Genomic DNA, 57,671 nt, shown 5'->3' with positions numbered 1-57,671 from the left:
ACCATGATAGGTACAATTGTTGGTGCAAGGTTGGGCAATGTGTTTTTCTACGATTGGGCCTACTACTCTGCAAATCCTGTCGAAATCCTCAAAATCTGGAATGGGGGTTTGGCGAGTCATGGGGCTGCCATAGCGATTCCGCTTTCTCTTTGGATTTACTCCAAACGGATTACTAAAAAATCGGTATTGTGGATATTGGATAAAGTGGTCATTGCAGTAGCTTTGGCAGGTTGTTTTATTCGATTGGGAAACCTGATGAACTCCGAAATATATGGTATTCAAACCGATGTGCCGTGGGCTTTCATTTTCGCAAGAGTGGATGCAATCCCCCGACATCCTGTTCAAATCTATGAATCGCTGTGTTATTTGTTCAGTTTCGGCATCTTGATGTTTGTGTATTGGAAAACCGATTTTTACAAAAAACAAGGCTTTATTTTTGGACTGTTTTTGGTCTTGATTTTTGGTTTCCGCTTTGTGATGGAGTACTTCAAAAATGCACAAGGAGGTTTTGAAAATGCTTTGGGACTATTCAGCACAGGGCAATGGCTGAGTATTCCGTTTGTGCTGTTGGGCGTGGGATTGATGGTTTGGAGTAATGGGAGAAAGGTAGGAGAATTGGAGAGTTAGGTAGATATTACTTCGTGAACATTATCAGTTCTCCTCCGCAATATAAGCCACTGTCAAACAATCCAAAATAAATATTTTTATCGATTTTTTGATAGCCTTCTGGAATTTCACTTTCATTTTTAGGAATCAGATATTCATACCACATCAAAAATCCATCATATACCAATCGAACATCTCCATCATTTTCAATGATAATGGACTCACAATCTGTTTTTTCGAGTAGCATTTTGAGGTATTTTAGTTTCTCTTTGGTGAGTGAGAAGTACGTTTCCAATTTTGTAATCTCATGAAAATCAAAGCTTCCCTGAAAACGCCATGTCCAATTCTCAAACTTCAATATAGTATCTTCAATAAATACCAAAGCATTCCAATTTTCATCAAGTTCAAATTGAGGAGTGTACAAATCCTCTTCTTCAGACATAAATAAAGTAACAGGATTTGAATGATTAGCAGGCTTAATGGAAGTCAATATAAATCCCAATGTATCACCTTTTGAAAAACCAATACTGCTGCTATCTGGAAGGTATTTTGCATAAGCTATCAACTCTTCAAAATCTTCTTTGTGGTTTGCATAATTATCCTGAATACTTTGTCTCACATGTTCTTCCGATTTCCTCACCCTCCAATCATAAAAAGGGCCACAATAGATTATAGTCCCCAAGCCTGCTAAGGCGATAACGAGCAGAATATATATCGATATTTTTAAAAAAATTGCTTTATTCATTACTCCTGTTTTTTCGGCTCTCACTTCAATAACTTATCCAACAAAACATTCACTCTCTCAGCCTCTCCTTTCAGCTCATTTTGAAGATATTGCAGGGTCAGTCTGCTTATTTCACCATGCCATTTCACTTCCGTTGGATTCGCCCAATTGATTTTCCGAAAAGGAATACTCGAAAGCGGTTTCTCCGAAAACTCCACAATGCTCCCTTTCACAATCCCCTTGTTTCTCAGCCAATGAAATACTTTTGGGTGGTTCAAAAAAGCCAATACATAATAGATGCTTTCTTTTGTGGTCTCCTTCAAAAACAAAGCCGTCACATCTTGCGTCGGAAAAATTCCACTTCCCACATAGGCAAATCGAAAATAATCCTTGTTAGATATTCTCTCTTTGCAGGGAACGAAAATTCGGGGTTTATCCGAAGCAAAGAGCTTGTAATTCCGCAAAAAAACCCAATTCCAATAGGGAATCAAACGGTTGTATTGATAGCGTTTTTGCAGTTGTGTTTTGAAAGGCTGCAATTTCTCATAAAAATTGGGAAAATGAGTCTTCAATTCCTCCTCACTTTTCACGCCATTCACAAATAGGTAAGGAGTCGTTTGTTGGTAATGAAAAGGGCGTAAATGTTTTGCCTTCACCACTTGAATACTATGCTGCACCTCCATTTCATCCAACAACTGCCCCTCCAACTGAAAAGCCTTGTCTAAACCGCTCACCATTCCATTCCCAATCTCACAAACATCGCCTATGGTGTCGTAATTTTCCTTCAAACCTTCATCTTTACCTGTCAAATCTACACAAGCCTTCTCAAATTCCTCAACCTCTCCCCTCTCCTTCTCCGAAATTAACAACCATCGTTGATGGACTTCAAAAGGCGGAATAGAAAATTTTTGGATATCTGGATGACCCGATTTTGACTGGTTCATTTCCTTCAACACCTCCAAATTCAAGGCTTTTTTTTGATAGTATTTAGCGACTTCAATATTAGGCTTTGCAGCTTTCTGTGATTTGACATACTTAAAAATCACCACCGAAATGGTTGCGTTGTCAAAAATCGGTGTTTCATTGAAGTGAAAAATCTTTTCAAAATACCCCTTCTCCACCATATAATTCCGCAAACTGAGCGAATGAGTTGTATTCATCCAATATTCGGGACAAATAAAAATCAGCTGACCGTTTTCCTTGAGGCACTCAATGGATTTGAGAATGAAAATGTAGAGGTAATCACACAAACTGTTGAAATACTGATTCCAAAGCGGATTTTCTGTCAGTTCTTCCTTCAATCTGGCTTCTAAATTTTTCCAACGGATATAAGGTGGATTCCCAATCACCAAATCGTACTTTTCTTCACTAGTAGCAGCTACAAAACTTTCATATCTCACACAAGAATAGGCGGTTGCCAATTGAGGGTCAATTTCATAGGCGGTCAAATTCCGAAAGCCTTTTTGCTGCAATAAATCCAAAAAAACTCCTTCTCCACAGGCAGGTTCCAATATTGCAGCATCGGGGTTGATATTTGCCAACGAAATCATAAAATCGGCTACGATGGTGGGGGTGAAATATTGACCGAGTTTGTTTTTGGGGTTTTCTTGCATTTTATGTATTTTTCTAAACTGTATTCGAATCTATCTCACCTTCCTTTGAAGGGATTAAGAGAGGTTCCAATAATTCTACAATCTTCAACTTCACCTTCTCAATATCATATAGTACCTCCTCATTCTTGAATCGAATCACCTCAAATCCTTCTACATTCAAAAACTTTGTTCTCGCCTCATCATATTCCTTCTGAAAATCGTGAATCCGTCCATCCACTTCTATCACCAATTTCGCCCCAATACACACAAAATCCACAATAAAAACCCCAATAATATGCTGTCGCCTAAACTTAAATCCTCCTAACTGCTTATTCCTAACAAGCTCCCAAAGCACCTTTTCAGCTGGTGTTTGGTTCTTTCGTAATGTCAATTGGTACTGTCGAGAAATCTGGTAAAATGTAGGATTTGCTGTTTTCCAGCCAAAGTTATTGTTTTCCATTGCCTTGTGTTTACTTTTAACCTCCCCTAGCCCCTCCAAAGAAAGGAAATACACATACTATAGAAAGTCCCCCTCCTTTGGAGGGGATAGGGGATGTCGGTTATCAATCAGAACAAATATATAAACAAATTCATTTTTTCACAAATCCTTTTCCCTTTTAAGATTAAGCACCCCAAACATCCCCCTCCCTCGGAGGGGAATACACATACTATAGAAAGTCCCCCTCCCTCGGAGGGGTTAGGGGAGGTCGTCAAACCCCACCCAATCCACATCCACCAATCCCCATCCAATCTTCTCTTTCCCAACATCCTCAAAACCCACATAAAAATCTCGTTTCCCTTCAATCCCTTCAATCAAAATCGAAACCACTCGCCAATCCTCCGAACTTGAAGCAGACTTAGGCGCAAGCTCCACACTCCCAATCACCTCACCATCAGGCGCATCAACCCTAAGCATCACCCGACAATCATCCGCCACATTTACCCTAAGATTCACCTTCTTCACTCCCTTCAAATCCACCCCATCAAAACGCATGTAAGCCCCATCCTGCACCCCACACAGCATCACCAACTCCCGATTCTCCCCAAAAGAACACAACTCCGATTGATGAAAAAAGTCCGCATCCCCAAAATCCAACTTAGGTGGCTTCAAAATCAAGGTTTCACACACGTCCATCGCTTCAAAATCACCCGCCCCTTTGTCCGTATAATTTGCAGTTAAAACAAAAGCTCCTTTTTTTGGGTTTTTTCCCTTCAAATCCATATCAACCACTCCTTTCAAAGGCATACTTTTCTCCTCCAAAGACAAAATATAGCGAGCCATTGCAGCCGCTTCCTGTTCACTCAATTGCGGATGCGCTGCCATCAAACGTTCACCCCAAACACCATTGCCACCCTTGATGATTTTGGAAGCCAAATAATTAACCGACTGTTCATTGAAGGGATATTTTTGGGCGATTTGGCGGTAAGCAGGAATGATACTCGGTTTCTCCAAATCGTGACAAGTATAGCAGTCGCTTTTTTTCATCAAAAAACTACCCTCCAGATGCTGAATCGAACCTTTCGGCAAAGCCATTTTACCCAACTCAATCGCCTCCACATAACTTTCATCCTTCAAATAAGACCAAGACACAAAAACATTTGCAGCGTCAATGCCTCCATTTTTTTCATCCTCACGGTCTGCAATTTTGACCGCATACCCCGCACTTGTATTCGGAAAGAAAAAAGAACGGTTGCCCGAATAATTTAGCGCAATTGCAGGTGGTTCATTGCCGACTTGTATCTTCGTTTCAGCCATTGCAGAAACTCCACGCGAGTCTGTCACCTTCAATTTTGCCGTATAAATGCCCACTTCATTGAAGGTAAATTCCACCTTTTCACCAATCGCTTGCGCCTCCTTTTCCTCCGTAAAAAACCACTCAAAAGTTAGCAAAGAATCCTCCAAATCGTAGTCAAAACTTTCGACAGCCGAAAACTGAACCGTGTGAGGGGCAGCACCATTTGGTTTGTCCACCAATAGATTCGGAACAGGCGCACGATTGCCATTCGCAAACTCAATTCGGGACAAAGTAGCATCGGGATTGTTCAAAAAATACTGCCGACCATACTCCAAAATATACATCGCACCATCAGGACCAAACACCATGTCAATCGGTTTCGACAAAGGCATTTCGGGCCAAAAAGGTTCTATTTGCTTCAAATCACCCTGTGCATCAAAACTCACCGCCAAAATCCAAGACCTCGCCCATTCATAGATAAACATTTTACCATTGTAGTAATCAGGGAATTGCACCTTAGAGTCGTAGTCCTTCACATACTGACTTTGGTAGTAAATCGGCCCACACATCGCACTCCTTCCCCCTTCTCCCAAAATCGGAAACTCCTCCGATTTGCTGTATGGATACCAAATCATCGGCAGTTGAGCAGGCGGCAATACCTTCGCACCCGTATTGAAGGGCGAAAGATTGACAGGACGCATCGGGTTTTGCACCGCCCCAACCGTATCCATCGCAAAATCTCGGTCGGGATAGGCTTTATTGTCGCCCACAAAATAAGGCCAACCATAATTGCCCGCTTGTCGAGCCTGATTCCATTCATCGTAACTTTGCGGCCCATATTTGGGTGAATCTGCGCCTGCATCAGGTCCCACATCGCCCCAATACAAAAAGTTTGTTTTCCCATCAATCGCAATTCGGAAGGGGTTTCGTGCGCCCATCACATAGATTTCGGGCCGCCCCTCACTACCATCTTTCGCAAACAAATTGCCGTCAGGAATCGAATAATCCCCATTTTCATCCACCTTGATTCGCAAGATTTTCCCCCTCAAATCGTGGGTGTTTGACGAACCTTTTTGGGCATCAAAAGGCGCTCTGCCAGGACGTTCATCCAAAGGAGAATAGCCATCCGATTCTTTAGAACTCGTATTGTCGCCCGTCGAAAGATACAACAACTCATCGGGCCCAAACTCCACCGAACCACCTGAATGACAACAAGTTTCTCGCTGCACCAACACTTTCATCACCACTTTTTCTGAACTCGGCAAAATCGTGTCGCCCAACAACAAAAAACGGGAAAGATATTGATACGACACATCACAAGGAGGCGAATAGTAGAGGTAGAGGTAAAAATTTTCCTTGCCAAATTTTGGGTCTAAAGCCAAACCCAGCAGACCATCTTCGTAATTTCCTTCCGTACACACATCAAAATTCCCAATCACCTTCGTTTCCTTCAATTTGGGGTCGTACATTTTCATCAAACCCCTCCGCTCAATAAACACCACCTTCCCATCAGGCAATACGTCCAACTCCATCGGTTCATACACACTATCATCCAAAACCACCTTGTTGAAGCGGTTAAAGTCAGGTGTTTTGAGGCTTTGAGCTTTTGAAGGGAAACGCTTGTTTTCACCTATGGCAAAAAGGATTTTTTCCTTCAATTCTTCCGTTTCACTTTCCACCAAAACAACCCTATCGTTATTTTCCTTCAATTTATCTCCTTCAAAAAAAGCTGCCAACCAAGCCCATTCATAAGGATTTGGTTTTGGACTATTCAACACCATCAAACCGCCTCCCATTTGCACGTACCGCCTGATGGCATTTTGGTGTTGTATCTTCAAATTATTGACCAAAAAACCATCCAGCACCAAAGCACTATACGAAAGCAAGGTTTCTTCATTCAAATTCTCTAAATCACTGGCCAACAATACTTCCTTGTTTTCGCTTGCTGCAATATCTTGGATTTGCTGCAACAATTCCTTTGAAGGTTGTACTTTGGTAGTGTCCGATACGGTGACAATGAGTAGTTTGGGTATTTTTGAAGTGTAAGGGGTTTCACTGCAAGAAATCAGAAAAATTAGAGGAATGAACAAGAGTAAGAAAGGATATCGCATATTGTTTGTTTGAGTTTGAAGCAAATTGAAGAACAATATACTGATATTGCCCGATTGCAGTAAGAAAAGGCGCATACAGAAATATTCATTCCTTTCTTTTTTATCAAATACCCACTTTTAATTTGCAGCCTCGAAGAAAAACTATAAATTCCTAACAATTCAACAATTCAACCATCAAACAATCCTACAATGAGTTGGTACACCGTCCAAAACATCCACCAAATAGATTCTCCTGCTCTACTCGTTTACCCCAATCGAGTCCGTCAAAATATCGAATCTGCCATTCAAACCGCAGAAGGAATTGACCGCCTCCGCCCACACGTCAAAACCCATAAAATGGGGGAAATCATCCGAATGCACGTAGAAGAATACGGCATCACAAAATTCAAATGTGCGACCATTGCAGAGGCGGAAATGATAGCCTTGAATGGCGGCAAAGATGTGATTTTGGCACATCAGCCGACAGACACCAAAATTCCCCGTTTATTGAAGTTGATGCAGAATTTTCCCGAAGTCAAATGGCGAACTTTGGTCGATAATGAAGCGACTGCAAGGCAATTGTCTAAAGTTTGGAAAGAGGCTGATTTGCAGATAAATGTATTGCTGGACATCAACAATGGTTATCACCGAAGTGGCATCAAAGCGAATCAAGTCGCCTTCAATTTGTACGAATTGGTGGTCGAATTGCCTCATTTAGAGATAGGTGGCTTGCACGTATATGATGGACACATTCACCATGGCAATTTTGAGGAGCGCAAGGATTGGGCGGAACAAGATTTTGTGGGTGTAGATGAATTTGTGAAACAATTGAAGGAAGCGAGTTTTGAAGTACCTTTGATTGTAGCAGGTGGAAGTCCGACTTTTCCTGTTCATGCCGAAAATCAAGCGGTGGAATTGAGTCCTGGCACTTACGTTTTTTGGGATGCAGGTTATGGTGAGGCGTTTCCCGATATGGATTTTGAGCCTGCAGCTTTGGTGATGACCCGCATTATCAGCGTATTGGATGAAAATCGGGTTTGTGTGGATTTAGGTCATAAGTCTATTGCCTCAGAAAACCCTTTGCAGAATCGGGTGCGTTTTCTCAACTTCAATGTCGAAAAGTTTTTGGTACACAGCGAAGAACATTTAGTCTTGCAGTCACCTGATGCGAAGATTGCAAAGGTGGGTGATGTGTTGTATGGCATTCCTTTTCATATATGTCCGACCGTGGCTTTGCACGAAGAAGCGGCGATTGTGAGAGAGGGTAAGGTGACTGAGTTTTGGAAGGTGGTGGCGAGGAAACGGAAGATTAGTGTTTAGTGAACTCTAAAGATTATCTAAAGGTGTTGTCAAGAACAAGTAGGTAAGCGAATTTGTTAGCGATAATACAATAGTAATTTTCTTTATTTTTTCATCTTATGATAACAACAACTTCAAATATTTCTCAAAACATTTCAGTACTGACCATTCCCGATGCGATGATTTATGAATGGTTGGATGGGCAAGGTTTAGGCTATAAAGGATATGAAGAAGTTTTGGAGGGCAAGAAAAAATTAGAAGATATTATGGGTAGTAGTGCGATTCAAGTGGTTATTATCTCCGCCATTCTGCGATTTTTGTATAAAAACTTGCCCGAAGACCAATATGAAATTGTCACCAATGAAGCAGGAATTCATATAGATAACAAGAATAACTTGGCTATGGACATCGCTATCTATCAAGTAGAAATATTGAAGGCTGCGGAGATTGGCGACAAATATTTGGATGTTGTCCCAACCGTAGTGATTGAAGTAGATACAAAGGCTGATACGGAGGATTTTGAAAGTGCCATCAACTACTATCACTCGAAAACCGAAAAATTGTTAAATTTTGGTGTAGAAAAGGTAATTTGGATAACGAGTAGTACCGAAAAAGTAATGGTTGCTTTGCCTGATGCCGACTGGACAACCTCCAATTGGAACAAGGAAATTGAAGTATTGGATGGTATTCGTTTTTCGGTAGGAAAATTGTTGAATGACAGGAAAATTATTGTGAACAAGGAAGATTAATCCACCACAATCTTAGCACGACTTTCAACAACCTGATTCCCCTTCACCTCCACAATATACACTCCTTTTGGGAAAGTGGCCATTTCCCAAGTCACTTCCGTTTTTTGGGGCAGAATGTTCACTTTTTTGCTCGTTATCTCACGTCCCACCAAATCGTACCAAGTAACCTCCACCGTTTCCGCCTCCAAAGCAATGATAGACAAGGTCAAGACATCACTTACAGGATTGGGAAACCAGTTCACCACAAAAGGTAGTTTTTCGGGATTGTCAATATCTATGCTAAACTCGCTAAACAATTGACTCGTCCGCACTATCTGTTTGGGCGTATGCAAACCACTCCAAAACAACTGAATAGAAGCATTCCCCCCCGAGTCAAAATACTCCAATCGGATAGGATATTTTTTGCCCGCCTCCAAGGTAATCCGACCTGTTGTTTCAAGAGCAGGATGTGACATCCATCCATCAATAATTAAAAAATCATCAACAAACAGCCGAGTCCCATCGTCCGAAATCACATGAAAAGTATATTCCTCGCTAAAAAGCGGCTCTACCCAACCCAGCCAACGAACCTGAAAATTCTCATCGTTGATGAGCTCATTTGGAGAACCTATTCCCCAATCAAAATCAATAAACGGGTCTAAATTCGTCCAATGAGCAGTAGAATCCAAATCTCCCAAATTGCCGTTGTAGTAATTGCCCATCAAACCATCTCCATCACTAAACGGAACGTACTCATATTCAACTTGGAGTGTACTGTCTTTTTGCGGTGTAAAAAAACTGTTGAGGCGGTCAGCATCCTCATTTTCCCATTGCCGAAAAGCATACAATTTCCCGTCCAATTCCTGCGAAAAAGGAGCAGACAAATTGCGTTCTATCCCCTTCACACTCTCAAAAGTATGCGGCAAAGGAACAAACTGACCATCCAAATTAATTGAAAGCCCTGTGGGTTCACTCGTCAAAGTAATGTTCACCGTTTCGGGAAAAACATCGGTAAAAGTGGTCTTCGTAAGTCCTTCACTGTCCGTAGCTGTGAGATAAATACGGTACCAAACATTGGCAGACGTTTCGCCCACATTTGCCGTTTGGTATTCACCGCCCATGATACCTATTGTGGGCTGCAATGCGGGGTGTTTATGCTCATCGTGGTGAAAATCAATCTTCCAGCGAAAATTGGCTGCCTCCAATTCTCCATCCTCCAAATCTATCGCTTTCCCTTCAAAGACAATCACCTGACCTGCTTGGTAAGTCGTTGTGCTTAGAGGCGAAACAATCGTGGGAGTCGGTCGGGTATTGGAGGTCACGGTCAAAAGGGCTTCTTCGCTAATGACTTCACCTAAATTATTGCTGACTTTGCAGCGAAAAACACTGCCATTGTCCTCCAATGTCAAATCCGATACCATATAGGTGTCTGCAATCGCTCCTTCAATGTCCACTTCGTTTCGTTGCCATTGATAACTAAGCGGTTGCCCACCTGCTGCCTTCACCGAAAAAATCGCTTCTTCGCCAATAGGCAACAAAACCGAACGGGGTTGCACCGAAATAAAAGGCGCATTGTTGCCCGTATAAGAAATTTTCCACAAGGCTCCGTTCCAACTCGAAGTGTTGTCTTCTTGCGAGCCACCGCCCAATCCTGCTCGCTCCAAATAGTAAAAATCCCCTTCGGGTGTCACCTTGAAGTTCAAAGGGCGGTGAACACCCGTTGCAAAAGTCTGCTCAACCACACCCGTTTGTGGGTTCAAAACTTTGATATAGCCTTTGCAGTAATCGCCAAAGAAAAATTTATCGTGGTATTGTTCGGGAAAAGTTTTGTTGGAAGGACTGTAAAAAGCTGCGCCAATGACCGAACAACCCAAGCCATGACTGTAAGCATACAAAGGGTCTCGGTAGTTTTCAGGAACTTCTTGATTCGTGCGAAATCCCTCCAAAATAGACCAGCCATAATTTCCGCCCTTTTCGACCGCATTTACTTCTTCAAACAAAAAACCGCCTACATCACAAGCAAAAATTCGATTGGTGCTGTGTTCAATCGCCATGCTAAAAGGATTGCGAAAACCCAAAGCCCAAATCGCTCGATATTTTCCCTCCAACTCTGCATAAAAAGGATTGTCGGTCGGAATACTACCATCTGAATTGATTCGCAATATTTTACCCAACAAAGTATTCGTATTCTGAGAATTAGAAGGTTGAGAACCCTCCCCTGTTGCAATGAATAAAGTGCCATCTGCTCCAAATTCCATTGCTCCGCCATTGTGCACTGAGCCCAACAATTCATCCAACTCCAACAATACTACTTCGCTCCCTGCAAGTGCCAAATTTCCATTGGCGGTAATGCGGCTTACCCGATTGTGGTTTTCTCCAAGAACGGTATAATAGATGTACAGATAGTTGTTTTCCTCAAAATTGGGGTCAAACACTATCCCACTCAATCCACGCTCATTGCTGTTGTCCAAGTCCAAAACCAAAAAAGGTTCGGGCAACAATTCGCCATCTTCAACAATCAAAATACGTCCGTTTTTTTCGGCAATGAACACACGCCCATCAGGTGCCAATGCCATGCTCGTTGGGTCTAAACCTGTGGCTATCTGCACTTCTACAAATCCTGTGGGTAGGTCGGCTGCTTGGAGTAAATGGGAAGAATGGAGGCTGAAAAAGAACAACAAGGTGAAAATCAAGTAAAAGAATCTCATTTTTTGAATCGTTTTTGAAGTGCAAAAATAACAAAGATGTTTTTGTAAATGGGTAGGATGGTTGTCGTTTTTGATGTCTTTGGTAAGGTAAATTGCCTTCAAAAATTGGATTTGTTAAACTCTTATTGTTGGATTAAGTTATTCATCCAAAATTTACACCCTCAACACACCTCGAAACCCTCTCGCAGCATAGTAAGATTGTGCGCCATTGTGATACACAAATACATGGTTGTAGCGAAAATCGGCAAAGATTGCACCACCAAGTTTTCTAATCTCAGAAGGGGTTTTGACCCAGTTTGATGTTTTTGTATCGAAATTTCCAAGTTGCTGCAATGCTCTATATTCTTCTTCTGTTAAAAGTTCAACACCCATAGCAGCAGCCATATCAACAGCGTTATTCTTCGGTTTGTGTTCTTTCCTTGACTGCAATCCTTCACGGTCGTAACACACGCTTCTCCGACCTTTAGGACTTTCTGATGAACAGTCATAAAAAATGTATTCGTCCGTATTTGCATCGTAATCCACCACATCTGGCTCACCACCAGTCACTTCCATTTCGTTGAGTGACCACAGTTTTTCAGGATGAGCTTCCAACTTTGCTTGTACTTTAGCCCATTCAAGACCTTTATGGCGGTTCTTGTTTTTCTCAAAGCGGGTTTTCAATGCTTCAAGCAATTCTTCACCTTGTTCTGGTGACAGCTCTTTTATATGTGTCTTTGTCATGATTCTATTATTTTTATTCGCTTACGATACAATATCCTCATATTTTCCATAGCAACAAAACTCCTCTTTAATTTTTGAGGCTTCCTTTGCCCTAAATCGATAGGATTGCAGTCCTTTTTATTATCTTAGCTACGTCAAACACGTATAAAATAGCCAATCAATGAACTACAAACTACTAAACTTATCACTCACTCTCCTATTCCTATCCTTCAATGCTTGCAATTCGCCCAGCAATCCAAACCTGCAAGCAGTAGAAACCCTTGCCCAAAAAGTAGCAAATGCTCCACAATTGAAGGGCAAAACAACCTATTTGACATCGCCTTATGTGACAGCGGGCGATAGGGTCTATATGGTCGGACATCAAAATGGAAGTTTCCCAGATATGGGCTGGCACGTCAAGGGTGAAATGGGTGGAATTTGGGACCATCCGATTAAGTTGATGGACGGTTTTGCGGTGCAAATTGCAGACACCAAAACCCAAAAATTGGCTTGTTTAGACAATGCCAAGGAGTTTGTCAATTATCCTTTTGCAAATCGCAATGTCTTTGACATTAAGGATTTAGACCTAGTGGTAGAAAGGTTTCAATTCGTGCCTTCCCTAAAAGAAGGAATCGTAGTAGAGTTTGTGCTGCAAAATCAAAGTGCCGAAAACCGTCAATTGATTTTTGACTTCAATGGCATGGTGGACTTGCGGCCCGTGTGGTTGGGGGAGCGCACCGATATGATAGACGGGAGTGATTTTGCGATGTGGAATGAAAAAGAAAATGCCATTGTTGCCAAAGACAGTTTGAATAATTGGTTCACCATTTTTGGGTCAGATATACCTCCTTCAAAGCACCAAATCGGTACTGCTTCCTGCAATTTTGAGCGACTCGGCAAAGGCATCAATGCTCAATTGCAGTATGAGTTGAACATTGAAGGAAAAGAAACGGCTTTGATGCGCTTTTTTATTGCAGGTTCTTCAAAATCAGAACAGGCTGCAATGGAAACTTTGCAGGACATTCGCCAAAACTATGAGGAGGATTTGAAGAAAAAAGAAGAAGATTATCAACGTTTTGCGAATACTTCAAAGCTTACCATTCCAGATAAAGACATCGAACAGGCTTTTGAGTGGGTGAAATACAATACCGATTGGCTGGTGCGAAGTGTGCCTGAAATTGGAACGGGGCTTGGGGCAGGTATTGACGATTATCCGTGGTGGTTTGGCTGCGACAATACCTATTCGCTGCAAGGTGTTTTGGCGATTGGTCGCCCTACTTTGGTCAAACTCAACTTGAATTTGCTGCACTATTTGTCAAAAGTAAACAATGGCGACAACGGGCGCATAATGCACGAAGCTTCTACGAATGGGGCGGTTTACAACTTGGGAAACATCAACGAAACGCCTCATTTCACTTCAATGGTTTGGAAGGCTTATGAATGGACAGGTTCAGAGGATATTTTGAAGGACTACTATGCTTTCTGCAAAAAGGGCATGAATTGGCTCTTGGAGGAAAATGACAAGGATAAAAACCTTTTACCTGATGGCGCAGGTATGATGGAGATTCACGGTTTGCATAGCGAAATGATTGATGTGGCGGTTTACACGCAGCAGGGTTTTGTGGATTTGGCAAAGATGGCGACTGCAATGGGAGAAACGGATTTTGCAGCCGAATGTCGAGAGAAAGCGGACAAATTGAAGGAGAAAATCAACACCGATTTTTGGGTGGAGGACTTCAATTCTTACGCCGATTTTATCAGTACACCAAAAGAGGCCATGCACTTGATTGACAATGCCATTGTGCGTGCGGATACGCTCAACAAACCGTGGGCAGTGGAGGAATTGAAGGCTACCAAAGAGCAGATTGCAGCTTATCCTCCGAATGAAAAGCGGGGTTTTGTGGTGCATCACAATTGGGTGGTCAATACACCGATGGAAATGGGTATTGCAGACCAAGATAAGGCAATTCGGGCTTTGGAAACGGGTAGCCGTTTTGTGAATCCTTTTGGAATGTTTGTGACGGGCATTGACCGAGATGCGAGTGCCGAAACAGAGGACGGTTCTTTTGCAGCCGACAAAAAGATTTTTTCTTATACAGGGGCAGTAATGACTTTACCGACTGGTGTACAGGCGATTGCAGAGGCAAATTATGGCAGGGCGGATGAGTCTTTGGCGTATTTGAAGCGAATGGTCAAGAGTTTTGGCTATGCTTTGCCTGGCTCGATGTATGAGGTTTCGCCCGATTTTGGGATGATGGTGCAGGAGTGGAATGTGTATGCTTTGGCTGCACCGATTGTGCGGAATTACTTTGGGATTCAACCCGAAGCGTACAACAAAAAAATAGTGCTTGCACCCGAAATGCCGAGTTCTTGGAAGGAGGCAACATTGGAGGATGTCCCTGTTGGAGATAACCGAATTGGTATTGAGAAAACGACTGCAAATGGCAAAACGACCTTCAAGTTGACACAATCTTTGGCGGATTGGGAGTTGGAGTTTCGATGTCCAACTATTGCAAAGGAAGTGGAGGTGAATGGTGAAATGTTAGAGGTAGAACGGGATGGGGATAAGGCGGTTTTGAAATTGAAGGGAAGGGAGAATGTGGTGGTTTTTTGAACACAGAGGCACAGAGGCACAGAGTTTTTTTTTGAGTGAGGAGATAAGGAGGTTTCTTATCTTGCAGCTTGAAAACAAAAAAAATAATATGCTCCAAAAACTTCCTCTCGACCATTGGCTGCGCTTGGCTACGGTTGGTTTTATTGCGACAACAGGTTTGGGTATTCTGACCATTTTGCCGCTGGTGTTGGGTGAACTGCACGAACACTATGACTTTTCAAAAGAACTGATAGGCTGGTTTGCAGCGATTAACATTACGGGTATTGCTTTTGGTGGTTTGATTACCGCTTTGGTGATTCACAGAGTGGGCATGGTTCGGCTGATACAAATAGGTTTGTTGGGGCTGATGGGCTGCGAAATAGCTTCAATGTTTCTGCTTGATTCGCCCTATTTGTTGGTGCTTCGATTGGTGGCGGGTATGTTTGCAGGAGTGGCATACGCTTCGAGCCTGACCTCGTTTACTGTGTTGAAAACACCTGTGAAGGGATACAGTATTTATGTCTTGGTCTATTGTCTATTGAGTGCCATTATTTTCCCGTTTATGCCCAGTGTTTTGCACAATTTTGGCTTGCAGGCAGGATTTGTTTTTTTGGTTGGAATGACTATTCTCGCTCTTTTGGTGAGTCCTTCTTTGGCTGTTTTTCAACGAAAGAGCCACGATTTTCACCTCCCCCCTTTGCAACTGTCTGCATTGGTTCGCAATCCCACTATTTTGCTGGTTTTGTTGGCTTATTATGCACTTCAATTGAGCGGCGGCGTTCTTTGGGCGTACATCGAATTGATTGGAGAAGCCAAAATGCTGTCTGAACACTTCATTGCCAATACACTATCAATCGGTAATGTAATCGTGATTCCTTTTGCCTTGGTGATTTATTGGTTCAATGACAAAGGGGGTTTGGCATTGCCAATTTTCGGTGGTTTGGGCATTTTTGCAGTCAGTTTGTTGGCGATTTATTTTACTTCTAGTCCATGGGGCTACGCCATTGGCACTGTTTTTTATATGGGAATATGGGCTTTTATCATGGCTTTTTACCAAAGTATTCAAGCCCAGCACGATCCTCAAGGAAAGGTCATAGCTTTGGGGGCATTCATCAATATGTTGGGACAGGCTACGGGTCCTGCTTTGGCGGCCATGTTTTTGGGGAATCAACCCTATGTCAATATCGTTGGGTTGGCTTTGGTGGGGTTGACGGTGAGTTTTGCAGGAATTTTTTCGAGTGTTTTGGCATTGGAGCGAAAGGTTGTGCCTGAATTAAAATGAAAAATTAAAACGAAAATATTAATTTTAGTCCTTGATTACCCTTCAATGACGTTATAAACCTAACCAATCCTTATTGATTCATGTTGAAGTTTTTTGGTATTATTTTGTTCTTTTTATTTGCCCTGTATGGGCTTTTATTGATTCCAAGCAGTACACCTGATTCACCCAAAATAGCAGACAAACAGCCGTTTGCGTGGAATCAAGATAGCGTATGGGAATCTTTGGAGAAGGAATTTATTGCAGCTAAAGAGATGGATTGCCTCGAAAATTTGGCAAAAATAGATACAGCTATTGCAGCTATTCACCAGTTTTTGGACAACATTGCACAAGATACCCTCCCTCCCGAGGCCACACAGTTCGCCCTTTTGGAGCGACAGTTTTTTCAGTTAGGGCCTCAGATTGGAGCCTGTGAAGAACGTTTAACGACTTACATGAACCTTTTTAGCAAAATTCGCAAGGTAGTAAAAGACCAGTCCGTTCACTGGGATATGAAAACTTCGAAGGCAAGAAATACGATTTACCGCCTGTTGTATGGAGGTCGTGCGGGCATCGAAGAGTTAATGCTGCAAGCGCATCCTGAAAATGTTTCTCCCATGTTGCTCGCTTATGACGAACCTTCTCAAACTCCTTCAATTGACATCATGGGCGTGAAAGCGCACAGTGGGGATATGTTGGTTTCGAGAGGTGGCGCACCGACTTCTGCCTTGATTTCGAGGGGAAATGACTATCCTGGCAATTTTTCGCACGTTTCGTTGCTGCATGTAGATGAAAATTCGGGTGAGACTTCGATTGTGGAATCTTGGATTGAGAAAGGGGTTTTTGTAAATGATTTTGAGAGTTATGTGAATGACAAAAAACTTAGGATGATGATTTTACGCCCTCGTGCGGACTTGCCTGCACTTCAAAAAAATCCGATGTTGCCACATGAAGTTGCAGATAGTGCCAAGCAAGTAGTTGAAACGCAACACATTCCCTACGATTTTGCGATGAACTATACCGAACCTTCTAAGCAGTTTTGTGCAGAAGTGGTATCTTCTGCTTATGGTCACTTTGGGATTGACCTGTGGATGGGGCTTTCGACGATTTCTTCGCCTGGACTGGCTCGATGGCTGTCTTTGATGGGGGTGCAATTCTTTGAAACACACGAACCTTCTGACCTCGAATATGATCCGCAATTGACCGTTGTGGCGGAATGGCGGGGCTTGGAAACACTCTATCAAGACCATCTGGACAATGCCATGATTGACATTATGTTGGAAGGTGCGGAGGCGGGAGAAGGTCTGCCTTACGACTGGCATTTGCTGCCGTTTGGTCGTTTGGCGAAAGGGTATAGTGCAGTTTTGAATTGGATGGGAAAGGAAGGACCCGTTCCCGAAGGTATGAGCGCAACGACTGCTATGCGTGTTCGGAAATTCATCGCTACGCATCATGCGCTGAGGGATTCATTGAAGGAAAAAGCGAAAATCTATGAAGCGGAACATGGCTATCACCCTCCTTATTGGGATTTGGTGAACTTAGCGAGAGAGGTGAAAAACAGTGGATTGTGAAAATGGTATGCTTGTAAAATTGCACAAGAAACACAGTTTTTTTCTTAGGACTTCAATTCTACAACTGTCGCTTTATTCACCACAAAAATGACCACATAGGCTTTCAAGTCGGTCATTTCTTTGATTTTTTCGTCCTTCAAATAGGCCTTCAATTGAGCGATTGCCTCTTTCTTTTTATCCTTCAATTGCTTGACTTCAGACTGTTTCAAGTACTTCAATTCAAAAATGAACTGATAAGGCGTTTCTTCTACAAAGGGCTTTCTTCGGGTAAGCAATAGGTCTATCCTGCCCTTTTGAGTCGCACCTTTTTCGACCTCCAATTCACTGAAAATGTGGTAAATGCCAATAGAATGAAACCACGAAACAAAGATAGATTTGACGTGTCCTTCATTGAAGTAAGCTCGGTCGTGATGTGCCGAAAGCTGGGTCAATGTGGATTCGGTCAGTTCAATGATGGGCTTGATATTGTTGTATTTTGCCAACTCCACCACTTTGTCTCGCACACGTAGGTTGTATAAATCGAAGTTTGCTTCCTCCAATGTCACCCTCGTAAAATACTGGAAATACAATTCTTTGATGACATAATTGGGAATGGTGAATATAGTTTGTTCTAAATCACTGCCTTTGATGGTCAAAAATCCCAAGTAATACAACAAACTGATGAATTTATCTCTGTCCCACGGCTCATTGAAGTTGTATTTTTGGGTCAAGACTGCTTTCAATTCATCGTTCTTCAATACCTCTCGCAGCACTTCAATGTTTTCCTTTTCTTTGTGGGCAATGCGAAACATCGAACGGATTTTGCTGTAATCAGAAGCAATATTGGTGTCTAAGAGTTGAGAAGGATATTCCATCCGCTCGATGTAAGCATCTGCAAAATACAGAACCATTTCGGAGTTGTAAATTCCCTTTTTTGCATATTGATTGAAGTGATAACCATCGTACCAACTCTTCAAATCATCTGAAATACCGTTCAACTCCGTTTTTGAAATCCCAATCCCCAACAAAATACCTTCTACTTCTTCCTTCGTGAAGCCCAACATCTGCTCAAAACCCGCTCGCATACTGATATCCGAAGCATTGTTGAAGCCGCTGGTCAAGCTGTCTAAGGTGATGGGCGTAACGCCTGTGATGAACATCCTGTCTATCCAACCTGCGTCTGCTCCAATTTTCAGGCTCTCGTAAAACTTTCGCACCCAACCATTTTTGCCCACAATTTCTTTGAATTCATCAAATCGGAACGCCAAAATTTCATTCGTAAAATGGTCGTATTCGTCTATGAGGAGGTAGATTTTAGCACTTACCTGTCTATCGTGCATGATTTGGTACAGCGCAAAAAGAGCATCTTGAGGCGTAGTTGTAGAAGCTATTTTTTCGACATCCGAAGGGTCAAAGGAATCTTTGTAAAACCGAACCAAGCCTTCTACAGTGGTCCTTACCCTCGTAAAAAAACCTTGGTAGGCTTTCTCATTCGTCTCTGTATCAATTGCCGAAAAATTCAATCGCAAAATCATGTAGGAATTGGCAAGAGGCGTTGGGTTTTGTCCAACGTATTGTTTCTCAAAAAGTTGTTCAAATTTTGCTTTGTATTCTATGCCGTAATAATATTGAAGGCTTGAAAGAAAAAGACTCTTTCCGAATCGGCGGGGGCGCAAAAAAAATAGGTATTTCTTCCCCAATCCCTCCATTTTTTCGATGTAGTTGGTGCGGTCTATATAGTGGTAGCCTTGGGTAATCATCTGCTCGTAGTCGCTGACTCCAAAAGGGATTTTTATCATCTTTGATGGTTTTTACTTTATATCTTCAATTCTACAACTGTCGCTTTATTCACCACAAAAATGACCACATAGGCTTTCAAGTCGGTCATTTCTTTGATTTTTTCGTCCTTCAAATAGGCCTTCAATTGAGCGATTGCCTCTTTCTTTTTATCCTTCAATTGCTTGGCTTCAGACTGTTTCAAGTACTTCAATTCAAAAATGAACTGATAAGGCGTTTCTTCTACAAAGGGCTTTCTTCGGGTAAGCAATAGGTCTATCCTACCCTTTTGAGTCGCACCTTTTTCGACCTCCAATTCACTGAAAATGTGGTAAATGCCAATAGAATGAAACCACGAAACAAAGATAGATTTGACGTGTCCTTCATTGAAGTAAGCTCGGTCGTGATGTGCCGAAAGCTGGGTCAATGTGGATTCGGTCAGTTCAATGATGGGCTTGATATTGTTGTATTTTGCCAACTCCACCACTTTGTCTCGCACACGTAGGTTGTATAAATCGAAGTTTGCTTCCTCCAATGTCACCCTCGTAAAATACTGGAAATACAATTCTTTGATGACATAATTGGGAATGGTGAATATAGTTTGTTCTAAATCACTGCCTTTGATGGTCAAAAATCCCAAGTAATACAACAAACTGATGAATTTATCTCTGTCCCACGGCTCATTGAAGTTGTATTTTTGGGTCAAGACTGCTTTCAATTCATCGTTCTTCAATACCTCTCGCAGCACTTCAATGTTTTCCTTTTCTTTGTGGGCAATGCGAAACATCGAACGGATTTTGCTGTAATCAGAAGCAATATTGGTGTCTAAGAGTTGAGAAGGATATTCCATCCGCTCGATGTAAGCATCTGCAAAATACAGAACCATTTCGGAGTTGTAAATTCCCTTTTTTGCATATTGATTGAAGTGATAACCATCGTACCAACTCTTCAAATCATCTGAAATACCGTTCAACTCCGTTTTTGAAATCCCAATCCCCAACAAAATACCTTCTACTTCTTCCTTCGTGAAGCCCAACATCTGCTCAAAACCCGCTCGCATACTGATATCCGAAGCATTGTTGAAGCCGCTGGTCAAGCTGTCTAAGGTGATGGGCGTAACGCCTGTGATGAACATCCTGTCTATCCAACCTGCATCTGCTCCAATTTTCAGGCTCTCGTAAAACTTTCGCACCCAACCATTTTTGCCCACAATCTCTTTGAACTCATCAAATCGGAAGGCCAAAATTTCATTCGTAAAATGGTCGTATTCGTCTATGAGGAGGTAGATTTTTTGAGTAACCTCATTCACCTTCATCCACTCAAACAATAAGCGCAGAATTTCTGGTGAGTCTGTGGCATTAGTGATAATCTCTGCCAACTTTTCATCAAAAATATTTCGATAATATTTTACAAATCCTCGTACTGAAGACTTAAATGCTCTAAAAAAACTGGACTTTGCCTGTTCATTTGTTTCTGTGTCAATACCTGAAAAATTCAATCGCAAAATCATGTAGGAATTGGCAAGAGGCGTTGGATTTTGTCCAATGTACTGTTTCTCAAAAAGTTGTTCAAATTTTGCTTTGTATTCTATGCCGTAATAATATTGAAGGCTTGAAAGAAAAAGACTCTTTCCGAATCGGCGGGGGCGCAAAAAAAACAGGTATTTCTTCCCCAATCCCTCCATTTTTTCGATGTAGTTGGTGCGGTCTATATAATGGTAGCCTTGGGTAATCATCTGCTCGTAGTCGCTGACTCCAAAAGGGATTTTTATCATCTTCAGTCGTTTTCAGTTGAAACAGTAAGATAAGGCTTTTGGTTTCATTTACAAAGCCCCAATCATCTCCTTGATAATCATCGTCATTTTGGGTTCTGCCTTCAATGCCACTGCAATCACATCGTCCACCGAAACCACTTTCACTCGCTCAGGCGGATAGTTTTCGTTGGTCAAAACCGAAATCGCAAACACTGGAATCTCTGCATGAACGGCTGCAATGGCTTCTGGCACCGTTGACATTCCTACAGCATCTGCTCCAATGATGTGCAAATATTTACATTCCGCTTGGGTTTCCAAATTGGGCCCTGACACACTTGCATACACGCCTGTATGACAGTTGATTTGGTATTTTTCGGCAATCGCCAAACCCTTCGCAATCATTTCTGGGTCATAGACTCGACTCATATCGGGGAAACGCACACCCAACTCGTCAATATTTTTTCCTCGCAAAGGATTGGCAGGCTGCAAATTAATATGGTCGCTGAGAATCATCAAATCACCTGCATCCATGTTCTCGTTCAAGCTACCCGCAGCATTGGAGATAAACAGTCTTTCGATGCCCAACAATTTCATCACCCGAACAGGGAAAACAACTTGCTGCATCGTATAGCCTTCATAAAAATGAAACCGTCCTTGCATTGCTACAATGGCTTCTCCTTCAATACGCCCAAAGATCAATTTCCCCTTGTGACTTTCGACTGTTGAAACGGGAAAATGGGGTATATCGGCATAACTGAGTTCGTAGTCAATGTCTATTTCATTGACCAAATTCCCTAAGCCTGTGCCGAGTATGATGCCAAATCGGGGTTGGAAGTTTTGGGTTTGGGATTGGATGTATTTTGCGGATTCTTGGATGTTTTGGAAGAGAGTCATTGCATTTATTTTTATAATGATAAACAACCATTTAGCAAGATAATGTGTTTCAAATATAGGAGGTTTACATTAAATTGCAGGCAAGTAAATGAGCTTATTTTTCATTTATTTTAATACCACAATTATGCAAGCAAAAACATTTCTCTGTGCCTTTATACTTTTCTTTCTCCAATCCTCGCTTTCAGCACAAGAAAAATATATTGAATATGTTGGAGGATTGAATATAAGCCAATTTTTTGAGTTGAGAAAAGATATTTATTACCGAACGAGCTATCCTATTGGTTTAGGTTTCAATTTTGGTGTGCGGTATCAAACTTATCTCCCCGAAGGAGAATCGATTGTTTTGTCGTTGCAGCTTTTGCAACAAAGTGGAGGAGAAATGGAATCATTTGGGCATCGGTTTTGGTCTTCTTACAAAGATATACGATTCACCACTTACTATATGGTATTTGGCATTTACGTACCGATAAAAAACAATCGGGACAATAACTTAGAATTTGATTTCGGTTTTGAAGCACTCTGTAGAATTGCAGAATCAGCGCACGGTGTAAGTAGCAGTTACAATTCATATACTGGCGAAAGGCATGAAAGCACTACTTTTGAGCTACAAACGACCCAAATTCCCATCAATCTATTCACCTCTGTTTCATATCCTATTCCTACTAACAAAAACCTCGTATTGGTGCCAAAATGGTGGACAAGAATTGGTCTATCAAACAGACTTAGACAATCCTCAAACGTTCACAATCTCATGATTGGATTGGAGTTGGGGCTTCGGTATCAATTGAAAAAATCAAAGTAACCCAATCTTCATATACTGCATTGCTCCATCCGATCACATTAAATTATACTTATATAATATTTATTCTATAAAATTATAAATTTGTACTTATTACATGAATCTTAGAAATATCATTACTTCCCAATACAAAACTTAGAAAATATCGTCCCCAAAATATCCCTATCCACATCCACTTGTCCTGTAATCTCCCCCAAATGATGCAACGCCTCTCGAATATCAAACGCCAACAATTCACCCGTAATACCACTGTGAATACCCTCCAATACCCGATCCAATGCCACATAAGATTGTTGCAGTGCTTCAAAGTGCCGAACATTGGAAACGATGGTCGTTTCGGAGTTCAGTTTTTTGGCGAGCACGATGTCGTATAGAGCTTCTTTGAGGTATTCGATGTTCATGTTGTTGATAGCCGAAGTCGTGATAATGTGTTCCGCATCCAAAATGTCATTGACATAGTTTTCAGGCTTGGTGTAAGGGTCTAAGTCCATTTTGTTGGCCACTGCAATGATTTCCAAACCCTGCTTTTTCAGTTTTTGAAGGTCTTCGTGGACTTCTTCTGGAGAGGTGTAAATGATGTCAAAAACGTAGAGTAAAATGGTCGATTTTTGAATGGTTTCCATCGTTTTGCGGACACCGATGGCTTCAATTTGATCTTGTGCATCACGGATGCCTGCGGTGTCAATGAGACGAAACTGTACGCCTTTGATATTGACGACTTCCTCGATCGTATCCCGAGTCGTTCCCGCAATCTCAGAAACAATCGCTCGTTCTTCATTCAAAATGGCATTGAGCAAAGTAGATTTTCCCGCATTTGGGCGACCCGCAATGACCGTCGTAACTCCGTTTTTGATGGCATTGCCGAGAGTAAAAGATTCCCGCAAGCGGCGAATCAGGGCTTGAATGGTGCTGACCAAATCCACCAACTGCTGACGGTCGGCAAACTCCACATCTTCCTCGCTGAAATCCAGCTCCAATTCTATCAAAGCTGCAAAATTGACCAACCGTTCCCGCAATTGTTCGATTTGGTTGGAGAAACCGCCCCGCATTTGCTGCAAAGCGATTTGGTGAGCAGATTCGGACTGCGAACTGATTAGGTCGGCAACGGCTTCTGCTTGCGATAAGTCAAAACGTCCATTCATAAAGGCACGAAGGGTGAACTCACCTGGTTTTGCCAAACGTGCGCCGTAGCTGATAAACAACTCTATGACTTTCTGAATGATGTAGGGTGAACCGTGACAACTGACTTCGACCACATTTTCTTTGGTATAGGAATGGGGTTCTTTGAAGAGGGCAACGGTTACTTCGTCAATGATTTTGTCAAAGTCATCTCGAATCGTGCCGAAATGTATGGTGTGTGTGGCTTGCTCCAAGAGGTTTTTTCCTCTGAACACTTCATTGCAGATGTGGATAGCGTTTGTTCCCGAAAGACGCACAACGCCAATTGCGCCTACTCCTTGCGGAGTGGAAAGGGCTACAATGGTGTCTTGGAGGTCGGTGGCGAGGTATTGAGGCATTTAGGAATTAAAATAAGAATGAAAATAGCTTCCTCCGAGAACTCGGAGAAAATGAAAATGAAAAAATATTATTTGTTCATACAGCACCTTTTGTATTTTTTGCCGCTTCCACAAGGACAAGGCGCGTTTCGACTGACTTTTTTGGGAGCACCGATTTCTTTAGGAATTGATTGAGATTTTCTTTTTGGAGGTAATTTTTTTGATACAGATTGTTCATTTCCTTCTATTCCTTCTATTAACTCCACTAACATATCCATCATTCCCTTTGTCCCTTTACTTTTCAAAAGTCTTTCAATTCTTTCCAATTCTTCCTGAGGAATGTCGGGTTTCACCTTTCGGTGTAGATATTCACCAGTATAAAATTCTTCAATATTCAGTGGCATAGGCTCTAAAGCACTTTCATGCCAAGGTTCTCGAATATCTGTTTGGTGCATTTTTAAATCCCCTCTGTAGGTTTCGTCAATCCAGTTTTTCTCGAATAATTGTTCAACCAAAGGAAGTAACTCTACTGCTCGCAAGTCTGTTACTTTAGCTATAAGATGGGTAAGAAAAATGGTATCTATTAACTTTTCATTTTTTGGCTGACCAATAAAATAAACCATTACCTCCCTAAACCAAGCTATTACTTCCTCTCTTCTCTCTGTCTGATGATATGCTACTTGTTCCACCGCAGCACTTACAACACTTTTGTTCCAACAGGAAATATTTTCTTCCAAAACAAATTCCTTCAATGCAGGTAACTGGTTCTGACCTAAAAAGTACACTGTTGGTAATAGATATCTAGAGATATCAAATTCAAACCAGAATTTGCAAAAACCTTCCCCCATTCTTAGAATATCCAATACTTTTTGAAGGCTTTCTTCTGCCTCCAAAGCTCCTAAAAAGTAGAGCGCATGAGCTAGAAAAGAATGTTTTTGAGAATCGAATTCCGACTTGGAAAGGTGTTCGTATCGGCGAATACTGTCTTCTACCATTGCTTCCAAATCGGGAATCAATTCTTTTCCATATTTGTCAAATAAATTACAGGCTTCTTTAGGAGAAAAGTCTTCAATGGCTTTTTGGTAGAATACCTTCAATTCGGAATGTTGTAAGAGGGGAGCTTTTTTGGTGGGTTCGTAGTTGACTTTGGGAAAACTTTCTACTTCAATGATGAATTCCTTCTGTTTTTCCAGTTTTTCTTGGAAAGTTACTATACGAGCAATATTAATTTCTCCATAGAGAGCTTGAACCCTTTCATTGTCTTCTCCCAGTTCAACCAAATCGTCTAATCGAAAAGTAGCAGCGTCCAGTTCACCAATAAGCAATTCATAATGTGCTGCTGCTAGCTGATAATTCACAAATTCGGTGATGTGATACAAGTCGTAATTAGGACGCACTGTCCTAATATCTCTTGGCTCTCCTAATAAATGACTGTATCTTCTAATTTCCTCTTCATCGTGGATATTCAGTATTTTATTGGTTATTCCAAAAATGTAATCGGGATGTTCCTCAAGGGTCATCTCCAATAAAGCCTCTGCTTCTTTATTTCGATCAGTTTTTTGATAAGCAATGTATAGGTAATTTTTAAAAGAAGGAACATTCGGATATTCGTCAATGAGTTCTTCCAATCGAGGAATTGCTTTCTTCGATTGCCAACCAGTTACCATTGAATGTAACTTCTTTTGTTCTCTCTTCAAAGCAGGTGGTAAGTTGTCTTGGTTAAGTGGCTCACCCGTGATGCGAATTCCTGTTTTTTTATAGTAATCAGCATAGACGTAATTGGGTGCTCCATCTACTCGAATCATTGAAGGTTTTCGTTTCATCCTAAAATTAAAATATTGGTTAGAATTTGAATTTTTATTATCCCTCCAAAGTAGGAGGCAAGCGTTTGATTTTTTTGAGTAGCGTTTCTTCGATTTCAGAGTTGCCCGCTTCTCCCTCTTTGGTAAACATATCCATAAAAGCCTTTACTTCTGAACTTTCCAAAAGCGAATGACTTTTGACCATCTCTGCCAATTCCATTTCTGGTTCTGCCTTTCTATTGCGGTATTCTTCGGTGTAATATTCCTGTAAATTTTCTGGCATTGGTTCTAAAGTACTGGCTGGGATAGGCTTTTGGATGTCTGCTTTGTACTTTTTTATGTTGCCGTAAATGTTGGGATCAATCCACTTTCTCTCGTAAAGTGCTTCAATAAGTGGCAATAACACCACCGCTCGAAGTTTTGTTGCAGCCGTTGCCGCACTTGTGATAAAAACGGTGTCAATTAAGTTTTCGTTTTTGGTACTTTTGAGAAAGTGAGCAAACACCTCTTTATACCAGTTGATTACCTCCTGCCTTCTTTCGGGGTGATGGTGTGCTACTTGTGAAACAACATCGCTTACCAAAACCTTGTTCCAAACATAAATATTTTCCTCCAATGCAAAAACTTTTAGCGCAGAAAGTTGATTTTTACCCAATGAATAAAGCGGAGTAAACAAGAGATAGTCCACATCTGAACCCAACCAAAATTGGGTGAACTCCTCTCCCATTCGCAGAAAATCCAATACTTTCGACAGACTGTCCTCTGCTTGCAATGCTCCTAAAAAATACAGCGCATGTAATACGAAAGAACGGTTCTCGCTGGACACATCAGCATTTTTGAAGGACTCATATCGGTGCATACTGTCCAGTAAAATGGCTTCAAGGTCGGGTATCAAAAATGTACCATATTTTATGTACAGTGCTTGTAATTCGTCAAAATCAACGTTTTCTATGGAGGTAGCGTAAAACAACTGCAATTCAGTATGTTGCAGTTTTGGAGCTTCGTTCTTTGGAGAATAAGTGACTTTTGGAAAACTTTGGACTTGTTTGGTAGTGATTTGTTCTTCTTCCAAGTTTTTTTGGAAATTTTCGATGTACGCCAACGAAATTTCATGTGCAAGGCTTTGAATCAATTTGTTGGTCTTTCCCAATTCGGTTAAACTCTGCAATCTGAGGGATGCAGCATCTAATTCGCCTATCAATAGCTCATAATGTGCTGCTGCTATTTGGTACTGCACAAACTCATCAATATGGAACTGAGTGCGCTTAGGGAGAATCGTTCTAATGTCTCGATATTCTCCAAGTAGATGTCCGTGTTTTACAATTTCTTCTTGGTCGTGAATCTTCAAAATTTGATTGGCAATCTCAAAAACAGGGCTAACTGATTTATCTGTTTCATCTGTTAGCCTAATTCCTGTCTTTTGAAAATAGGCTTCGTTTCGATTGTTGGCTGTATCGTCTGTTGGTTTATTTGAAAATTCGTTCATCGGGACATAAGGCGTTTAAGAAGGTTCAACAATTGGTAAATTCAAACAAAATTAAACACTTTCTATCACTTTGTAGAAAACCTCTTTGGAGTATTCCACATACGAGCCTTTTTCTTTATTTTTGTAGTCATTCCTTCAAACGGAATCAATTCCGTTTTGCTTGTTCACTTCTTTAAATCGCAATAGATGAAAGTACTCATGGTTTGTCTCGGAAATATTTGCCGTTCACCTTTGGCGCAGGGCATTTTGGAACAAAAAATCAAGGAAAAAGGGCTCAATTGGGAAATTGATTCTGCTGGCACAGGTGCATGGCATGTCGGAGAAAAACCAGATTCTCGCTCCATTGAAGTAGCTGCAAAACATGGTTTGGACATCACCCACCAACGAGCCAGAAAATTTAGTATCAAAGACTTCGATAACTTTGACTTGATTTATGTGATGGACACTTCCAACTACCGTGATGTGATTGGTCAAGCCGAAAACCGTGAGGAAGAGGACAAAGTAGAGATGATTCTCAATGAAGTTTATCCTGGAATGAATCGGATAGTTCCAGACCCTTACTATCAGCAGGGCGGCTTTGAAGAAGTGTACCAGTTGTTGGACAAGGCTTGTGATAAGGTAGTAGAAAAATATACCTAATGCTTTTGGACTTTGGACGAAAGAAGTAGGAAACAAGGTGTGAGATATAAAAAATTGATAATCAAAATTTCAACTCATTAGTACAATTAAATTCTTACTTCTTGCATCTTTGCTCCTCCGTCCAAAGTCTAAAATGCTTATTCTTCAACATAACTTATCTGCTCACAATCTACCTCTACCCAGTCTGCAAACCCTTTTTCCTCTATCCTTTTCCGCACTGTAATTATTTGATATTCAGCAGAAACATCCACTTCAATAGCTCTCGCTGGTTGCACCAATTTTAGGACCTCAATTGTTCTATATTTTGGAGGCACTATAACTCGCTTCAAAGTAGCAGGTTTCAGAACCAATGTTGTCATAAATGATTTTACCACTGCTGGGATAACAACTTCGATTGGTTTGGCATGTTGCTTCACCACTTCCTCAAAAAGTGTATCCAAACGAGGTGGAATTATTTCCCAACACCAAACCACGCAATCCTCAATGGTACGTTGGTCAAAACAGCCTTTATCATCTACTTTCTTTGCCCACTTATAATAGGCAGGTTCTAACATCACATATTCCTCTTGGGTTTCAAAAACAGGAGGGATGTAACTAAACTCCGAAGAAGCAGGTTCCATAATCAATTCTATGTCAGCAGTTGTATATTCTGCTGGTAAAATATCGAAGATCACATAACCTTCTTCTTCAAGTATTTCTTGGTAAACAGTGTCATATACAGCAGGTTCGACTACAATTTTTTTATAGGCTTCTTTAACCAATACATTTTGGCTTATTGTCTCATATCTTTCTGACTCAATACATTTTTTGTAGCATTTTCCAATCACAGCATCTGATGGAAAATCTGACATTTGAGCATATAAAAATTCAGAAAATATAAAAAAGAACAGAATGGGAAAGATGGGAAAAAATCGGTAATTCATGGCATAAAAATTATAACAAAAGATTAAAAATTAAATTGCAATATTTTGAAAATCTGTCATGAGTGTATATTTAATTAATTCAATAATTTATTTCAAAAATAAGCAGAAAATCTTATTTTTGCGCTATATTTTTGATTAATGGTACATTTTTTGATTGACTAAATACTAATTCAAATACAACGAAATACTACCTACCATACCATACCTACCAGAAATATTTTAAGAAATACTATTCTATACCCAAGCAAACCCAATTACCCAACTATCATTTTTTTTTAATTATTTAATTCACCTTGATTTATGTTATCAAAAACTTACGTTGTGATAGGATTAGCCTTCCTATGCACTACAGCCATGTTAAAGCCCGCACTGGCTCAGCAATCCACCATCTCTGGTTCTATTCGTGTCTCAGAAACACCTACTGACAAGCTATTGAAGGTACAACGATTTCTCAGAATTTACTCCAATTTAGGTCGGTTTTCGGGAGTTGCCATACTCGCTCAAGATGGAAAACCTATTCATAGGTTCACAACCAAATATTCTACCTTAGACTTCAAAATTAGGTGTGCCTTATCTACTCAGTTCAACACTTGTGACATCACACAGTCTTTTACTGCTACTGCAATTATGCAATTGGTAGATCAAGGAAAAATTGATTTACAAGACAAAATAGGACAGTATATATTCGACCTTCCGCCTCAAATCGGCCAAACAATTACCATTCACCAACTATTGACCCACTCTTCTGGGCTAAAAGATTATTACAATCTGAATGAGTACAAAGAACGTTTCTATGATATCAAGGATATGGAAAGTTTGGTATCAATGGTTGTGAAATATCCTTTAGATTTTGCACCTGGCACTCAATTTAAGCAAAGCAGCTCTGGCTATTTATTGTTAGGAAGCCTTATCGAACAAGTGTCAAATATGAGTTACAGTGAGTATATCCAAAAATATATTTTTGAACCAAATAAAATGGAACAATCTGGTCTATACAGTTGGTTCAATCCTGGTGAGCAACAGGCAGTTGGCTACCTTTCTGAAAAAAGAGGAGACCCCACTGAATCACCTGAATTTTGGGGCGCACATGCCTTTGGTGCAGATGCACTACATTGCTCAATTGAAGATTTATTGAAGTTCAGTAATGCTTTTCAAAATGGTAAAATGCTTTCTTCAAAAGCCAAAAATTTGATGCTCTACCCACATTATGTCAATCCTAATACACCCGATAAAAGTATCGGATATGGATGGCAAATAAAAAACATAGGTGGGGAGAAAATCATTTATCAAGGTGGTCATTTAGGAGGTATCAGTGCAACTCTTCGAAACTATTCTAAAGACAATTATACCGTGTTAATCTATTCTAATTTTGGAGAAAACACCGCAAATATTGTAGCAGACAAAATCGAAGAAATATTGACCACTGACTATGTAACCATTCCGAATCACTCACTTGGTTTTGTATTGTATGAATTGATTGCCCAAAAAGGTATCGACTATGTGGTGACAAACTTCAATAACATTTTGCAGCAAAACAACCTCGAAATCAACGATATGTGGCCGCTTTATTCACTTGGTCAAGATTATCTAAAAGAAAACAAACCAATGATTTCGCTTAAGCTTTTTCAAATCGGTGCAGAAAAATATCCGAATGAGCCTATGGTATATGATGCGATGGGAGATTGTTACCACCAACTGGGAAACAAAGCGATGGCAAAACAAGCCTTTCAATACAAGCTCAGCTTAATGCCACATGATGCCCGATCTATAAGAATGTTGCAAGTCATTGAAAGTGCAAACTATGCGGCTATCACTAAACCGCAGGAAGCTGCTGAGGAGCAAACATTGGTGAACACTGACAATGGACAAAATTCTAAAGAGGATAAAAATCAATTTATTCAAACAGCCTATACCCCAACAGTAAGCAACGGCAGCAACAGCAGCAACAGCAATAATGAAAATATAAGTACACCCAACAAAATCTACACTGTTGCAGATAAAATGCCTGAATATCCAGGTGGGCAAACGGCATTGCATCAATACATTTATCAAAATTTACGCTATCCAACCGTTGCTTATATCAATGGAATTGAAGGAACAATCTATGTTGATTTTGTAGTAGACACCTATGGTAATATTATTGAAGCCAAAATCAACAATCCCATTGAAGGGGAAGATGGTGGATTGATGGTCGAAGCCTTACGAATTGTCAATAGTCTGCCAAAATGGACCTCAGGTTCTCATAAAGGACATGAAGTAATGGTGAAAATGACCATTCCTATCCAATTCAATAAAGGAAATTTTATGAAAGGGGTGAACATTCAAGGAAAGTAAAAAGAGTCAATTTGATTTATTGATGTGTTTTTACCAAAACGCCGCAACTTTTATCCTAAAAAGTTGCGGCGTTTTTTGTCAGTATTTAATTTGCCGTAAAGATTTCATCCACAAAGGCCTGCAATATAGTAGTTGCTTATTCTTCAAAGAAACCAACACTTGCACCAACCCATTCTTTGTCTTTATTGAAGCGCACACCAATCATTTCCCCCTTACTCAATCTTGCCAAATTGTTGACCAATTTTGGGCGATCCCATTCTTTGCGCCAAAGCATCAACATTCGTATTTCACATTTCACTCCGCCATCAGGTGCTTGTAGAACAGGCTCATACATCACTTTTTCTTGCAGGATATAATCGTGAAGGCGATGAGCAGGAAGTTCATCTATATCCGATTTTTTAACATGAAATTTTACACCCGCCCCTGCAAAAGAGTACAAAGGCTTCAAAACATAATTCTCTAAATCTTCGGGATACGCCTCCAATTCATCTACAAAATGGGTTTTCGGGACATATTGACTATCCAAAAAAGGCATGGTATATTTACTGATGCGGTAGAACCAATTGGGGTGTCCTATCCATTCAACATCTAAATCATCTTTGAAGGAAAAATTGAGTTTTAGATCGCTTCTTTGATCTAATTCATCAAAAATAACTCTGTAAAAAATCTTGTGAATCTGTACCTTGTTTCCACCTTCATCCAAATAATATAATTTTCGTCCTTCCTTTATCACATCTGTCACACACACTACCTTAATACCGAGTTGTCTTTCTGCCTCCCAAAAATCTATTTGGGTAAGTTGTTTTTTAGGCTCAATTTCGAGCAATACCACATTTTCGGGCTTCGAATCCCCTACAATCACTTCCTTCATCAACTGACGGTACTCTTCAAAAGTCATTCCGTCTAAAAGTGAATGAAAGCCTTGGGGAATAGTAAAGTGTTTGCGATAGGCATTTGCCAACAAATCTTGGAAAAAATACAAAGAAGGGAAACCCTGAACTTCAATCAATTTCGGAATCAACTCACCATTTTCATCCTTACAAATTCCAAAATCCATTTGCAGAAAAAGTGTGTGTTCATCCTCATTAGGCACATCAACGATTTCGGCTAACGCTCCTTGTGTTTTTTCCTTAAAATCAGGCTGACATATGGTATCTGATATTTCTTCACATGCCGTCACTATCCTATTTTTCAATGCCTTAGAAATAAAAATAGGCGTTTCTGCAATTCTAAAGGGAGGAATATGATTGTGTTGCAACTCTATATCCTTCAAAAAAACTTGGTATTTTTCTGCTGAAAAGTCCTTGTTATAAGCTTGGCGAATGTTTGTTATCATGATAGAAATCGAAATTGGAGTTTAACTATTGCTTGAACTTGGATGGGGTATTGCCTGATAGTCATTGCTTCTCCTCCTACTTTTCAACGCATTGTCTAAAAAAGAAGGCAAAATGACTTGATGGGTCAAAGGAATTTTGTCTGGGTCATTCAAATGCTGAATCATAAAATCATACTTTTCTTCACTATGGTCTTCAATAATAATTTCTTTGCGCTTTTCGTCACCAAAGTGAATGGTCATCCCTTCAGGATCGGCTTCTGGATGGAATTGTACACCCAAGATTTCATCCGAAAAACGAACTCCCATAATGGCTCTTTCTAAAGGAACATGAGGACGCTTTTTTTCTCTCATCAATACTTTTGCGCCTATCTTTTTAGCTTGTTTCTCATTGAGTTCAACCAATTGATAAGACCGAAAATCTGCCACATAAAAAGGATTGGGAAGCGGCTTAAAAAAATCATCTTTTAGTCCATCTTCTGTTTTGAAAACAGGAAAAGTTCCAAAAGATACAGACTTACGTTGGGTTACTTTTCCTATTTTGAAATGATGGCAAGCCATTTGGAAAGAATGACATATGAAAAATACATGTTTTTTTTCCGACTTTATAGCCTTCAAATTGTGCTGCCACAAATCTTCAATGAGTTGGTAAAAAGGGGTTTCCCATATTGGCTCTCCTTCTAATGGATTACCTGGCCCGCCCGTAAAAATATAAATATCGAAGTCATTGCTATTAGGAACTTGGTGTTTATTACGCACTTCAAATACTTGCCAATCAAAGGGTTCTGGATGTTCTTGGATGATTTCTTTAATACATCTCATTCCTTGATTTTCTTCTCCATTGTACATGTCAATGATTGCCAGTCGCATATCTATATTTTTTACTTGATTCGCAAATATTGAAGTAGGATAAACAACATCTATGCACTGTTTCTCTACTTCCCCAATAAACAAGATGTGTTAGATTTTTTCAAATCTAACACATCTAAATTAGCTATAAAAATCAAAAACTATTGATTTTTATGATGATTTTAATTTTCGTTCAACAAGGCCTTAGCTTGTTCAGCCCATTGATCTCGTTTTGCACGTCCTTTGAATGTAGTCAGCAAGCTATCTACCAAGTCGTATTCTCTTGCAGTCATCTTGCTTACTTGCACAAAGGTATAAATTCCGATGGAATTCAATACTCCTTCCAATTTAGGCCCTACCCCTTTGATTTTTTTCAAATCAACTTTGTCTGCCTCTGTTGCAGTACCAATACTTTTTAACAAACTGCTTTTTGCAACTTCAGCATCCATTTCTTCAACTGCTACTTCAGTTGCAGCTTCCAATTTCACTTCTTTCTCGATGTGACTATAAATTTTGTGAACAGCCTCAGTTGCTTGGTTTACACCCTCTACATTCATTGAAGTGAAATCTTTGATGTTGTTTTGCATGAAAGTACCCCAAGTCAAGTTGTTTGCACCTTCTTGGTGTTTCAATGCACGCTCGATTGCCATGTTAGCCGCATTTTCTACAATCCACTCAAAATTGGCAGCACCTACTGAAGTAAGCTCTGCATCTGGAGCAGGATTACAAAAATCTATGGCATAAGGAATACCGTCACGAATCGCAAACTCTACAGTATTGAAGTCATAGCCCAAAGCATGGTTCAAAGCAATCACATAGTCTTCTACCAACTGCAACAATGCTGGATCAAAGTCTTGTGGTTCTGTTACATAGCGAAGGTGATGTGGGTTGCGTGGTTCATAAGGCATGATGTGAACACGGTCGCCATTCAGATAGTAGCATCTAAAATAAGCGGTAAAATCAATCGCCTCTTGCAACATCATTACCAACTGACCTGTTTCGCCATAAGATTTAAAAAACTCGCCTTGATGGTCTAATTTATAAACATTTTTCCAGCCTCCGCCAGAAAATGGTTTCATAAAAGCGGGGAATCCAACATAGTTAAACATACCTTCCCAATCCAATGGAAATTTAAGGTTGCGGAAAGATTCGCCTGTGGTATCATCAGGACGTTCTTTTGATGGCAATAACACTGTTTTCGGAACAGGTACACCTACTTTTGTTGCCAAGGCATTGTTGAAAAACTTTTCATCGGCACTCCACCAAAATGGATTGTTGAGAACCGCAGTGCCACACAAAGCAGCATTTTTCAAATAAGCACGGTAGAAGGGAACATCTTGTGAAATGCGGTCAATAATAACTGCATATTCTGTGGGTTCTCCTTGCATCACTTTATCAATTGTAACTGCTTCTGCTACAATTCCTTCTACTGCTTTCTCATTGACTTTATTAACGAAAGCTTGTGGAAAGGTATTTTCTTGTCCAAACAGAATACCTATCTTTTTCATTTTATGGAATGTTTATTAGTTGATAATGAATATTTTGATAATTGGGGTATGCAATTTCAGAATATAAACTGAGAGGGGAAATTTAAGCAAAAAAATTATTAAAAAGTGCATTTATCAAAGACTTTTTATCCCATTTCAATTTATTAATATTCCTTAAAGCATAGAAAGATAATGTGGGAACATCTCACGCCAAAGAGGCCAGTCATGCTCTTTCCAACCTCTCATATCCAGCCAATAGCTAATGTTTTTCTTGCTCAAAATATTTGCTAATTCCTCATTTGCTACTCGACAAATATCCCATTCAGAAGTACCGAGAACAATTTTCATGTCCCAAATAGCAGGATTGTTGGTATTGGGTAGAAAATCAACAGGATTGTTGAAATAGACATTATCATCGTAATATCCATCCAAAAATGATTTGATGTCAAATGAACCACTCATACTTAGCATGTGGCTTACCATTTCGGGATGGCGAAATGCAAAATTAGCGGCATGATATCCACCAAAACTACACCCTGCAACAGCTACTCGACCTGTAGGAGATTTGTGTCGAATTTTATTTACAATCTCTTCGACAACCATTTTGTCGTACCAAATATGATTTTGGACTTTTTGAGCGGGGTGAATCTGCTTGTTGTACCAGCTTAGTTCGTTCACACTATCAGGGCAGTAAATCGTTACTTTGCCTTGTTCTACAAACCATCTAACAGATTCAATTAATTTAAAATCTTTTGCTTCGTAGTAGCGTCCCATAGTTGTAGGAAAGACAATCACAGGATAACCTGCGTGTCCAAACACTTGCATTTCAATGTCTTTACTTAGATTTGGGGAATACCATTTGAAAAGTTCTTCTCGCACAGCAGTGATAATTTAAGAAAATAAATAATAAGTTGCTTTGTAAGCGGCTGCAAAGGTACAATTTTGCGCCACAAAAAACACTGCAATTTATGATTTAATATTTTCTTAACACAGGATTACGAAAGGAAAACATTTTTATTTATTTTGCTGAATCTCCTCTATTAGTTCACGCAAACGACTTTTTCGATTATAAATCGTGAAGGATAATATTCCAAAAAACAGTTCTTGTGGTAAATCTTTTCGCTCCAAAAGCGTCAATCCTTCCTGAGCTATTTGTAAGGCCAAAGCAGCATTTCTGCTATGTGTCCACAAAAGTTTTGCAAAACTATCGAAGGCGAAAGCATGATTTTCAGATATACACTCTTTAGCCTTCCTATAGTAATGAATGGCTTTTGTGTTATTCTGTAAATAGAAGTGATAGCAATAGGCGATGTTTTGATAGGCGTTCATGGTTGTCGGTAAGTCAATATCCACATAAAAAACATTGCGGTAAACTTCTTTCATAGAATCGGTGGCAGTCACATTTGGGTGGTACTTCAAAAAAAGCTGGTAATATTGAAGGGCTTTTTTCTTTTGTTTCTCAGTACATTGATAATTATGCGCCAAACAGAACAGTGCATAAGGGTGGGTTGGATAGGATTGCAGAATCATTTCAAAAAAAATGCGGGTTTTGGGAGTATACCTTTTTCCATGATACATCCAAAAAATACCTGCTTGTAGACAAATTTTTAAGTAGTTAGAATTCATTTTTATCAGGCGTGCATAACTATCCCGATGTGCATAAAATGCTTGAAGCATTTCACTGTTATTTAGTTTTAGAGCTTTAATATGATCTTCGAATACAATATATTTATCCGTGTCACCTTTTACCAAAACAACTAAACTATTCGTCAATTCAGCAAGCATTTCTTTACCAATACGCTCTTCCATCAACGACTGCGCCTCAATGCGAACTTGATGATATTCGGAATAACATGCCCAACTAAGAGCCAATTGCAGGCATTTGGGTATTTTATTGAAGCCCCGAAAAATCTGTATCGCCATCAGCACATTGCTCTCATCTTCACTACACAACAATTGTAGGAGATTATTTATTTCTTTTTGGGTCATTTTTCCTTATACTGCAAAACTAAGATAATCATATAGTCCAAAAAATTTCCCAATCGCCCACACAATCACCACAATCAGAATCCTTCGCACCCAAACATTGGCATTGGGATAATCGGATGCAAAAACAACTCCTAACCAACCTCCGAAACTCTGACCTACTGCAATCAATAATCCGTAAGCCCAATTGACCTGTCCGTTCGAAATAAAAGTCAGAAAAGCGGGCAAACTAAAAGCCAATACAATCAGCATTTTTACTCCATTGGCATTGCGTAAACTATAGCCCGCACCCAATACCAATGCTGCCAACAACATCACTCCAACACCTGCTTGCAGAAAACCGCCATGAAGACCAATCAAAAAGAAAATAAATATATTGCGAGGGCTTCTCACTTTAGCCATATCTGCTACTGATTCTGCTAGCCATTTCTTGGGATTAAGCAATACCAGTATCAATAAAAATACCATCAAAAAACCCATTGCCAACCGCATGGATTCTTCGGTTAGATTGACCGCAATACTAGCACCAATCAATGCACCTAAAACGGATGGAAAAATCATCCACCAAATTCCCTCTTTCGGAATCATGCCTTTTTTATGAAACCCAAATGTTGCAGTTATCGACTGCAATACCACTCCTACCCTATTGGTTCCATTCGCTACATTTGGGGGTAAACCCAACATCACCAATAGTGGCAAAGTAACTGCCGATCCATTCCCCGCCAATGTATTGATAAATCCTGCCAAAGCTCCAGCCAAAATGATAAGAGGATACATCCACCAGTCTATGTCCATATTATTGTTGCGATTTTTGTGAGAAAGTTAAAATCCGAGTTCTTTTGATTCCTGCCAATCATCAAAGGTAAAAACATCTTTTTTAAACCTATGAAAATCTTTATCGTCTAACACAGTTGGCATTAATATTTTTTTTTCTCTACGAATAGCTTTTAAACTGAAACAAAACAGCTTTGAGTCAAGTATACTCTAGTAGAGTTAGTCAAGTTTGATAATGCAATAACAATCTCGGTACTAATATTGTAACAATATCTGTTGAAAATAGTAGTAGGCGTAATAAATATCGAACCGTTTGTTGTTATTTTCTCTTTTATTACCAAGACTCAAACTAAGTCCAAAAAATAATAGGCCATTCTATCGTACTTTTTTATATTTGAACTTGCTAGTTACATATTTTAGCCGAAACACTAAAGTAATGAAAGTTGAAGGCAAAACAATCAATAAGTAGTCAGCCATAATTATCTTAACAATTAAAATTTCTCAAACACCTGTTTATCAGTGTTTCTTTTCATTTTAATTGTCATTTTAATTTGATTTACTACTTTGCGGTCATTCCATCTTCACTTTAGATTTTGGCTGACTATTATGATAGAGTACATTCGAATTGCCTACATGGGAATCATACCCTACCAAGCCCATTGAATTCTATTATTGTTATTCGTAAAGTGGCAAAGTAAGCATTATGAAGAAAGTTTACCCAATTGTAGGCTTATTATTCTGTTGTCTATTATCATTCGCTCAAAGTCAACAGCCATCTGCACCTCAAATGAAATTTTCCGATTTTTTGAGTGGTGTGAGGTACGCCTATATTGAATTCAACGAAAAAGATCAGCAAAGAGTCGATCAACAAGATGGCGGTATTCTTATTGACCACTTCAAAACTTATCTTGAGAGCATTGGTTTTGAAAAAGTTGCGGCAACTTCAGTGGAAAAAGAAGAAATGTTTTCAACAGTTCCTTCTTTGTGCGAAATGGCAAAAGTTCGATTGAACTTCAAACCAGTAAAAGGCTCTTTTACAGATCATTTTATCGAATTTCAAAGCTGCATAGGACATATTTTCAACTTCACATCCCCTGCTGTTGTAAACAACGATGCCGAATTGCTCTCCAATTTAGGAATTGTATGGAATCAAATGTACGGCAAACCAATGGGCTATGAAGAGAGATTCCGATTGAGTTTCGCTACACATGCCACCAATTATACCAAACAAAATATAGAAACCTTATTTAACAATCGCACTGCTGATGAGCTTGAAGGCATTTATGAAAAAGTAATGCTTGGCATTCCAAATCGAAACAAATACACGATAGCTATTATAAGAGATGCATCCAACAACTACGACATCATTTATTTAAGCGGGGCATCTAACTACAAAGACTGGCAACCAGGAGAACTTATGGGAAAAGTGTACCCTACTGGTACAATCAACTTTTGTAAAGTACATTGGTATCTTCCAAATAAAAAACTAGATGAAAATGTATATTTGTCAAAAGACAGCAAAAATATGCTACACATAAGTTTTGCCAATGAAGATGAGATTGTTTACAAATACTTCAAGCTTTTTCCAAAATCTGACTTAATACCTCCGCGGGAAATGATTTCCTCAGGTAGTAGTGTTGCTATATCTCCTGACGGCTATTTGGTCACCAACTTCCACGTTGTAGAAGGAGGAAACAGCATTGAAGTCGAAATCAGAGAAAACGGTCACACCCGAACCTACAATGCCGTAATGATGATTGGCGATGAAATCAACGATCTTGCCATTTTAAAAATTGATGACCCCAGCTTCAGAGGGCTTCCAAACATTCCATTCAGCCTACGGACTTCACTCTCTGAAGTAGGCGAGAAAATCTTCACTTTGGGTTATCCTCTTACTTCAACTATGGGAACTGATGTAAAATTGACCGATGGTATAATCAGCTCCAATACAGGATACAAAGGCGATGTATCGACCTATCAGGTGTCTGCTCCCGTACAGCCAGGCAGCAGCGGCGGCCCCTTGTTTGACATGGAAGGTAATTTAGTCGGTATCATCAAAGCCAAACATTCCAAAGCAGAAAATGCTACTTACGCAGTCAAATCACGAAATGTATTGAACCTAATTGAACTGCTCCCCAACAAGGTCGTTTTACCACAAAGAGGCGACCTAAAAGGCACTTCACTTCAAAACCAAGTGAAAAGCTTGCAGCGTTTTGTGTTCTGGGTGAAAGTGTATTAAAAACTCTAATAATACAATTTACTTCTATGGCACAAAGACTTTTGTAGTTTTCTGTTTGATAGAAAGTCGATTATCTTCCTTCTGATACATTCTTAAATGAAACTACAAAAATCTAAATCGGGATTTATTTTATTAGCGTTCCTTAGTGATTGTTTTTTCTCTGCAATTGCAGTGCCTTAGAGCCTATATGTACCATAAAAATACATACCCAAAACAAAACCATACTCTCCAACGTTTGCAGACTTTAACCACTCATTTAAAGCAAGCAAACGACAAAGAAAATCCATGCTCCAAACATACCAAAAACGATTTGAAACATTTGAAGCCCAAGCCACTGTTCTTCAAAAAAAATCCGATGCCATAGGTTATTTTCGACTCATTCTGTTCTTATTGTGTTTTTTTGGAGGTATCTACCTCATCAGCAAAAACACAGAATTGGGATTGTTCTTTTTTGCAGGATTTATAGTATTTTTTGCAATACTAGTCAAATGGCACGACAAAATAAAAGCACAAAGGGACTACCTTCAAAATCTCAGCCTCATCAACCAACAAGAAATCAAGGCACTACAATACGACTTTTCAGCCTTTGGAGAAGGTAATGAATTTTGGGAAGAAAACCATCCTTATATAGATGATTTAGACATTTTCGGCAATCGTTCAATATATCAATTCCTGAACCGTACCTCCACCGTTTCGGGCGGTAAAACTTTGGCAAATTGGCTCAAAAAACCAATCCATCGATCCGAAATTCTGCAAAGGCAAATGGCTCTTACCGACCTCAAAAAACGCTTGGATTGGCGGCAAAGTTACCGAGCCAAAGGGATGCTCGTTGATGATACGCCCAAAAACGTTGAAGCGATTCTTCAATGGCTCAAAGAACCTTTCTTTATTCTCAATCAACGATTTGTAGAAATATTGATTTTTGTACTCCCCGTTCTGATGGGCATCAGCATCTTTCTTTGCAGCCTAGACATTGTACCTCTTGCTGTACCAGTTTTTTTGTGGTTTATCAATTTGGGGTTCATCAAATATACGCTTGAGTATGTCACTCAAACGATTGAATCAACTGCTAAACAAGCTAAACTCATTGCAGTCTATAGCCAACTGATTGAAGCTATTGAAGGAGAAACTTTTGAAGCAGAAAAATTGAATCAACTCCAAAGACAATTGCAGCTACATGGACAATCGGCTAGCAAGGTGATTGGAGAATTGAGCGGCTATGCTTCCAACCTCAATGTGCGGGAAAACGAGTTTGCGTATTTTGTTTTGAATACCTTCTTTTTGTGGGAATTGTTTTTTTGTAGAAAATTGGAGTTGTGGAAAAAACAGATGCAGCAAAACATGGAAGTTTGGTTGCAGGTGATGGGCGAAATAGAATCTCTTAGCAGTTTTGCGAACACGCACTTCAATCAGCCCGATTGGGTTTTACCCACGATTCACGACCATCATTTTACCTTGCAGGCCAATGAAATGGGGCATTTTTTGATTCCCCCCGCTAAGCGGGTTGCCAATACCTTCAGTGTTCCTTCCAAAGAAAAGATTGTCTTGATTACGGGTTCTAACATGGCGGGCAAAAGCACGTTTTTGCGGACTGTGGGTATCAACATTATTTTGGCAGTAGCAGGTGCGCCTGTGTGTGCCAAAAATTTTGCAACCTCGGTAGTCACAGTGTATTCGAGTATGCGAACCAAGGATTCATTGCAGGAAAGTGAATCTTCGTTTTTTGCAGAATTGAAGGCTTTGAAAAAAATTATTGAAGTGGTGGAAGCCGAACAAACGCCGATTTTCTTTTTGATGGACGAAATCTTGAAAGGCACCAACTCCAATGACCGTCACCAAGGCTCTGTGGCACTTATTCGCCAACTGCTTCAACACAAAGGCGTTGGCATTATTGCAACACACGATCTCGACCTTTGTACGATGGAAACAAGCACCAACGGACGGGTAGAAAATTGGTGTTTTGAAGTGGAAATCACTAAAGAAGGACAGATGATTTTTGATTATACTTTCAAACGGGGAGTTTGTAAAAGTATGAATGCTACTACTTTGATGCAGCAAATGGGGATTGCGATGGAAAGGAATCAAACAAATTCTAATTCCATATCACAATAGAGATTTGATACTGTTTAAATATTATTTATTTTTAACATGAAATATATTTTAACATTTTTTATTTTCAGCCTTCTATCCTTATTCCAAAAGGATACTAAACAAATTGAGGTAATTACTTATTGGAATAAAGGTGACACTCAGAAAATCGTGATAAAAGAAGGTTTTATTACCTATGAGGGCGAAGAGGTGGTAAAAAAAGAAGTCACTTCTTCTTATGCTGAAATTACTGTATTAGAACAAACCGACAGTTCTTATATCGTAGAATGGAACTACACGGAGATAGAAGTTGATCGCTTGAATGTTGAAGTAGAAGAAGACCCAATTGATCAGCGACTTGAAGAAATGTTTAACGGAATGAAATTGAGGTATCAAACGGATGAGTTTGGCGTTTTTGAATCCACGCTTAACTTAGATGAACTGCTTCAAACAGTGAATGACAGTATGGAAATGTTGGTCAAAAATGGAGAGATGGGTATAGAAGAAGGAGAAGATGCAGAAATGTTTGTTGGGTTAATGAAGGAAATCATTTTTTCAGAGGAAATGAAGAGTGAGTTTATTCGTGATATTGAGAACTATCATTTCTATCATGGAAATTCTTTTATTGCCGATACAGTAATTCATTACGAAGATGCCGTTGAAAATCAAGTGCGTGGTGAAGATATTCCTGTTAAAGGACTCGTTTCGATAAGAGTAAATAAAGAGGAAAAATCTATTTCAATTGAAGATATTAGGACATTTGATGAGGAAAAGGTAAAACAAGCAATTGGCGACGGCACTAAAAAAGTAAAGATGTCTAAAAGAAAAAAACTAATGAAAGAGGTGAAAGAAAATAGAATTGATTTGAAGGATGTAAAAAGTCATACCTATGATTATGAATTTGGATGGCTAAAATACTATGAGAAAAGCAGAACGTTTACGGGAGATAATCAACGAAAAATAGAGTTCGTGACAATTGAAGAAATTCAATAACAATTAAAATCTAAATATCTGAGGCAATACTCTATCTTGGAGCAGAACCCATAGAACAAACATTAGTTTTGAAAATTATCACAGCAGATAAACACTGCTAAACAAATTCAGACGAAAACCATTCTCAGCCTACCTACATTTTATTCCTTTTATGACGACATTTCGCTACAAATATAACTCATGATCAATTAGTTATTCCGCTTTTAAAAATAGTGTTTTATCACCAAAAAGGAAATAGCTTTGTATATTTCTTAACAGCAAAAATCAACCAAAAGCACATGGCAATATTTATAAAAAACATAGATACTTCTGAAAAATACATTCTTTTGGGAAGTGGGTATGGAATGTTTCAATCCAAAAAACCAAATTGGTTTCTAGGGAATTTGTTGGCTGATACCGAAAATGGCGATGCCAAAGTTGTATGTGCCTGCGATAAACATGGGAAGATTGTTTGGTTACATGCAGATAAAATTCAAGTCGTTGAAGTAGATGGTAAGTCACCTTCTGAATATTTTTAAATGTAAAAAAGTTAACGCAAGGAAGTCATTTAGTGAGTAAAACACACAGGACTCGTAAAGGATGTCGCAAATGAAAGCGATAGAAATGCGGTGATTTATCTGTTTATCCAGGAGGAGTTGGTGGCAGAGTATGAGCGGGAATAACTCTGTAATGAATAAAACTCCCAAAACCCAACAGCACCTTCAAAAAATGGTTTTTTCAACCCAACCCTTCACACAGCAACACTCGTCTATAAGTGGTAGAACAAGGATTAATCTCAACCGTTTTCGACATTGTGTTATGAAAAAGTCTATACTAAAAATCATTCTATTTCTTTGTTTTCCTCTCTTTTTAAATGCACAAGCCATTTACAAGGGCGATGTTCAGGATGTAGTCAATAGAAAGGCAATCGCTGGAGTGAAAGTAAGTTTATTGCATACTTCAATTGAAGGTATGAGCAATCGTTTTGGTGATTTTTTGATAAAAAACACCGAAACAGACAGCATCGAAAATCCTCTAAATACTTACCGTTTCTACAACAACTCGATGATTTGGGAAGGAGAGTTTGACATAGCCTTGGAAATTTTTTCCATCAATGGTCGCTTGGTAGATTTACAAACAAAACTTGTCAACACTGGTAGCTACCTTTTTCCCGACCTGCCTTTTGGTGTGTATGTATTGCGGGTTACTACTGCGGCTGATAGACAAAGTTTTAAGGCTTTTTCAAATGGGCAGATGACCACTATTGCAGATAAAAGAGCAGTCTGGCATCGTTCTTCTGTACCTTCAAAGGCTGACACACTACTGTTTAGCAAAGAAGGATATTATTCGAGAAGGATTCCGTTGTCAGGTAGAGATACCTCCTTGTCTATCAACCTTCTCAAAAAAACCAATGAAGAACTGCACTTCCTCAATGAGTTGATTGACCCTGTTTCGTTTGAGTTGATTAGTGGGCTTCCTTCAAGGAGCAACGATGGACAAGTGGAGTCGGTCAAAATTATGTACAATTCAAAGAGTCAGTTGATGTATTATATCAATTCTGAACTGTATGAATACCATTTCACCTTTGCTCAGGCTCAATTGGGCTTCAATCAGGGAAACAATGTCTTCAATCAAACTCAATACAGAGAAAACGAAGACCGATTTTTATACCCTGCCAATCTCAATTACTACAAACATTTGGATAAATATGTGCTGTATTTGGTGACTGCAAATGAGATGAGTTGTGAAAACATCCAACTGTTGTATGATAAGATATTGGCAACTTCATATTTGGAGGGCAAACTCTTCTTGTTTGCTAATCGGCTGGAATTCAATGAATGTGAAGTTCCCAAAATAACTTCCGAAGAACTCTACAAAGGACAAAATTACCAAGCATTGAATTTGGCGGAGAATTATGGATATTTGAACAAAGTGGAATTGAAGGATTTGGAGGACACCTATTTGGGACGACACGACATCATATTGCTCAACGGTATTCCCAATGACGTTTCTGTTGTGGCTGGCATCATCACCACAGAATTTCAAACTCCTTTGAGCCACATCAATGTATTGAGTCACAACCGAAATACCCCCAACATGGCTTTGCGGGATGGTTGGGAAAATGAGCTTTTGGATTCTTTTTTAGGAGAACTGGTTTACCTCAAAGTTCGCTCTGATTCTTTTGAAATCAGAACCGCTACGTTGGCAGAAGCAACTGCTTTCTGGGAAAAAAACGAACCGCAAAAGGTGATAGTGCTGCCAAAAAATACAAGCGTTGAAGGCTTGATTGACTTAGAAACAGCTGATTATACGTACTTGGATATCATTGGAGGAAAAGCAGCTAATTTTGCAGAAATACTCAATGTTTCCTTGAATGAAAAACCAATTCCAACACCTGAATCCTCCTTTGCGATTCCGTTTTATTACTACAATAAACACCTGAAAGATGCGGGATTAGACGTATTTATTGAAGATATGCTGCAAGATGAAGATTTCATTCAGTATCCTGCAATTCGAAAAGCAAGACTCGAAGATTTGCAGGAGCGAATTGAAGATTATCCTTTGAATCCTGTCTTGCGAAATTTGGTGAAAGATAAAATCAAGAACTTTGCAGATTTCCCTGCTTTTCGCTTTCGATCTTCTACCAATGCCGAAGATTTGGAGTCTTTTTCGGGTGCAGGTTTGTATGACTCCTATTCTGCAAAGGTGGACGATTCTAAGAAAACCATTGATAGAGCCATCAAAAAAGTATGGGCGAGTTTATGGAATTGGCGGGCATTTGAGGAGCGGAGTTACTACAAAATCGCACATACTTCTTGTGCCATGGGAATTTTGGTGCATCGCTCTTTTCCTGATGAAGATGCGAATGGAGTGGTTGTTACTAAAAACTTGTACAATTCAAATCCTGGCTTTATCATCAATGTTCAGTACAAAGAGTACAGCATCGTTTTTCCAGAACCTGGTATCCTAAATGATCAAATTATGTTGTTGACTTGGTCTATTGTTCCTGGTCAGAATTTCATGGCTGAGTACCTAACTTTTTCAAATATTCCAGAACTGAATGGTGAAACGGTGATGACCAATGAAGAGTTGATGGAATTGGGGGCTTACTGCTTGGCATTGAAGAAGTACTTTTATCAGCACGTTCCACACAATTGCAATTGTACGGAGAAAGATTTCGGGTTGGACATTGAGTTTAAAGTGGATTCTGATGTAAGTGAACGAAAGATTTACATCAAGCAAGCACGGTTTTATAAGTGATAAGGGTTATTGGATTTTGGACAAAAAAAAACGGCTGACTGGTGTAGTCTAACCGTTATTTTTTCAGTAACTTCAATTCTAGTGAATTATATCAACTCAATAAATATTTTTCAAATTTGCCGCCGAGGTCAATCAAATAACCCTGTTCGCCAGCATCAGTAGTCAATGCAAATACTTTTGAGAAACTATTTTCTTCAATGTCGTAAGTGCCTATGACTTTCACCTGATTGGGGTTTAGCATAATGCCTCCCATTCTGAGTTTATCACCTACCCAAGCAAGAGATTCTACATAACCTCTACTTTGAAGGTTGTCCATTACTTGTTCTAATGATTGTATGTTATTCATTTTGCTATCCTTTTAAAATTTTGAAAAAATTCTATTCACTCATAGAGTTTCAAAGATAATAAAAAATACGCAAAAAACAGCTGTTTTTTTTAGTAAAATGAACCGAAAAAAGTGTTTTAATTATAGTTTTAACAAAAACACACCATTTCATGGCCTATCTCTTTATCCTCACCGACCAATAAGCTTGTGTATTAGTTGCCAATGAAAGTGCATCATATTCTATTCTACCCAGTGATTGAAGGTTGCTATAACTGGGCCACGGATCCCGTACTATGATTGTTTGCACCTGTGGACCGTAAGCAGTAGGATAATAGCTGATTGCTGTCACAATCACTGCATGACCACCTTGACCTGTATTGTAGCCAATGATAACAGGTCTATTATTGCTGAGTTCTTCCACCAAAAAAGCAGGAGTTGGAGTCCCCATACCCATTTCGGCACTTACTTCATAATACTGTCCATTGTTGTCAATACTCCAATTGTTGAGGTTGGCATGAATAGTTTGGAAACTGGCTGGCCAATCAGGAAGGTTGCCCCAATAATCAGTCCCATAGGTGCGAGATACAATTTGTGACTGGGTGATATCGACTCCATAGTAGTTGAAAATCATTTGAATAGAAGCCGCCCAACACCATTGCGAATTTTCTTGAGCAGAAGCTATGTAGTTCAATTTTTCGCTGGGAATGCCTACATATTTAAGTGCACTTTCATTGGAGTTGTAATTATTGTCTTGTTCTGGTTCGGTATTGTAGTAATCTGTATCATAATAATTGTTATCGTAGGATTGTTCCTCTTGAAGTTCTAGAAGCTTTTCTTCAAGTTCTTCGAGTAGTTCAATAAGGGAGGAGTTTTGAGCATTGAGAGGATGAAAGCAGAGTGAGAGGCTGAAAAAACACCAAAATTGAAGTACTTTTCTCATAGTAGAAAGGTTTTGTTTGGTCAGATAAAAAGGTTTCCAAGATAAAAACCATAAAAATGCCCAAAAAATTCTCAATTTGTGTTTTTTCTTTTGTTAAAATGTCAGAAAAAGCGTATTTTACTCGTTGACTAATTAAAAAGTAGGAACAATAAGCGGCAACGGTAACATCCTTCAAAAGATATACATTAAGAGATAGACAGAATGAGGGTGCAGGCATTATCAAATACAAACCTCACACTTTTGGCTATTAAATTGAAGAAAAAATTGCTACAATAATCAGAAAAAAAAAGCTATTTTTGATAAAATTACAACACTTCAATTGCAAAGCCAACAAACACTAATCTATTGATAATGAATATTTTTCATTACAAAAAAATCTTTAGACTCCAATCTTTTTGACTTTTTTGGTTTGATGAAGTGAGTAAAATGCAATAATTTTGTGGGTGTTATTTAGATGTTCTTTGAAGATAATAATACAACAACCTCTCATTCAAATTAATAAGTAGTATACCATTATCAACAGTATTTTGCATTCACTACTTACAAGGACTAAAAAATAATAGGAATCAATAAGAAGTATTGCAGTGCTTAATGCTGCTGCAATGCTTTACAACAATTTATAAAAAGAGGTTTTAATGGTTTAATAAAAGTAGGAGCTGGCACTTATATGTGAAGAAATCCTATTTCGATACATAGCAACCACTCCTACTTACTTTTTTACCATGAACCGAAATAAAAAATTTATTTTTCTTAACCTTTTTAAATTAATGCCAATTATTTGTCCGAAATGCCCACTCAAATTCGTCTAATGTGATAGAAAACATTAAACCAATATTATTCAAACCTCAAAACCTTACAACAATGAGAGCAATAATTTTTGCACTATTTAGCTTATTTTTAGTAATAACCTTCACTACTACACCTACTTATGCACAGAAAAAGAAAGTCGACGAAGCCCTCGATCAATTCTTGGATACCAAATTCATGAAAAAATATATTGAAATGCGAGATGAAGCAGAACGTACGGTGATGGAATTCAAGCAAAAAGCCGACTTGTACAATCCTGCTGATGTAAAAACCGTTGAGCAAGGATATGCCCGTACCCAACGTGAGTTTGACAAGGTATTATACGAGATTAAAAAAGACCTAACCGATCCAAAAAAACGAAAATTCGTTGAGAAATTCCCCGAAATGTATGGCAACAATATGGAAGTCCAATTAGACAATCTGAATGACTTCTATGCCGAAAACTTCCAACAACCCCTGAGAGATGTGACTGGCGACGAAATTGATGGGAATCCATTATTGTTACTTATCACCGAATTGATTGGTGCTACTTCTGAATTAGTCGGAAAGTATCTTTCTCTAAAAGTTCAGTCCAAACAGTTCACTGACGGCTATTTACAAGAAAATTTTGTAGATCCTTATGAATTTAAAGATTGGAATGAAATAGGTACGGACACTAATAATGGTGGTTTTGACCAAAACGGCACCGACCAGTACAACCAAAACCAAGGCGGTTATGACAACACTGGTGGCTATGATCAAAATGGTGGGTCTGACTATAACAATACTAACGATAACTCAAATACAAATACAAATGACACGGATTGGGATTGGTAGTATCAACAGGATTCAGCCCTATTTATTCGGTATTCTGCTGATTATAAGTGTCTTTTGTTGCGACATTGCAGTGGCTCAAAGTGATGATGATGAGGGTGATTTCAAAGACTTTCCAACAGGACTTATTTTGGATACCAAAGAAGATCAAATTTATGAGTCTAAACCCCGTCGAGCACGCTACGATTCTGAGAGATTTACCGAACTTCCGCTCAAAGTAGATTTGAAACCTTATTGTCCAATGGTGGGAAATCAAGGTGAAATCAACTCTTGTGTAGGCTGGGCTACAGGGTATGGTGCTTTGACAATTCAACAAGCCATCGAGAATGGTTGGACTGACAAACGCATGATTACCAAAAATGCCCACTCGGCTTTGTTTGTCTACAATCAAATCAAAGTGGGAGATTGTGCAGGTGGCTCTCGTATTAGTGATGCCATTGAACTATTATCAAGTAAAGGGGATTGTTATGCAAGGGATTTTGACCGTGATGTCAACAACTGTCAGCGCAATCCAGAATCTACGATTCAAGAGTATGCCAAAAAGTACAAAGTTTCGGACTACATGACCCTATTCGAATCAGAAGCAGAACCAAAATTGAAGGTGCTGCGGGTCAAAGAAAGTTTGGCACAAGGCAAACCTGTGATTATTGGCTTAAACATTCGCAAGAATTTTGCACGCCTGAGAAGAGGTTCTAAGTTTTGGTGGCCAGATTTGGGGAATACTACCCCGATGGGCGGTCATGCAATGGTCGTGGTCGGTTATGATGAAGCCGAAGGTGCTTTTGAAGTAATGAACAGTTGGGGAAAAGATTGGGCTGATGATGGTTTTGTACGAATTAAGTACAAGTATTTTGCGAATAACTGCAAATATGCCTACCAATTGTTTCTCAAACCTGCTTCACAAACCAAAGTCAAAACTTTTCAGGACTATGTTGTAAAAAACGATATTGAAGATGTAGATATTCCTGTGCTTGCTCCTGAACCCCTTACAGAAGATGAGGCTGTAGAATACGAAGCAGTAGTTGCTGATTTTGAAGAACAACAAACTCCTTCTAATACTTCTGAGGGAGATATGGTTTCAGAAGAAGTTTCGTTGGAGGAAGTTTTTGATGCTGATGAAATAGTAGAAGTAGATCCTTTTGAAGAAATTGTTCCAGAAGCCATCCCTATCAGTCTTTCGGGTAGTTTTGAATTTAAGTATTTGGCAGGATTCAATCGCAATGTGCCTATTTTCAATACTGCAGAAGCTTATTTGGACGGTATGCACTATGAACTAAAGAAACAAGATTGGGAAGTCGGACAATCGTTTCAGATTTATGCCAGCAATGAGATACAGGATATGTATGTCTATATTTTTAGTATTGATGCTCAGAATATGTCCCACATACACTGGCCTCGACAAGAAGCATTGAATTCTAAGTTTGCAGGTATCAATGAGTCTGCTTTGATTACGGTAAGCGGTGCCGAAATTGTGATACCCAACAAAAATACGGCTTTAGGAATTGCAAACCCTGGCGCAGATCACCTTTGTGTGTTGTTTTCGGCTGAAAGAATTAACAATCTACCTTTCATTATCGAAAATATAAAAAATTCGTCGGGGGATATGGCTTACCGCCTACAAACTGTATTGCGAGACAGATTGATTCCTTCATCGGATATTCAATATGGTGCGGAAACGATTCATTTTGATTCTAACTCTACAAGTGGCGGTACGATTGTACCTTTGGTTCTTCGAGTAGTAGCAGAAGATTGGTAAAGAAGAAGTTTATTCAATGAAAACACTATTTTTCTCTTTTGTGGTGATTTTTATTGCTTTGCATCCTGTGTATTTGCAAGCGCAAAATGACGATGCTCAAAGTTTCTATGAGAAAGGTGTGGATGCGTATGAACAAGGTTTATACGAGGAAGCTTTGGAACATTTTATAAATGCTATCGAGTCATCAGATGAATCCAATGAAAAAAACTATACCTATATAGGAAAATCATACTATGCGCTGCAAAAATCTCCTCTGGATTCAGAAGATGAAGACATCATGGGAGAAGATACGGGTGAAGTAGAAGAAACCAAAGCGGAGAGTGATGAAGTAGATGAACAAGAAAGCAAAGTTGAGGATGAAGTCAATACTGCAAATGAAGAAGAAATTGTACAAGAAGATGATTTGGAAAACGAAGAAAAGATAACACTTGTCCCTGATTTAAACGAACAACAGCTATCCAATAAAGATATTGGAGCAGCTGTATCTGCTTTTCAGGGAGGCGTAGCTGCCTACAAACAATCTGATTTTGTGAGTGCTATTCAGTATTTCACCATCATTATTGAAGCGGATGAAGGCAATGCAGAAAAAGCTTTTAACTATAGAGGAATGTGTTACCATGCTTTGGGTGATTACGCTGCTGCAATTGCAGACTACGACCATACGATTGAATTAGAGGAAGATAGCTATATTGCTCATCACAATCGAGGCATTTCTAAACAAAATTCAAAGTTGTATAATGAAGCACTTATTGACTTCAATAAAGCCATACGCCTCAATCCATCTTATGCAAGAGCGTATGAAAGCAGAGCGGTCTTGTATTACAGAATGAGGGATTTGGAAAAAGCGATGAAAGACTGTGATAAAATATTGCAGTTGGATGCTAATAATGAGAATGCCAAACGCTTAAAAGCAAAACTGGAGCAAGAAAATAAATAATTTTACGTTTACAGGCAGTGTAATTTTGTACTGTGATTTTAAATAAAAAATGCCATGAAAAACTTACTCTTCATCATATTCTTGATGCTACTATTTGCGGTATATTCCCAAGCTCAGGGGCTATATCAGCAAGGGTTTAAGGCATATAACAATGAAGATTATAAAGATGCTATCGAATTGTTAACAAAGGTGATTGAAGCAAATGAAGGGTTTATAGATGCTGCTTATATTTATAGAGGAAAGTCCAACCAAATGCTCGGTAAAAACAACAAAGCATTGGAGGATTACAATAAAGCCATTGAAGCAAATCCCAACAATGCCACTGCCTATTTCAACCGAGGTTGTTTGCGAAATTCTTACTTGAATGATGATGGAGGATCCTTAAAAGATCTGACTATGGCAATAAAATTGGATTCAAAGTATGAACAAGCTTATTTTGAACGGGCGGCATTGAAGTATAAAATGGGCGATTTGAAAGGAGCATTGGGAGATTACAACACTATTTTGAAATATTTTAATCCCAATGATGACTTGGTAAAGAATTATATAGCAAATATTCAAAGTAAAACAGGCACAGTTGCCGATACAAAAGTTGGAGGGAATGATGCATCAAATCTTCAAAACAATGACAAAACAGTATCTGCAAAGCCTCTTATAGACTATGAAACCATCACTACAAAAATCACAAATACTGAGAATACACCTCATTCAGAAGAAAATGAAGTACACGAAGATGCCGACTTGAATGTTTTTTGGTTTAGCCCCAATCCCGATGAATTGCCCGAAAAAGGGATGTATGCTGAGGATGAAATGATGACCATTAAACTAAAAGCCCTTTCTTCTCACCCGCTTGCTGCAAACAATTTTACGATATACATCAACGGAAAACCCGCTAAATCTTCAAAATTCAACGAAGTACAACTTACAGGTGGACCGCATCACTTCACCTATATCAATACAGTCAAATTAGATCCAGAACTCAACTTTATTAAAGTAGAAGTAAAGAATGGTGCAGGCACGAAGTTTTCAGGAGAACTAAAAGTGATGTACAACCCACGCAAACCCGATTTACATGTACTTTCTATCGGTCCAAAAGCAATCAATCTAAAATATACACAAAAAGATGCCGAGAACTTTGCAGATATGTTTATTGGACAAGCAGGCCCAGAAGAAAATAAGATTTTTGCGAATGTATATGTAAGGAAATTGACAGGTGAAGCTGCAACGACTAACGAAATAAGGGGAATGTTGGAAGAATACCTATACCACCAAAATGTTCAACCCAAAGACATGATGTTGTTGTTTGTGGCCTCTCATGGTTTTATTGATGATGGTGATTTCAGGATTCAAGGAAGCGACTACAATCCGATTCGCCGTCGTTCGACTTCTATATCCTTCAAAGATGATGTAACAGCACATTTATCGACCATAGACTGTAAAAAAATAATATTCATTGATGCCTGTCATAGTGGAGGTGCCCGTGGAGATGTGATGGACATTAACGATGCTATCAAACAGGTCAGCCAAAAACAAAATATCAACCTGACACTCACTTCAAGTAGTCAAAACCAGCTCTCATATGAAGATGATAGCTGGGATAATGGTGCATTCACCAAAGCCTTGATTGACGGAATGCAACGTGGAAAAGCAGACACAAATGGAGATAAAGTGGTGACAATCAAAGAACTTTCTGACTATGTAGCTGCAAGTGTGAAAAACATGGTACGTACACTTAAAAATGAACTGCAAGAACCGTCCTTTATCAACAATGGCAGTAAAGGAGTGGGCGATAATTTACCCATATACGTAATTGAAAATTTTGCGAAAGTGCATAGTAACCAAGCCGTTGAAGTGAAAGACATAGAAATCAAATCAGAAGTAATTAAAAGACAGTAAATCAATTATTTGTACAAAAATTGAAGGTCATGAAGAACTTGCTCGCCATCTTATTCATATTGTTGATGGGCTTATCCGCCAATGCACAAAATATTTATCAACAAGGGCTGGATGCTTATAATAACGAAAAATACGATTTGGCCATTGAATTATTGACAAAGGTGATTGATGCAAACGAAGAATCCGTTGACCTTGCCTACAATTTTCGTGGAGAAGCCTATCAAATAATTGGTGATAACGAAAAGGCTTTCAGCGATTACGATAAAGCCATTGAAGTAAATCCTGATTATGCAATGCCGTATCAAAACAGAGGAATGTTGTATCAATCTTACAGATTTGATTATACGAAGGCCATGCAAGATTATAATAAGGCAATCAAATTAAATCCTAAGTCAGAACTGGCTTACTTCAACCGTGCCTCTTTAAAATGGAGAATGACAGATTTAGAAGGTGCTTTGGAGGACTACAAAAAATTATTGACAGACTTCAATCCTAATGATGGCGAAGTGAAAGGTTATGTAGCACGGATTCAGACACAACTTGGGCTACCAATCACTGTAGAAGAACCAATTGCAGAAAAAACGGTCGTAGATAATAACTCCAATAAAGAACAAGAAACGATTGCAGAAAAAACGGTCGTAGATAATAACTCCAATAAAGAACAAGAAACGATTGCAGAAAAAACGGTCGTAGATAATAACTCCAACAAAGAACAAGAAACGATTGCAGAAAAAACAGTCGTAGATAATAACTCCAACAAAGAACAAGAAACTACTTCAACTCAACCCAATCCAAATTTAAATATTTTTTGGTTAAGCCCCAATCCTGATGAATTACCCGATAAGAAAATGTTTGCTGATGATGAATTGATTACCATTAAACTCAAGGTTTATACATCTCACAAGCTAACCACCAACGATTTTACGGTATATATCAATGGATTACCTGCCAATTATAAGGCCGAAGCTCCAAAAATGACAGGAGATCAACAACTGTTTACCTACATCAATACCATCAAATTGAATCCAGAAATCAATCATATAAAAGTGAGGGTAAACAATGAAGCAGGATCGGAGTATTCTAAGGAATTAGAAGTCGTTTATTCTCAACGCAAACCCGATTTACATGTACTATCTATTGGCCCCAAGACAATCAATCTAAAATATACCGAAAAGGATGCAAATGATTTTGCAACAATATTTGAAGACCAAGGAGGAGAAGGTAATGATAAAATTTTCGCTCATGTGTATTCAAAAAAATTGACGGGAGAAAAGGCAACTACCAATGAGATTAGGGGCATGATAGAAGAATACTTATACAATCAAGACGTGCATTCCAGCGACATGATGCTGTTGTTTGTTTCTTCACATGGATTTATGGAAGGGGAAGATTTCCGAATTCATGGCAGCGATTACAATCCACTTCGCCGCCGATCCACTTCTGTGTCCTTCAAAGATGATATTACCGCTCAATTGACCTCCATAGATTGTAAAAAAATAATATTCATTGATGCTTGCCATAGCGGAGGTGCACGTGGCGATATGATGGACATCAATGATGCTATAAGGCAGGTTAGTCAGAAACAAAATATCAGTCTGACATTCACCTCAAGTAGCCAAAATCAACTATCGTATGAAGATGATACTTGGGACAATGGCGCTTTTACCAAAGCGTTAATTGATGGAATGAAGAACGGAAAAGCAGACGGAAATGGGGATAGAATTGTGACGGTAAAAGAACTTTCAGACTATGTGACTACGAGTGTGAGAGATATGGTACGTAGCCTCAAAAACGAACTACAAGAACCTTCCTTTATCAATGATGACAATAAGGGTGTAGAACGAAGTATGCCGATTTATGTGGTTGAAGAATAAATTTACATAGCAGATTTTGCAGATGGGCAGATTACTCAGATTTAGTTTCCGCATCAAGTAATCACATTCTGTTCTTAATAGCATTGCTAATTCATCGGATAAACCCAACACCGTTTCAAGTCAAAAAACATATTTTGCCATTTTATTAAAAAATTGCCTTTCAATTACCCATCTGCAAAATCCAAAAAATCTGTGATTTATTTTTTAGGAAACATCTCCAAAACCTTCCCAAATTTTATTGCAGCATTCACATCCCCTTTCACCTTCATTTTACCCTGCATAAAAGCAGCAGTACCTTTCAATTTTCCCGCAGCCATTGCCGCAAAATGCTTGTCCTTCATCGTCAAAGTACATTTTGCATCTTCAATCTGGTCTTCATAAATGCGAGGCGGTGTACTTTGCAGGTCAAAAACCCAATTTTGAGCTTGTTCGCCCGTTATTTCAAATTGATAGACATCATTTGCGGGGAATTTCATTTCTGGATTTTTCGCCACATAAGTTGCCATAAACTGAAAAATAGGTGTGATGTCAGCTAATTTATCCACGTTTGCAGCCGCTTCTTTTGCTTCATCCGAAGCCAATACTGCAGCCTCCAATTCGTTGGCACTTTCTCGCAGGTAGCGGGTAAATTTACTCATATCAGGCATGATATTGCGTGCCGAAACAGGACTCAAAGAAATCACACCGTTGTAAGACAAAACAGTAATCAACAAGCCCATACCATCCATTACTGGAGCCATACCCATGCTCGTCAACAATTGTTTACCACCCATATAAATGGGAACTTGCGGCCCTGGGACATTGGTAATGACTAAGTTAAAAACAGGATTATGCAGTTTTGATAGATTCGCTCGGCTGTACAAACGTGCTGCAGTACCTGCCAAACCAAATGGAATCAATTCACTGTATTCCACCAATGATTTTGCATTAACAGCCTGCTGCACGATTTTTCCACTTTGCGTATGCTCGTTGATGTGCTTCAAGCGTTCAATCGGATCTTCAATATCCGTTCCCAAAGGAATAAACATGGAGGAAACCTGATTACCCATCGTATTCTTTTCTTCAGTAGTACGGGTAGAAACTGGCACCATTGCTATCAAAGGTTTTTCGGGAAGCGCATCTTTTTCAAGCAAATATCTTCTCAATGCTCCTGCACAAGCCGCCAAAATCACATCATTTACAGTCGTTCCTTCAATCACATTTTTGATGGCTTTCACACGATCCAAAGACAATAGAGACGTATCCCAAATCCTATCAGCCGAAACAGGTCCATTGAGAATGGTTTTAGGAGCAGTGAAAGGAAGTGTTGGCATGGGCGCACTCCGTACTCTGGTTAGATAGCCAGCTTTAACCGTTGAAGTAGCTGTATCCAACAACAATTTGGGGAGTTTGAAGGGACGTTTTACAAAGTTCACCGCACTTCGCCTGACCAATTCTAAATCACTTGGTACAGATTCGATTTTTTTGGCAGGAGGAGGCGGAAATTTTCGAGGTTCAGGAGTCATATCATAAATGATATTGTTGATATCTACGCCCGATGCACCATCAATTGCAGCATGGTGTATTTTGCTGAGAATCGCCACCGAACCTGGAGGCACTTGTGGAATATTGTTGATTCCTTCAATGAATACTACTTCCCATAGTGGGCGATTGCGGTTCAAGGGCTGACTGAACAAGCGAGAGGCTAATTTTCGGAGTTGTTTCCAGTCACCTGGCTGAGGAAGGGCCGTATGGTGTAAGTGCCAATCCAAATTGAAGTTGGGATCATCAATCCAATAAGGATAGTCCAAGCTCAATGGAACTTGAACAAGACGTTGGGTAAAGGAGGGAACAAGGTGCAATCGTG

At 39.4% G+C, this 57,671-nt stretch carries 41 protein-coding genes (2 of these 41 cut by a window edge); 19 read left to right on the top strand and 22 right to left on the bottom strand.

Annotated features, from left to right (window positions below; all coding sequences use genetic code 11):
- On the top strand, window positions 1-627 hold the 3' portion of the coding sequence (gene lgt, locus R3E32_23425) for a prolipoprotein diacylglyceryl transferase (protein ID MEZ4887705.1). 183 nt of this gene lie to the left of the window's left edge; the window shows 627 of its 810 coding nt (coding positions 184-810); the start codon falls outside the window, past its left edge; the stop codon is at window positions 625-627.
- Window positions 628-634: 7 nt separating this feature from the next.
- On the opposite strand, the gene R3E32_23420 is transcribed toward lgt, so the two are convergent.
- From R3E32_23420 to R3E32_23405, 4 genes are all read right to left on the bottom strand, one after another.
- Entirely contained in the window at window positions 635-1,351 is a 717-nt protein-coding gene (locus R3E32_23420; protein ID MEZ4887704.1) for a hypothetical protein, read from the bottom strand.
- 20 nt (window positions 1,352-1,371) lie between these two features.
- Entirely contained in the window at window positions 1,372-2,943 is a 1,572-nt protein-coding gene (locus R3E32_23415) for an N-6 DNA methylase (GenBank protein ID MEZ4887703.1), read from the bottom strand.
- Between the two features lie 13 nt (window positions 2,944-2,956).
- A complete protein-coding gene (locus R3E32_23410) occupies window positions 2,957-3,382 on the bottom strand; it encodes an endonuclease domain-containing protein (GenBank protein ID MEZ4887702.1) in 426 nt (141 codons plus the stop codon).
- Between the two features lie 237 nt (window positions 3,383-3,619).
- On the bottom strand, window positions 3,620-6,844 hold the full coding sequence (locus tag R3E32_23405) for a PQQ-dependent sugar dehydrogenase (protein ID MEZ4887701.1): 3,225 nt from the start codon (window positions 6,842-6,844) through the stop codon (window positions 3,620-3,622).
- Window positions 6,845-6,958: 114 nt separating this feature from the next.
- Between R3E32_23405 and R3E32_23400 the strand changes: the two genes are divergently transcribed.
- Together R3E32_23400 and R3E32_23395 are read left to right on the top strand one after the other, a co-directional pair.
- Entirely contained in the window at window positions 6,959-8,068 is a 1,110-nt protein-coding gene (locus R3E32_23400) for a D-TA family PLP-dependent enzyme (protein MEZ4887700.1), read from the top strand.
- A gap of 98 nt (window positions 8,069-8,166) precedes the next feature.
- Window positions 8,167-8,796 carry a hypothetical protein gene (locus R3E32_23395; protein ID MEZ4887699.1) on the top strand — a complete coding sequence of 210 codons (630 nt, stop codon included), beginning with the start codon at window positions 8,167-8,169 and terminating at the stop codon, window positions 8,794-8,796.
- Here R3E32_23395 and R3E32_23390 read toward each other — a convergent pair.
- Window positions 8,793-11,483, bottom strand: a complete 2,691-nt coding sequence (locus tag R3E32_23390) for a PQQ-dependent sugar dehydrogenase (GenBank protein ID MEZ4887698.1) — start codon at window positions 11,481-11,483, stop codon at window positions 8,793-8,795. The genes R3E32_23395 and R3E32_23390 overlap by 4 nt on opposite strands.
- 153 nt (window positions 11,484-11,636) lie before the next feature.
- Window positions 11,637-12,206 (bottom strand): DUF4256 domain-containing protein, encoded by a 570-nt coding sequence (locus tag R3E32_23385; GenBank protein ID MEZ4887697.1) that lies wholly within the window; start codon window positions 12,204-12,206, stop codon window positions 11,637-11,639.
- Window positions 12,207-12,366: 160 nt separating this feature from the next.
- On the opposite strand from R3E32_23385, the gene R3E32_23380 reads away from it, so the two are divergent.
- From R3E32_23380 to R3E32_23370, 3 genes are all read left to right on the top strand, one after another.
- Window positions 12,367-14,799, top strand: a complete 2,433-nt coding sequence (locus tag R3E32_23380) for a hypothetical protein (GenBank protein MEZ4887696.1) — start codon at window positions 12,367-12,369, stop codon at window positions 14,797-14,799.
- 88 nt (window positions 14,800-14,887) lie between these two features.
- Window positions 14,888-16,060 carry an MFS transporter gene (locus tag R3E32_23375; protein ID MEZ4887695.1) on the top strand — a complete coding sequence of 391 codons (1,173 nt, stop codon included), beginning with the start codon at window positions 14,888-14,890 and terminating at the stop codon, window positions 16,058-16,060.
- Window positions 16,061-16,140: 80 nt separating this feature from the next.
- A complete protein-coding gene (locus R3E32_23370) occupies window positions 16,141-17,607 on the top strand; it encodes a YiiX/YebB-like N1pC/P60 family cysteine hydrolase (GenBank protein MEZ4887694.1) in 1,467 nt (488 codons plus the stop codon).
- A gap of 44 nt (window positions 17,608-17,651) precedes the next feature.
- Here R3E32_23370 and R3E32_23365 read toward each other — a convergent pair whose 3' ends face one another.
- From R3E32_23365 to R3E32_23355, 3 genes are read right to left on the bottom strand one after another with little or no spacing between them, the layout of a single operon-like run.
- Window positions 17,652-19,385 carry an AAA family ATPase gene (locus tag R3E32_23365; protein ID MEZ4887693.1) on the bottom strand — a complete coding sequence of 578 codons (1,734 nt, stop codon included), beginning with the start codon at window positions 19,383-19,385 and terminating at the stop codon, window positions 17,652-17,654.
- Window positions 19,386-19,402: 17 nt separating this feature from the next.
- Window positions 19,403-21,136: an AAA family ATPase gene (locus R3E32_23360; GenBank protein MEZ4887692.1), complete on the bottom strand. Its 1,734-nt coding sequence runs from the start codon at window positions 21,134-21,136 to the stop codon at window positions 19,403-19,405.
- A 48-nt stretch (window positions 21,137-21,184) separates the two neighbouring features.
- A complete protein-coding gene (locus R3E32_23355) occupies window positions 21,185-22,009 on the bottom strand; it encodes a purine-nucleoside phosphorylase (protein ID MEZ4887691.1) in 825 nt (274 codons plus the stop codon).
- A gap of 124 nt (window positions 22,010-22,133) precedes the next feature.
- On the opposite strand from R3E32_23355, the gene R3E32_23350 reads away from it, so the two are divergent.
- Entirely contained in the window at window positions 22,134-22,811 is a 678-nt protein-coding gene (locus tag R3E32_23350) for a hypothetical protein (protein ID MEZ4887690.1), read from the top strand.
- Window positions 22,812-22,924: 113 nt separating this feature from the next.
- On the opposite strand, the gene mnmE is transcribed toward R3E32_23350, so the two are convergent.
- The 3 genes from mnmE to R3E32_23335 form a co-directional block, all read right to left on the bottom strand.
- On the bottom strand, window positions 22,925-24,325 hold the full coding sequence (mnmE, locus tag R3E32_23345; protein ID MEZ4887689.1) for a tRNA uridine-5-carboxymethylaminomethyl(34) synthesis GTPase MnmE: 1,401 nt from the start codon (window positions 24,323-24,325) through the stop codon (window positions 22,925-22,927).
- A gap of 68 nt (window positions 24,326-24,393) precedes the next feature.
- On the bottom strand, window positions 24,394-26,127 hold the full coding sequence (locus tag R3E32_23340; GenBank protein ID MEZ4887688.1) for a DUF1186 domain-containing protein: 1,734 nt from the start codon (window positions 26,125-26,127) through the stop codon (window positions 24,394-24,396).
- 37 nt (window positions 26,128-26,164) lie between these two features.
- Window positions 26,165-27,592, bottom strand: a complete 1,428-nt coding sequence (locus R3E32_23335; protein ID MEZ4887687.1) for a DUF1186 domain-containing protein — start codon at window positions 27,590-27,592, stop codon at window positions 26,165-26,167.
- A 186-nt stretch (window positions 27,593-27,778) separates the two neighbouring features.
- Between R3E32_23335 and R3E32_23330 the strand changes: the two genes are divergently transcribed.
- Window positions 27,779-28,231, top strand: a complete 453-nt coding sequence (locus R3E32_23330; GenBank protein MEZ4887686.1) for a low molecular weight protein-tyrosine-phosphatase — start codon at window positions 27,779-27,781, stop codon at window positions 28,229-28,231.
- Between the two features lie 137 nt (window positions 28,232-28,368).
- Here R3E32_23330 and R3E32_23325 read toward each other — a convergent pair whose 3' ends face one another.
- On the bottom strand, window positions 28,369-29,154 hold the full coding sequence (locus R3E32_23325) for a hypothetical protein (GenBank protein ID MEZ4887685.1): 786 nt from the start codon (window positions 29,152-29,154) through the stop codon (window positions 28,369-28,371).
- 321 nt (window positions 29,155-29,475) lie between these two features.
- On the opposite strand from R3E32_23325, the gene R3E32_23320 reads away from it, so the two are divergent.
- Complete coding sequence (locus tag R3E32_23320; protein ID MEZ4887684.1) at window positions 29,476-31,488, top strand: serine hydrolase; 2,013 nt, start codon at window positions 29,476-29,478, stop codon at window positions 31,486-31,488.
- Window positions 31,489-31,624: 136 nt separating this feature from the next.
- Here R3E32_23320 and R3E32_23315 read toward each other — a convergent pair whose 3' ends face one another.
- The 6 genes from R3E32_23315 to R3E32_23290 all read right to left on the bottom strand — a co-directional run bounded on the left by R3E32_23315 (window position 31,625) and on the right by R3E32_23290 (window position 37,938).
- Window positions 31,625-32,824 (bottom strand): hypothetical protein, encoded by a 1,200-nt coding sequence (locus R3E32_23315; GenBank protein ID MEZ4887683.1) that lies wholly within the window; start codon window positions 32,822-32,824, stop codon window positions 31,625-31,627.
- A gap of 21 nt (window positions 32,825-32,845) precedes the next feature.
- Window positions 32,846-33,775 (bottom strand): GMP synthase, encoded by a 930-nt coding sequence (locus tag R3E32_23310; GenBank protein ID MEZ4887682.1) that lies wholly within the window; start codon window positions 33,773-33,775, stop codon window positions 32,846-32,848.
- A gap of 77 nt (window positions 33,776-33,852) precedes the next feature.
- Window positions 33,853-35,178, bottom strand: coding sequence for a hypothetical protein (locus R3E32_23305; protein MEZ4887681.1), 1,326 nt, complete (start codon window positions 35,176-35,178; stop codon window positions 33,853-33,855).
- 153 nt (window positions 35,179-35,331) lie between these two features.
- Window positions 35,332-36,036, bottom strand: a complete 705-nt coding sequence (locus R3E32_23300) for an alpha/beta fold hydrolase (protein MEZ4887680.1) — start codon at window positions 36,034-36,036, stop codon at window positions 35,332-35,334.
- 135 nt (window positions 36,037-36,171) lie between these two features.
- Complete coding sequence (locus R3E32_23295; GenBank protein MEZ4887679.1) at window positions 36,172-37,146, bottom strand: hypothetical protein; 975 nt, start codon at window positions 37,144-37,146, stop codon at window positions 36,172-36,174.
- A 6-nt stretch (window positions 37,147-37,152) separates the two neighbouring features.
- Window positions 37,153-37,938, bottom strand: a complete 786-nt coding sequence (locus tag R3E32_23290) for a sulfite exporter TauE/SafE family protein (GenBank protein MEZ4887678.1) — start codon at window positions 37,936-37,938, stop codon at window positions 37,153-37,155.
- Between the two features lie 682 nt (window positions 37,939-38,620).
- Here R3E32_23290 and R3E32_23285 point away from each other — a divergent pair.
- The 5 genes from R3E32_23285 (at window position 38,621) to R3E32_23265 (ending at window position 46,477) form a co-directional block, all read left to right on the top strand.
- A complete protein-coding gene (locus R3E32_23285; protein ID MEZ4887677.1) occupies window positions 38,621-40,156 on the top strand; it encodes a serine protease in 1,536 nt (511 codons plus the stop codon).
- A gap of 285 nt (window positions 40,157-40,441) precedes the next feature.
- Entirely contained in the window at window positions 40,442-42,268 is a 1,827-nt protein-coding gene (locus tag R3E32_23280; GenBank protein ID MEZ4887676.1) for a hypothetical protein, read from the top strand.
- A 36-nt stretch (window positions 42,269-42,304) separates the two neighbouring features.
- Window positions 42,305-43,237: a hypothetical protein gene (locus R3E32_23275; protein ID MEZ4887675.1), complete on the top strand. Its 933-nt coding sequence runs from the start codon at window positions 42,305-42,307 to the stop codon at window positions 43,235-43,237.
- 278 nt (window positions 43,238-43,515) lie between these two features.
- On the top strand, window positions 43,516-43,755 hold the full coding sequence (locus R3E32_23270) for a hypothetical protein (protein ID MEZ4887674.1): 240 nt from the start codon (window positions 43,516-43,518) through the stop codon (window positions 43,753-43,755).
- A 280-nt stretch (window positions 43,756-44,035) separates the two neighbouring features.
- Window positions 44,036-46,477 (top strand): PEP/pyruvate-binding domain-containing protein, encoded by a 2,442-nt coding sequence (locus tag R3E32_23265; protein ID MEZ4887673.1) that lies wholly within the window; start codon window positions 44,036-44,038, stop codon window positions 46,475-46,477.
- Between the two features lie 91 nt (window positions 46,478-46,568).
- On the opposite strand, the gene R3E32_23260 is transcribed toward R3E32_23265, so the two are convergent.
- Together R3E32_23260 and R3E32_23255 are read right to left on the bottom strand one after the other, a co-directional pair.
- A complete protein-coding gene (locus tag R3E32_23260; protein MEZ4887672.1) occupies window positions 46,569-46,823 on the bottom strand; it encodes a hypothetical protein in 255 nt (84 codons plus the stop codon).
- A 154-nt stretch (window positions 46,824-46,977) separates the two neighbouring features.
- Window positions 46,978-47,742, bottom strand: a complete 765-nt coding sequence (locus R3E32_23255) for a papain-like cysteine protease family protein (protein ID MEZ4887671.1) — start codon at window positions 47,740-47,742, stop codon at window positions 46,978-46,980.
- A gap of 861 nt (window positions 47,743-48,603) precedes the next feature.
- On the opposite strand from R3E32_23255, the gene R3E32_23250 reads away from it, so the two are divergent.
- Genes R3E32_23250 through R3E32_23230 form a run of 5 tightly spaced genes read left to right on the top strand, consistent with a single transcriptional unit; the run spans window position 48,604 to window position 55,825 of the window.
- Window positions 48,604-49,365: a hypothetical protein gene (locus R3E32_23250; GenBank protein MEZ4887670.1), complete on the top strand. Its 762-nt coding sequence runs from the start codon at window positions 48,604-48,606 to the stop codon at window positions 49,363-49,365.
- Window positions 49,343-51,118 carry a C1 family peptidase gene (locus R3E32_23245; protein MEZ4887669.1) on the top strand — a complete coding sequence of 592 codons (1,776 nt, stop codon included), beginning with the start codon at window positions 49,343-49,345 and terminating at the stop codon, window positions 51,116-51,118. The genes R3E32_23250 and R3E32_23245 overlap by 23 nt, the downstream gene beginning before the upstream one ends.
- Window positions 51,119-51,134: 16 nt before the next feature.
- Entirely contained in the window at window positions 51,135-52,055 is a 921-nt protein-coding gene (locus tag R3E32_23240; GenBank protein ID MEZ4887668.1) for a tetratricopeptide repeat protein, read from the top strand.
- A gap of 54 nt (window positions 52,056-52,109) precedes the next feature.
- On the top strand, window positions 52,110-53,951 hold the full coding sequence (locus tag R3E32_23235; protein MEZ4887667.1) for a caspase family protein: 1,842 nt from the start codon (window positions 52,110-52,112) through the stop codon (window positions 53,949-53,951).
- A gap of 29 nt (window positions 53,952-53,980) precedes the next feature.
- The gene (locus R3E32_23230; protein MEZ4887666.1) at window positions 53,981-55,825 is read left to right on the top strand and encodes a caspase family protein; all 1,845 of its coding nucleotides are present in this window, start codon (window positions 53,981-53,983) and stop codon (window positions 55,823-55,825) included.
- Between the two features lie 197 nt (window positions 55,826-56,022).
- Here R3E32_23230 and R3E32_23225 read toward each other — a convergent pair whose 3' ends face one another.
- Window positions 56,023-57,671 carry the 3' portion of a wax ester/triacylglycerol synthase family O-acyltransferase gene (locus R3E32_23225; GenBank protein ID MEZ4887665.1) on the bottom strand. It continues 130 nt past the right edge of the window, so 1,649 of the gene's 1,779 nt are visible here — the last part of the coding sequence; its start codon lies off the right edge, out of view; the stop codon is at window positions 56,023-56,025.

It is taken from the genome of Chitinophagales bacterium, from assembly GCA_041392475.1.
Taxonomy (GTDB): domain Bacteria; phylum Bacteroidota; class Bacteroidia; order Chitinophagales; family UBA2359; genus JAUHXA01.
Note: the sequence above shows the minus strand (reverse complement) of the source record. Positions and strands in the feature narration are given on the sequence as shown.

What these genes read in the sequence shown, in the direction of transcription:
- R3E32_23280 (MEZ4887676.1), top strand. Translation starts at nt 40,442, where the DNA reads ATGCTCCAAACATACCAAAAACGATTTGAAACATTTGAAGCCCAAGCC.
- R3E32_23235 (MEZ4887667.1), top strand. Translation starts at nt 52,110, where the DNA reads ATGAAAAACTTACTCTTCATCATATTCTTGATGCTACTATTTGCGGTA.
- R3E32_23245 (MEZ4887669.1), top strand. Translation starts at nt 49,343, where the DNA reads ATGACACGGATTGGGATTGGTAGTATCAACAGGATTCAGCCCTATTTA.
- R3E32_23380 (MEZ4887696.1), top strand. Translation starts at nt 12,367, where the DNA reads ATGAACTACAAACTACTAAACTTATCACTCACTCTCCTATTCCTATCC.
- R3E32_23265 (MEZ4887673.1), top strand. Translation starts at nt 44,036, where the DNA reads ATGAAAAAGTCTATACTAAAAATCATTCTATTTCTTTGTTTTCCTCTC.
- R3E32_23375 (MEZ4887695.1), top strand. Translation starts at nt 14,888, where the DNA reads ATGCTCCAAAAACTTCCTCTCGACCATTGGCTGCGCTTGGCTACGGTT.
- R3E32_23415 (MEZ4887703.1), bottom strand. Translation starts at nt 2,943, where the DNA reads ATGCAAGAAAACCCCAAAAACAAACTCGGTCAATATTTCACCCCCACC.
- R3E32_23340 (MEZ4887688.1), bottom strand. Translation starts at nt 26,127, where the DNA reads ATGAAACGAAAACCTTCAATGATTCGAGTAGATGGAGCACCCAATTAC.
- R3E32_23260 (MEZ4887672.1), bottom strand. Translation starts at nt 46,823, where the DNA reads ATGAATAACATACAATCATTAGAACAAGTAATGGACAACCTTCAAAGT.
- R3E32_23330 (MEZ4887686.1), top strand. Translation starts at nt 27,779, where the DNA reads ATGAAAGTACTCATGGTTTGTCTCGGAAATATTTGCCGTTCACCTTTG.
- R3E32_23350 (MEZ4887690.1), top strand. Translation starts at nt 22,134, where the DNA reads ATGCAAGCAAAAACATTTCTCTGTGCCTTTATACTTTTCTTTCTCCAA.
- R3E32_23250 (MEZ4887670.1), top strand. Translation starts at nt 48,604, where the DNA reads ATGAGAGCAATAATTTTTGCACTATTTAGCTTATTTTTAGTAATAACC.
- R3E32_23290 (MEZ4887678.1), bottom strand. Translation starts at nt 37,938, where the DNA reads ATGGACATAGACTGGTGGATGTATCCTCTTATCATTTTGGCTGGAGCT.
- R3E32_23395 (MEZ4887699.1), top strand. Translation starts at nt 8,167, where the DNA reads ATGATAACAACAACTTCAAATATTTCTCAAAACATTTCAGTACTGACC.
- R3E32_23275 (MEZ4887675.1), top strand. Translation starts at nt 42,305, where the DNA reads ATGAAATATATTTTAACATTTTTTATTTTCAGCCTTCTATCCTTATTC.
- R3E32_23305 (MEZ4887681.1), bottom strand. Translation starts at nt 35,178, where the DNA reads ATGAAAAAGATAGGTATTCTGTTTGGACAAGAAAATACCTTTCCACAA.
- R3E32_23315 (MEZ4887683.1), bottom strand. Translation starts at nt 32,824, where the DNA reads ATGATAACAAACATTCGCCAAGCTTATAACAAGGACTTTTCAGCAGAA.
- R3E32_23295 (MEZ4887679.1), bottom strand. Translation starts at nt 37,146, where the DNA reads ATGACCCAAAAAGAAATAAATAATCTCCTACAATTGTTGTGTAGTGAA.
- R3E32_23385 (MEZ4887697.1), bottom strand. Translation starts at nt 12,206, where the DNA reads ATGACAAAGACACATATAAAAGAGCTGTCACCAGAACAAGGTGAAGAA.
- R3E32_23285 (MEZ4887677.1), top strand. Translation starts at nt 38,621, where the DNA reads ATGAAGAAAGTTTACCCAATTGTAGGCTTATTATTCTGTTGTCTATTA.
- R3E32_23240 (MEZ4887668.1), top strand. Translation starts at nt 51,135, where the DNA reads ATGAAAACACTATTTTTCTCTTTTGTGGTGATTTTTATTGCTTTGCAT.
- mnmE (MEZ4887689.1), bottom strand. Translation starts at nt 24,325, where the DNA reads ATGCCTCAATACCTCGCCACCGACCTCCAAGACACCATTGTAGCCCTT.
- R3E32_23400 (MEZ4887700.1), top strand. Translation starts at nt 6,959, where the DNA reads ATGAGTTGGTACACCGTCCAAAACATCCACCAAATAGATTCTCCTGCT.
- R3E32_23325 (MEZ4887685.1), bottom strand. Translation starts at nt 29,154, where the DNA reads ATGAATTACCGATTTTTTCCCATCTTTCCCATTCTGTTCTTTTTTATA.
- R3E32_23360 (MEZ4887692.1), bottom strand. Translation starts at nt 21,136, where the DNA reads ATGATAAAAATCCCTTTTGGAGTCAGCGACTACGAGCAGATGATTACC.
- R3E32_23410 (MEZ4887702.1), bottom strand. Translation starts at nt 3,382, where the DNA reads ATGGAAAACAATAACTTTGGCTGGAAAACAGCAAATCCTACATTTTAC.
- R3E32_23230 (MEZ4887666.1), top strand. Translation starts at nt 53,981, where the DNA reads ATGAAGAACTTGCTCGCCATCTTATTCATATTGTTGATGGGCTTATCC.
- R3E32_23365 (MEZ4887693.1), bottom strand. Translation starts at nt 19,385, where the DNA reads ATGATAAAAATCCCTTTTGGAGTCAGCGACTACGAGCAGATGATTACC.
- R3E32_23270 (MEZ4887674.1), top strand. Translation starts at nt 43,516, where the DNA reads ATGGCAATATTTATAAAAAACATAGATACTTCTGAAAAATACATTCTT.
- R3E32_23335 (MEZ4887687.1), bottom strand. Translation starts at nt 27,592, where the DNA reads ATGAACGAATTTTCAAATAAACCAACAGACGATACAGCCAACAATCGA.
- R3E32_23390 (MEZ4887698.1), bottom strand. Translation starts at nt 11,483, where the DNA reads ATGAGATTCTTTTACTTGATTTTCACCTTGTTGTTCTTTTTCAGCCTC.
- R3E32_23255 (MEZ4887671.1), bottom strand. Translation starts at nt 47,742, where the DNA reads ATGAGAAAAGTACTTCAATTTTGGTGTTTTTTCAGCCTCTCACTCTGC.
- R3E32_23355 (MEZ4887691.1), bottom strand. Translation starts at nt 22,009, where the DNA reads ATGACTCTCTTCCAAAACATCCAAGAATCCGCAAAATACATCCAATCC.
- R3E32_23370 (MEZ4887694.1), top strand. Translation starts at nt 16,141, where the DNA reads ATGTTGAAGTTTTTTGGTATTATTTTGTTCTTTTTATTTGCCCTGTAT.
- R3E32_23420 (MEZ4887704.1), bottom strand. Translation starts at nt 1,351, where the DNA reads ATGAATAAAGCAATTTTTTTAAAAATATCGATATATATTCTGCTCGTT.
- R3E32_23405 (MEZ4887701.1), bottom strand. Translation starts at nt 6,844, where the DNA reads ATGCGCCTTTTCTTACTGCAATCGGGCAATATCAGTATATTGTTCTTC.